57 protein-coding genes (1 of these 57 running past the window's edge) are annotated in these 54,914 nt (G+C 66.8%); 37 read left to right on the forward strand and 20 right to left on the reverse strand.

Going from position 1 to position 54,914, the window contains the following annotated elements:
- The coding region (locus AC5Y3Z_RS24020; RefSeq protein ID WP_473138848.1) for an acyl-CoA dehydrogenase family protein at window positions 1-1,293 on the reverse strand (1,293 nt) is incomplete at its 3' end.
- A gap of 86 nt (window positions 1,294-1,379) precedes the next feature.
- On the opposite strand from AC5Y3Z_RS24020, the gene AC5Y3Z_RS24025 reads away from it, so the two are divergent.
- Complete coding sequence (locus tag AC5Y3Z_RS24025) at window positions 1,380-1,985, forward strand: GNAT family N-acetyltransferase (RefSeq protein ID WP_463827894.1); 606 nt, start codon at window positions 1,380-1,382, stop codon at window positions 1,983-1,985.
- A gap of 21 nt (window positions 1,986-2,006) precedes the next feature.
- The gene (locus AC5Y3Z_RS24030; RefSeq protein WP_473138849.1) at window positions 2,007-2,336 is read left to right on the forward strand and encodes a hypothetical protein; all 330 of its coding nucleotides are present in this window, start codon (window positions 2,007-2,009) and stop codon (window positions 2,334-2,336) included.
- Between the two features lies 1 nt (window position 2,337).
- Here the strand turns inward: AC5Y3Z_RS24030 and AC5Y3Z_RS24035 are convergent, their stop codons facing one another.
- Window positions 2,338-3,024, reverse strand: a complete 687-nt coding sequence (locus tag AC5Y3Z_RS24035; protein WP_463827896.1) for a TetR family transcriptional regulator — start codon at window positions 3,022-3,024, stop codon at window positions 2,338-2,340.
- A gap of 70 nt (window positions 3,025-3,094) precedes the next feature.
- Here AC5Y3Z_RS24035 and AC5Y3Z_RS24040 point away from each other — a divergent pair, with 70 nt between their 5' ends.
- Both AC5Y3Z_RS24040 and AC5Y3Z_RS24045 read left to right on the forward strand, forming a co-directional pair.
- On the forward strand, window positions 3,095-4,195 hold the full coding sequence (locus AC5Y3Z_RS24040) for a ferredoxin reductase (RefSeq protein WP_463827897.1): 1,101 nt from the start codon (window positions 3,095-3,097) through the stop codon (window positions 4,193-4,195).
- 35 nt (window positions 4,196-4,230) lie between these two features.
- Window positions 4,231-5,343, forward strand: a complete 1,113-nt coding sequence (locus AC5Y3Z_RS24045; RefSeq protein ID WP_463827898.1) for a fatty acid desaturase family protein — start codon at window positions 4,231-4,233, stop codon at window positions 5,341-5,343.
- A gap of 98 nt (window positions 5,344-5,441) precedes the next feature.
- Here the strand turns inward: AC5Y3Z_RS24045 and AC5Y3Z_RS24050 are convergent, their stop codons facing one another.
- Window positions 5,442-6,554, reverse strand: a complete 1,113-nt coding sequence (locus tag AC5Y3Z_RS24050) for a DUF1214 domain-containing protein (RefSeq protein ID WP_500001871.1) — start codon at window positions 6,552-6,554, stop codon at window positions 5,442-5,444.
- Window positions 6,551-7,126 (reverse strand): TetR/AcrR family transcriptional regulator, encoded by a 576-nt coding sequence (locus tag AC5Y3Z_RS24055; protein ID WP_473138943.1) that lies wholly within the window; start codon window positions 7,124-7,126, stop codon window positions 6,551-6,553. The genes AC5Y3Z_RS24050 and AC5Y3Z_RS24055 overlap by 4 nt, the downstream gene beginning before the upstream one ends.
- A gap of 91 nt (window positions 7,127-7,217) precedes the next feature.
- Here AC5Y3Z_RS24055 and AC5Y3Z_RS24060 point away from each other — a divergent pair, with 91 nt between their 5' ends.
- The gene (locus AC5Y3Z_RS24060) at window positions 7,218-8,375 is read left to right on the forward strand and encodes a sulfotransferase family protein (protein WP_463828022.1); all 1,158 of its coding nucleotides are present in this window, start codon (window positions 7,218-7,220) and stop codon (window positions 8,373-8,375) included.
- Window positions 8,376-8,385: 10 nt separating this feature from the next.
- Window positions 8,386-9,270 carry an alpha/beta fold hydrolase gene (locus tag AC5Y3Z_RS24065; protein ID WP_463827900.1) on the forward strand — a complete coding sequence of 295 codons (885 nt, stop codon included), beginning with the start codon at window positions 8,386-8,388 and terminating at the stop codon, window positions 9,268-9,270.
- On the opposite strand, the gene AC5Y3Z_RS24070 is transcribed toward AC5Y3Z_RS24065, so the two are convergent.
- Window positions 9,260-10,303: a zinc-binding dehydrogenase gene (locus AC5Y3Z_RS24070; protein WP_473138851.1), complete on the reverse strand. Its 1,044-nt coding sequence runs from the start codon at window positions 10,301-10,303 to the stop codon at window positions 9,260-9,262. The genes AC5Y3Z_RS24065 and AC5Y3Z_RS24070 overlap by 11 nt on opposite strands.
- 11 nt (window positions 10,304-10,314) lie before the next feature.
- Entirely contained in the window at window positions 10,315-10,920 is a 606-nt protein-coding gene (locus AC5Y3Z_RS24075) for a TetR/AcrR family transcriptional regulator (protein ID WP_473138944.1), read from the reverse strand.
- 128 nt (window positions 10,921-11,048) lie between these two features.
- On the opposite strand from AC5Y3Z_RS24075, the gene AC5Y3Z_RS24080 reads away from it, so the two are divergent.
- A complete protein-coding gene (locus AC5Y3Z_RS24080; RefSeq protein WP_473138945.1) occupies window positions 11,049-12,356 on the forward strand; it encodes a cytochrome P450 in 1,308 nt (435 codons plus the stop codon).
- On the opposite strand, the gene msrA is transcribed toward AC5Y3Z_RS24080, so the two are convergent.
- Window positions 12,357-12,872 carry a peptide-methionine (S)-S-oxide reductase MsrA gene (msrA, locus tag AC5Y3Z_RS24085; protein WP_473138852.1) on the reverse strand — a complete coding sequence of 172 codons (516 nt, stop codon included), beginning with the start codon at window positions 12,870-12,872 and terminating at the stop codon, window positions 12,357-12,359.
- 59 nt (window positions 12,873-12,931) lie between these two features.
- Here msrA and AC5Y3Z_RS24090 point away from each other — a divergent pair, with 59 nt between their 5' ends.
- The 3 genes from AC5Y3Z_RS24090 to AC5Y3Z_RS24100 are packed head-to-tail and all read left to right on the forward strand — an operon-like array spanning window position 12,932 to window position 14,868.
- On the forward strand, window positions 12,932-13,438 hold the full coding sequence (locus AC5Y3Z_RS24090) for a nuclear transport factor 2 family protein (RefSeq protein ID WP_473138853.1): 507 nt from the start codon (window positions 12,932-12,934) through the stop codon (window positions 13,436-13,438).
- Window positions 13,435-14,457 (forward strand): NAD-dependent epimerase/dehydratase family protein, encoded by a 1,023-nt coding sequence (locus AC5Y3Z_RS24095; RefSeq protein ID WP_473138854.1) that lies wholly within the window; start codon window positions 13,435-13,437, stop codon window positions 14,455-14,457. Before AC5Y3Z_RS24090 ends, AC5Y3Z_RS24095 begins: the two co-directional genes overlap by 4 nt.
- Before the next feature lie 36 nt (window positions 14,458-14,493).
- Window positions 14,494-14,868: a DUF427 domain-containing protein gene (locus AC5Y3Z_RS24100; protein WP_463827905.1), complete on the forward strand. Its 375-nt coding sequence runs from the start codon at window positions 14,494-14,496 to the stop codon at window positions 14,866-14,868.
- A gap of 7 nt (window positions 14,869-14,875) precedes the next feature.
- On the opposite strand, the gene AC5Y3Z_RS24105 is transcribed toward AC5Y3Z_RS24100, so the two are convergent.
- Window positions 14,876-15,220: a nuclear transport factor 2 family protein gene (locus tag AC5Y3Z_RS24105; protein ID WP_463828025.1), complete on the reverse strand. Its 345-nt coding sequence runs from the start codon at window positions 15,218-15,220 to the stop codon at window positions 14,876-14,878.
- A 98-nt stretch (window positions 15,221-15,318) separates the two neighbouring features.
- On the opposite strand from AC5Y3Z_RS24105, the gene AC5Y3Z_RS24110 reads away from it, so the two are divergent.
- The 9 genes from AC5Y3Z_RS24110 (at window position 15,319) to AC5Y3Z_RS24150 (ending at window position 24,005) form a co-directional block, all read left to right on the forward strand.
- Window positions 15,319-16,230: a DNA-3-methyladenine glycosylase family protein gene (locus AC5Y3Z_RS24110; RefSeq protein WP_473138855.1), complete on the forward strand. Its 912-nt coding sequence runs from the start codon at window positions 15,319-15,321 to the stop codon at window positions 16,228-16,230.
- 85 nt (window positions 16,231-16,315) lie between these two features.
- Window positions 16,316-16,867 (forward strand): DNA starvation/stationary phase protection protein Dps, encoded by a 552-nt coding sequence (gene dps, locus AC5Y3Z_RS24115; RefSeq protein ID WP_463827907.1) that lies wholly within the window; start codon window positions 16,316-16,318, stop codon window positions 16,865-16,867.
- A 119-nt stretch (window positions 16,868-16,986) separates the two neighbouring features.
- Window positions 16,987-17,958, forward strand: coding sequence for a pirin family protein (locus AC5Y3Z_RS24120; RefSeq protein ID WP_473138856.1), 972 nt, complete (start codon window positions 16,987-16,989; stop codon window positions 17,956-17,958).
- A 2-nt stretch (window positions 17,959-17,960) separates the two neighbouring features.
- Window positions 17,961-18,605, forward strand: coding sequence for a TetR/AcrR family transcriptional regulator (locus AC5Y3Z_RS24125; protein WP_463827909.1), 645 nt, complete (start codon window positions 17,961-17,963; stop codon window positions 18,603-18,605).
- A 76-nt stretch (window positions 18,606-18,681) separates the two neighbouring features.
- The gene (locus tag AC5Y3Z_RS24130; RefSeq protein ID WP_473138857.1) at window positions 18,682-19,614 is read left to right on the forward strand and encodes a class I SAM-dependent methyltransferase; all 933 of its coding nucleotides are present in this window, start codon (window positions 18,682-18,684) and stop codon (window positions 19,612-19,614) included.
- Window positions 19,611-20,552: a class I SAM-dependent methyltransferase gene (locus AC5Y3Z_RS24135; RefSeq protein ID WP_463827911.1), complete on the forward strand. Its 942-nt coding sequence runs from the start codon at window positions 19,611-19,613 to the stop codon at window positions 20,550-20,552. Before AC5Y3Z_RS24130 ends, AC5Y3Z_RS24135 begins: the two co-directional genes overlap by 4 nt.
- Before the next feature lie 134 nt (window positions 20,553-20,686).
- Window positions 20,687-22,120 (forward strand): aldehyde dehydrogenase family protein, encoded by a 1,434-nt coding sequence (locus AC5Y3Z_RS24140; RefSeq protein WP_473138858.1) that lies wholly within the window; start codon window positions 20,687-20,689, stop codon window positions 22,118-22,120.
- Window positions 22,121-22,167: 47 nt separating this feature from the next.
- Window positions 22,168-23,028, forward strand: coding sequence for an SDR family NAD(P)-dependent oxidoreductase (locus tag AC5Y3Z_RS24145; protein WP_463827913.1), 861 nt, complete (start codon window positions 22,168-22,170; stop codon window positions 23,026-23,028).
- Window positions 23,029-23,036: 8 nt separating this feature from the next.
- A complete protein-coding gene (locus AC5Y3Z_RS24150; RefSeq protein WP_473138859.1) occupies window positions 23,037-24,005 on the forward strand; it encodes an NADPH:quinone oxidoreductase family protein in 969 nt (322 codons plus the stop codon).
- On the opposite strand, the gene AC5Y3Z_RS24155 is transcribed toward AC5Y3Z_RS24150, so the two are convergent.
- The 6 genes from AC5Y3Z_RS24155 to AC5Y3Z_RS24180 all read right to left on the reverse strand — a co-directional run bounded on the left by AC5Y3Z_RS24155 (window position 24,002) and on the right by AC5Y3Z_RS24180 (window position 33,273).
- A complete protein-coding gene (locus AC5Y3Z_RS24155) occupies window positions 24,002-25,711 on the reverse strand; it encodes a PE family protein (RefSeq protein ID WP_473138860.1) in 1,710 nt (569 codons plus the stop codon). The genes AC5Y3Z_RS24150 and AC5Y3Z_RS24155 overlap by 4 nt on opposite strands.
- Before the next feature lie 102 nt (window positions 25,712-25,813).
- Window positions 25,814-27,628, reverse strand: coding sequence for a PE-PPE domain-containing protein (locus AC5Y3Z_RS24160; protein WP_473138861.1), 1,815 nt, complete (start codon window positions 27,626-27,628; stop codon window positions 25,814-25,816).
- Window positions 27,629-27,779: 151 nt separating this feature from the next.
- A complete protein-coding gene (locus AC5Y3Z_RS24165; RefSeq protein ID WP_473138862.1) occupies window positions 27,780-29,360 on the reverse strand; it encodes a PE-PPE domain-containing protein in 1,581 nt (526 codons plus the stop codon).
- 138 nt (window positions 29,361-29,498) lie between these two features.
- Entirely contained in the window at window positions 29,499-31,142 is a 1,644-nt protein-coding gene (locus tag AC5Y3Z_RS24170; RefSeq protein WP_473138863.1) for a PE family protein, read from the reverse strand.
- A 75-nt stretch (window positions 31,143-31,217) separates the two neighbouring features.
- Entirely contained in the window at window positions 31,218-32,060 is an 843-nt protein-coding gene (locus AC5Y3Z_RS24175; RefSeq protein ID WP_473138864.1) for a tyrosine-protein phosphatase, read from the reverse strand.
- Window positions 32,053-33,273 carry an acyl-CoA dehydrogenase family protein gene (locus tag AC5Y3Z_RS24180; protein ID WP_463828026.1) on the reverse strand — a complete coding sequence of 407 codons (1,221 nt, stop codon included), beginning with the start codon at window positions 33,271-33,273 and terminating at the stop codon, window positions 32,053-32,055. Before AC5Y3Z_RS24180 ends, AC5Y3Z_RS24175 begins: the two co-directional genes overlap by 8 nt.
- A gap of 143 nt (window positions 33,274-33,416) precedes the next feature.
- On the opposite strand from AC5Y3Z_RS24180, the gene AC5Y3Z_RS24185 reads away from it, so the two are divergent.
- The 4 genes from AC5Y3Z_RS24185 (at window position 33,417) to AC5Y3Z_RS24200 (ending at window position 36,840) form a co-directional block, all read left to right on the forward strand.
- Window positions 33,417-33,878 carry a nuclear transport factor 2 family protein gene (locus tag AC5Y3Z_RS24185; RefSeq protein ID WP_473138865.1) on the forward strand — a complete coding sequence of 154 codons (462 nt, stop codon included), beginning with the start codon at window positions 33,417-33,419 and terminating at the stop codon, window positions 33,876-33,878.
- 95 nt (window positions 33,879-33,973) lie between these two features.
- Complete coding sequence (locus AC5Y3Z_RS24190) at window positions 33,974-35,080, forward strand: Re/Si-specific NAD(P)(+) transhydrogenase subunit alpha (protein WP_473138866.1); 1,107 nt, start codon at window positions 33,974-33,976, stop codon at window positions 35,078-35,080.
- On the forward strand, window positions 35,081-35,401 hold the full coding sequence (locus AC5Y3Z_RS24195; RefSeq protein WP_463827922.1) for an NAD(P) transhydrogenase subunit alpha part 2: 321 nt from the start codon (window positions 35,081-35,083) through the stop codon (window positions 35,399-35,401).
- Window positions 35,398-36,840 (forward strand): NAD(P)(+) transhydrogenase (Re/Si-specific) subunit beta, encoded by a 1,443-nt coding sequence (locus AC5Y3Z_RS24200; protein WP_463827923.1) that lies wholly within the window; start codon window positions 35,398-35,400, stop codon window positions 36,838-36,840. Before AC5Y3Z_RS24195 ends, AC5Y3Z_RS24200 begins: the two co-directional genes overlap by 4 nt.
- A 2-nt stretch (window positions 36,841-36,842) precedes the next feature.
- On the opposite strand, the gene AC5Y3Z_RS24205 is transcribed toward AC5Y3Z_RS24200, so the two are convergent.
- The gene (locus AC5Y3Z_RS24205; RefSeq protein ID WP_463827924.1) at window positions 36,843-36,968 is read right to left on the reverse strand and encodes a hypothetical protein; all 126 of its coding nucleotides are present in this window, start codon (window positions 36,966-36,968) and stop codon (window positions 36,843-36,845) included.
- Between the two features lie 162 nt (window positions 36,969-37,130).
- Here AC5Y3Z_RS24205 and AC5Y3Z_RS24210 point away from each other — a divergent pair, with 162 nt between their 5' ends.
- Window positions 37,131-37,754: a TetR/AcrR family transcriptional regulator gene (locus AC5Y3Z_RS24210; protein ID WP_463827925.1), complete on the forward strand. Its 624-nt coding sequence runs from the start codon at window positions 37,131-37,133 to the stop codon at window positions 37,752-37,754.
- 9 nt (window positions 37,755-37,763) lie between these two features.
- On the opposite strand, the gene AC5Y3Z_RS24215 is transcribed toward AC5Y3Z_RS24210, so the two are convergent.
- A complete protein-coding gene (locus AC5Y3Z_RS24215) occupies window positions 37,764-39,176 on the reverse strand; it encodes a PE family protein (protein ID WP_473138867.1) in 1,413 nt (470 codons plus the stop codon).
- A 180-nt stretch (window positions 39,177-39,356) separates the two neighbouring features.
- Between AC5Y3Z_RS24215 and AC5Y3Z_RS24220 the strand changes: the two genes are divergently transcribed.
- The 3 genes from AC5Y3Z_RS24220 to AC5Y3Z_RS24230 are packed head-to-tail and all read left to right on the forward strand — an operon-like array spanning window position 39,357 to window position 42,607.
- Window positions 39,357-40,457, forward strand: a complete 1,101-nt coding sequence (locus AC5Y3Z_RS24220; RefSeq protein ID WP_473138868.1) for an NAD(P)H-dependent amine dehydrogenase family protein — start codon at window positions 39,357-39,359, stop codon at window positions 40,455-40,457.
- 15 nt (window positions 40,458-40,472) lie between these two features.
- Window positions 40,473-41,243: a glucose 1-dehydrogenase gene (locus tag AC5Y3Z_RS24225; protein ID WP_473138869.1), complete on the forward strand. Its 771-nt coding sequence runs from the start codon at window positions 40,473-40,475 to the stop codon at window positions 41,241-41,243.
- Complete coding sequence (locus AC5Y3Z_RS24230) at window positions 41,240-42,607, forward strand: FAD-binding oxidoreductase (protein WP_463827929.1); 1,368 nt, start codon at window positions 41,240-41,242, stop codon at window positions 42,605-42,607. The genes AC5Y3Z_RS24225 and AC5Y3Z_RS24230 overlap by 4 nt, the downstream gene beginning before the upstream one ends.
- A 63-nt stretch (window positions 42,608-42,670) precedes the next feature.
- Here the strand turns inward: AC5Y3Z_RS24230 and AC5Y3Z_RS24235 are convergent, their stop codons facing one another.
- The 3 genes from AC5Y3Z_RS24235 to AC5Y3Z_RS24245 are packed head-to-tail and all read right to left on the reverse strand — an operon-like array spanning window position 42,671 to window position 44,911.
- On the reverse strand, window positions 42,671-43,216 hold the full coding sequence (locus AC5Y3Z_RS24235) for a TetR/AcrR family transcriptional regulator (protein WP_463827930.1): 546 nt from the start codon (window positions 43,214-43,216) through the stop codon (window positions 42,671-42,673).
- 2 nt (window positions 43,217-43,218) lie between these two features.
- Entirely contained in the window at window positions 43,219-44,046 is an 828-nt protein-coding gene (locus AC5Y3Z_RS24240) for a thioesterase family protein (RefSeq protein WP_473138870.1), read from the reverse strand.
- A gap of 34 nt (window positions 44,047-44,080) precedes the next feature.
- Entirely contained in the window at window positions 44,081-44,911 is an 831-nt protein-coding gene (locus AC5Y3Z_RS24245) for an SMP-30/gluconolactonase/LRE family protein (RefSeq protein WP_473138871.1), read from the reverse strand.
- 120 nt (window positions 44,912-45,031) lie between these two features.
- Here AC5Y3Z_RS24245 and AC5Y3Z_RS24250 point away from each other — a divergent pair, with 120 nt between their 5' ends.
- From AC5Y3Z_RS24250 to AC5Y3Z_RS24260, 3 genes are read left to right on the forward strand one after another with little or no spacing between them, the layout of a single operon-like run.
- The gene (locus tag AC5Y3Z_RS24250; protein WP_463827933.1) at window positions 45,032-45,925 is read left to right on the forward strand and encodes an acyl-CoA thioesterase; all 894 of its coding nucleotides are present in this window, start codon (window positions 45,032-45,034) and stop codon (window positions 45,923-45,925) included.
- Between the two features lie 5 nt (window positions 45,926-45,930).
- On the forward strand, window positions 45,931-46,851 hold the full coding sequence (locus AC5Y3Z_RS24255) for an LLM class F420-dependent oxidoreductase (RefSeq protein ID WP_473138872.1): 921 nt from the start codon (window positions 45,931-45,933) through the stop codon (window positions 46,849-46,851).
- Window positions 46,852-48,018 (forward strand): acyl-CoA dehydrogenase family protein, encoded by a 1,167-nt coding sequence (locus AC5Y3Z_RS24260; RefSeq protein WP_473138873.1) that lies wholly within the window; start codon window positions 46,852-46,854, stop codon window positions 48,016-48,018.
- Here AC5Y3Z_RS24260 and AC5Y3Z_RS24265 read toward each other — a convergent pair.
- The gene (locus AC5Y3Z_RS24265; RefSeq protein WP_473138874.1) at window positions 47,988-48,644 is read right to left on the reverse strand and encodes a DUF427 domain-containing protein; all 657 of its coding nucleotides are present in this window, start codon (window positions 48,642-48,644) and stop codon (window positions 47,988-47,990) included. The genes AC5Y3Z_RS24260 and AC5Y3Z_RS24265 overlap by 31 nt on opposite strands.
- Before the next feature lie 288 nt (window positions 48,645-48,932).
- On the opposite strand from AC5Y3Z_RS24265, the gene AC5Y3Z_RS24270 reads away from it, so the two are divergent.
- The 7 genes from AC5Y3Z_RS24270 to AC5Y3Z_RS24300 all read left to right on the forward strand — a co-directional run.
- Complete coding sequence (locus tag AC5Y3Z_RS24270; protein ID WP_473138875.1) at window positions 48,933-50,096, forward strand: CaiB/BaiF CoA transferase family protein; 1,164 nt, start codon at window positions 48,933-48,935, stop codon at window positions 50,094-50,096.
- Window positions 50,097-50,176: 80 nt separating this feature from the next.
- Window positions 50,177-50,716: a hypothetical protein gene (locus AC5Y3Z_RS24275; RefSeq protein WP_473138876.1), complete on the forward strand. Its 540-nt coding sequence runs from the start codon at window positions 50,177-50,179 to the stop codon at window positions 50,714-50,716.
- A 6-nt stretch (window positions 50,717-50,722) separates the two neighbouring features.
- Entirely contained in the window at window positions 50,723-51,427 is a 705-nt protein-coding gene (locus AC5Y3Z_RS24280; RefSeq protein ID WP_473138877.1) for an NIPSNAP family protein, read from the forward strand.
- Window positions 51,428-51,462: 35 nt separating this feature from the next.
- Window positions 51,463-52,635: a cytochrome P450 gene (locus AC5Y3Z_RS24285; protein ID WP_473138946.1), complete on the forward strand. Its 1,173-nt coding sequence runs from the start codon at window positions 51,463-51,465 to the stop codon at window positions 52,633-52,635.
- A gap of 1 nt (window position 52,636) precedes the next feature.
- Entirely contained in the window at window positions 52,637-53,605 is a 969-nt protein-coding gene (locus AC5Y3Z_RS24290; protein WP_473138878.1) for a zinc-binding dehydrogenase, read from the forward strand.
- On the forward strand, window positions 53,602-54,342 hold the full coding sequence (locus AC5Y3Z_RS24295; protein WP_473138879.1) for an HpcH/HpaI aldolase family protein: 741 nt from the start codon (window positions 53,602-53,604) through the stop codon (window positions 54,340-54,342). Before AC5Y3Z_RS24290 ends, AC5Y3Z_RS24295 begins: the two co-directional genes overlap by 4 nt.
- Window positions 54,339-54,914, forward strand: the 5' portion of a protein-coding gene (locus tag AC5Y3Z_RS24300; RefSeq protein WP_473138880.1) for an SDR family NAD(P)-dependent oxidoreductase. Its footprint extends 132 nt past the window's final position; the window shows 576 of its 708 coding nt (coding positions 1-576); the start codon lies at window positions 54,339-54,341; its stop codon lies off the right edge, out of view. Before AC5Y3Z_RS24295 ends, AC5Y3Z_RS24300 begins: the two co-directional genes overlap by 4 nt.

Here is a 54,914-nt window from a genome sequence, read left to right on the forward strand (position 1 = left end):
GAATTCGGCGACCGCGTGTTCCAGGCGGGCAGCCAGCCTGGCCTCCGCTTCGGCCTTACGGGTCGGGATGTGCTGCGACGGGAACGGCGTCGTCACCGGCTGGTATTCCTTGAGCGTGCGACGGGCCACCGTCATCTTGTGCAGCTCGGTGGCGCCGTCGGCGATGCCCAGCGATTCCGCCGCCACCAGCATCTTGACGAAGGGCATCTCGTCGGAGACGCCGAGTGCCCCGTGCAGATGCAGGGCGCGCTGCGCGACGTCGTGCAGTACCTGAGGCATCGCCACCTTGACCGCCGCGATGTCGCGCCGCACCTTCTGATAGTCGTGGTGCTTGTCGATCAGCCACGCGGTCCGCAGCACCAGCAACCGGAACTGCTCGATCTGGATCCAGCTGTCGGCGATCTTCTCCTGGGTCATCTGGAAGTCCGACAATCTGCCATGCCTGGTCCTGCGTGACACCGCCCGCTCGCACATCATGTCGAAAGCCTTGCGGGACAACGCGATTGTGCGCATCGCATGGTGGATGCGGCCACCACCCAGCCGGGTCTGCGCAATCATGAACGCCTGACCTTCACCGCCGAGCACGTGATCGGCCGGTACCCGGACGTCGTTGTATCGCACGTAACCGTGGCTGGCTCGCTTGGACGACTCGGCGCCCACGCCGACATTGCGGATGATCTCGATGCCCGGCGTCTCGGCCGGCACGATGAACAACGACATCTTCTCGTAGGTGCGGTCCTCGGGGTTGGTGACCGCCATGACGATGAAGAACGACGCGTGCCTGGCGTTGCTGGAAAACCACTTCTCGCCGTTGATGATCCAATCGTCCCCGTCCCGGGTGGCAGCGGTGACGAACAGGCCGGGGTCCGAACCGCCCTGCGGTTCGGTCATCGAATAGCAGGAGGTGATCTCGCCGTCCAGCAACGGCTGCAGGTAGCGCGCTTTCTGATCGTCGGTGCCAAACAGCGCCAGGATTTCGGCATTCCCCGAATCCGGTGCCTGACAACCGAACACCGACGGCGCCCAGCGCGAACGTCCCAGGATCTCGTTCAGCAGCGCGAGTTTGACCTGGCCGAAGCCCTGGCCGCCCAGCTCGGGGCGCAGGTGTGCAGCCCACAGCCCCTGGTCCTTGACCCGCTGCTGCAGCGGCCGCAGGATCGCCATCATCTCGTCGTTGTTCTTGTCATACGGATCGAGTGCGACCAGGTCGAGCGGCTCGAGTTCGGTCACCATGAATTCTTCGACCCAGTCCAGTTTCGCCTGGTATTCCGGGTCGGTTTCGAAGTCCCACACCGTTGGCCACCGTTCCCCGGCGCTGCGGTGCACCGGCCTTGTCGTTGGAGCCACCCCATCGTAAGGGCCTTGCTAGCGTCGACAGGGTGACTCCCCAGGTGCGCCCAGCGCGCAGAGCCGATGTTCGCGAACTGGGACGGACGTTGGGCCGCGCGTTCTTCGACGATCCCATCTCGGTGTGGCTGCTGCCCGACGACGACGCGCGCCGCCGCCACCTGCACCGGATGTTCGCCACCATGACCCGGCACCACCATTTGGCGCATGGTGGCGTGGAGGTGGCCACCGACGGGCCGGGCATCGGCGCGGCGGCCCTGTGGGACCCGCCGGACAAGTGGCGCGAATCGCGCCGGGCGGAGCTGGCGCAGATCCCGACCTTCCTGCGGGTGTTCGGCTTCAACACCGGACCGGGCCGTCGGCTCCAGGAGCTGATGAAGCGGGTGCACCCCGAGGAGCCGCACTGGTATCTGGCGGTCATCGGCAGCGACCCCAGCGTCCGGGGGCAGGGGTTCGGCCAGGCCCTGATGCGGTCGCGGCTGGAGCGCTGCGACGCCGAATACTGCCCGGCCTATCTGGAGTCGTCCAAACCCGAAAATGTGCCGTACTACGAACGTTTCGGCTTCACCGTCACCGGTGAGATCAAGGTTCCCGACGGGGGACCGAGCCTGTGGCCGATGTGGCGCGACCCGCGCTGAGCGGGTTTAGCCGCGGTGGTCATGGGCAACCAACTGCGCATGCAAGGCGGCCCCGACGACACCCTGAGCCCACAGGAGTCGACTGACTCCGACGAACTGCGCAACGACGACGGCGACACCGTTGTCGACCCGCCCGATCAGTGGAGTGAGGCCGACAAGTTCGGCATGACCCCGCGGGAGGAGCGGGAAGGGGAATCGCTGGACCAGAAACTGGCCGCCGAGGAACCGGATCTGATCCGGCCCGGGTCGGCCGGCACCGACGAAGGCGGGCTGTCCGGTGGCGTGCACCGGGGTCAGGTGGACGGCACTCCCGAAGACGGTGATTCGCTCTACACCGTCGTGGAGGAATGACTCAGGGGCTGGATTTCCACCCGGCCACCCCGATGGCGACCATGCGCAGTTGCTTGACCGCGATCCGGTGAATCTCTTCCAACGCTTCGTTGCTCTGAGCGTCCTCGATCGCTTCGGCGGTGACGATCATCGCGTTGACGAACAGGCTGGCCAGCACGTTGAGATCCTCGGTGCTCCACTCGTTCAGCCGCGGAAAACGCGCCAGGTCGGTGGCCAACTCCGAGGTGATCAACCGGATCTCGGTGCGAATCGCGTAGCGCAGCACCGACAATCCGGTGGAACGCTCCCGGGAGATGAACCGCCAGTGCTCGCGCTTCTCGGCGACGCTGGCGATCAGGATCTCGACCGATGACTCGATGACCCGGTTGGGGTCCAGCTTCCCGGCCCGCGCGCCCCGCAGCGTGTCGCGCAGGCTGCGGAATGACTCGTCGATGAGCACCAGTCCGAGCGCCTCCATCGACTCGAAATGGCGGTAGAACGCGGCCGGCACAATACCCGCTTCCCGGGTGACCTCGCGCAGGCTCAGGGCGCTGAAGCTGCGGTCGTTGAGCAGTTTGAGTGCCGCGGCGACGATGGCGCGCCGGGTCGCCTCCTTGCGTTCCTCGCGTGACGGGCTGTCCCGCACCCGGTCGCGGACCCTATCCGGGCTGGTGCGCCGGGAGTGTGAGCTAGGAGTACGACCGTTCACTATGTGAACCGTACCACAAGGCCGGTGAAAACCCTTGACCACCTGCATCAACGGATGTCACGGTGTACATATGTTCACTCAAACTTTCACTCGGACGATCGCCAAGCGGGTCCTGAGATCCGACCTGGTCGACCTGCTCACCGGTCCGCACGGCGTCGACCGGTACACCGAGCTCGTCACGCCGACCTGGACGTCGGGCGAAGCCCGCGCCAAGGTGGTCGATGTGCGGCGGTCCACGCCGCGCAGCGTCACCCTGACGCTGGCCCCGAATCCCGCCTTCACCGAGCGCCACACCGTCAAGGCCGGACAGTTCGTCAACGTCACGGTCGAGATCGACGGCCGCATGCACTCCCGGTGCTACTCGCCGGCCAACGTCGAGGGCAGCACCCAACTCGAGTTCACGGTCGGCGTCCACGATGGCGGTCTGGTCTCGACTTTCCTCTATGAGCAGGCCCGTCCCGGCCTGGTAGTCGGCTTGGACGGGGTCGGTGGTGACTTCGTATTGCCTGAGCAGCGACCGAACCGGATCCTGTTCGTCTCCGGCGGTAGCGGCATCACGCCCGTGCTGGCCATGCTGCGCACCCTGGTCGCCGAAGGCCACCCGAACCACCGGGGCACCGAACTCGCCTTCGTGCATTACGCCCGCACCGCCGAGGAAGCCTGCTACCGCGACGAGCTGGCCACGATGCCCGGTGTGCGGGTGTTGCACGGTTACACCCGATCCGGCGCCGGCGACCTGGACGGCCGGTTCGGCGCCGAGCACCTGGCGGCAGCGATGACAGCACCCGACGCGGTGTTCGTCTGCGGGCCAACCGCTTTGGTCGATGCCGTGCGGGAGCACTGTGCAGCGGCCAACTGTGAAAACGTGTTCACCGAAAGCTTCGTGCCGCCGGTGATCGCGGCACCGGCCGCCCCGACGGGTGGTCGAGTGGTCTTTGCGGAGAGCAACGTCGACGTCGCCGACGACGGCCGCTCGATTCTGGAGCAGGCCGAAGCGGCCGGTCTGACACCGCAGAACGGCTGCCGGATGGGCATCTGCCACACCTGCACCCGCCGCAAGACCTCCGGGACCGTACGAAACCTGGTCACCGGCGCTGTTTCCACCGCGCCCGACGAGAAGGTGCAAATTTGCGTCACCGCCCCCGTCGGCGACGTCGAGATCTCCCTCTGACCGCCCTGCCACCACGGAATACAGAAGGAAAAGCCATGTCACAGAACAAGATCAGCCTCACCAAGGAACAGGCCGACGCCTTCGGCCGCGAGCTCGACACCATCAAGGAACGCGTGATGGCCGACCTCGGCGAAGAAGACGCCGAATACATTCGCAAGGTCATCAAGCTGCAGCGCAGCCTCGAAGTCGGCGGGCGGGCGCTGCTGTTCCTGCCGCCGTTCTGGCTGTTCGGCACCGGCATGCTGGGCATCGCCAAAATCATGGACAACATGGAGATCGGCCACAACATCATGCACGGTCAGTACGACTGGATGCGTGACCCGACGATCTCCGGCCGCGACTTCGAGTGGGACACCGCCTGCCCGGCCGACCAGTGGCGACACTCGCACAACTACATGCACCACACCCACACCAACATCGTGGGAATGGACCGCGACATCGGCTACGGCATCATCCGGATGAGCGAAGACCAGCCGTGGGAGCCCTACTTCCTGGGCAACCCTGCTTACGCGTTCCTGCTGATGGTGCTGTTCCAGTACGGCGTGGCGCTGCACGAGTTGGAGACCGAACGGATCCGCGCCGGTGAGATCAAGCTGCGCGACAAGCGCGAGACGCTCAAGGAGATCTGGAAGAAGACCCGCCGGCAGACGCTCAAGGACTACGTCGCCTTCCCCCTGCTGGCCGGCCCGTTCGCGCCGTTCGTCCTCTCCGGCAACCTGACCGCCAACCTGATGCGCAACGTGTGGTCGTACATGATCATCTTCTGCGGGCACTTTCCGGACGGCACGCAGGAATTCACCGTCGAGGAGACCCGGGACGAGAGCCGCGGCCAGTGGTACTTCCGGCAGGTGCTGGGTTCGGCGAACCTGACCGGCGGCAAGGTCTTCCACCTGCTGTCGGGCAACCTGTCCCACCAGATCGAGCACCACCTGTTCCCGGACATGCCGGCCCGCCGCTACGCCGAGATCGCCCCGGAGGTGCAGGAGATCTGCGAGCGCTACGGAATCCCGTACAACAAGGGTCCGCTGTTGCAGCAATTCGGCACGGTGGTCCGCAAGATCGTGCGGCTGACCTTCCCTGACTCGTGGAAGTTCGGGTCCCGCACCAAGGCTCCGGCGCCCGCTGAGCCAGAGCTGGTGGCTGCCTGATTCTTCACCAGCCTGTACTGGTGGCGCCGAGACTGCGGCCAGGGTGTGTCATCCGATATCGGGTCACCCTGGTCGCAGTCTCGAACTGGCACCGACGTCTAGTCGGTCTCGGTAGGTGCGTCCGAGAGCTTTACCAGCTCGACCTCGGGCCGCGCCGGTACCCCGTCGGCCAGGAACCAGCGAAAGGCCAGATTGCCACGCGGGTAACCCAGCGTCGTCAACGAATTCGGGTGTCCGGTCACCTCATTGGACAACACGACGGTCACCGACCCGTCACTGTTGGGCACGGCGCTGTGGCCGTTGACCGAACAGCGGATGTCGGGGCCCTCCGAGGCGCCATAGGTTGCCATGAACTGGTTCCACACCACCAGGTTCCAGAACCGGCACGACGGGGGCCGGTGCGTGATCACGAGTGCCTCGTCGTCGTCGAGCACGAAACTGCCGTAGGCGTAGCACGCGTCGCGTGCCGACCAGCCGAAGTTGGCATCAGGCACCTGATAGGGATCGGCGAATTGGTTTGCCGCATAACCTACTTCGTGTCCCAGCGCATGCTCGTCCGCGGCCCGGGCGCCCACCGCCAGCGGTACGATCGCGAACATGGTGCGCAGCCAGGTGGTCGCGGCCCGTAACCGCGCCGCGGTCTCGGCGTCCCCGTGCCGGATCGGTTCCGGCGTGTCCAGCGCCTCGATCTCCCAGGTGACCGGGCGACCGGTGGACGGGTCGGCCTGGTAGTCCCTGGTCATCAGTACAGCAGCGCCGGGCGTCGGCGGGAACTCGAAACTGAAGTTGCCGTCGGCGTCCACGTCGAGGTCGGTGTCGCGCACGATCGAGACCACCCGGTCCGACCAGGCGCCCGGCGAGGGTTCGTTGTAGGCGGTCAGCGAAAAGTACACGCTGTCGCCCTTGTTGCCGCTGATCCGGTAGCGCCGCTGCGGGTCCACCGGACAGCAGAAGTAGTAGGCATCGGTGTTGTCGCCACCCCAGCGGCGATCGCGGCGAAACGGCCTGTTGACCGCGAAGAACTGCGGGCGCCCGGGTTCGGTGAACAAATAGGTGTCCAGCGCGACTCCGAGCGTGGTGGCCAGCATGCGGTAGCCGTCGGCGATGTGGCGGTCGTCGGAGACGGCCTTGTCGCCTTCGAGGAAGCCGCGGTCCAGCTCGCCGAGGGTGGCCAACAGGTCTTTCCAGGCCGCGGTCGACTCGTGTGTCATGCGCCGATTCCTTCCAGGAGCAGTGTGGTGGTGCGTTCGACCCAGGCATCGTCGAGTGCGGTGATCCGGGTGAGCAGGGCGATCAGGGTCAGACCGGCGATCGCCTCGGCAAGTTCGGTGGCGGATACGTCGGGACGGACCTCGCCGCGGGCGACGGCACTGTGCAGGCGCCCGGCCAGTCCGCCGGCGAAGATTCCGGCGAACCGGTCCAGCAGTGCCGAATGCAGCGTCGGGTCGGCGGCCATCTCCGCGACCAGTCCGGGCAGCGCTGCCCGGGCCGCCGGTGTGGTGAGTACCGCGGTGGTGCGCCGCACCATCTCGCGCAGATCGTCGGAAAACGTTCCGGTGTCCGGGATTTCGGTCGCAGCACCGATCGGGAACACCGCCTCGTGCACCAGATGGGCCTTGCTGGCCCAGCGCCGATAGATGGCCGGCTTGCTGGTGCCGGCCCGTTCGGCGATCGCCGAGACCAACAGGCCGGGATAACCGGTTTCGGCGAGCAGTTCAACGGTCGCGTTGAGCACCGCCGCGTCGATGCGCGGATCACGGGGACGACCCAGATCTAGAACCATTACGAAACTCAAAGTAACATAATTCGGCGTGACCCGCCTCGACGATCTAGAGCAGCCCCGGTTCAGCGCCGAGGCCCAGCCGATCCTGGACATGATGGCCGCGATGGCCGCGAACTGTCCGCTGGATTCCGACGCACTGCACGCCCAGGCCAGCGCCGACACCGGCCTGGTCGATTTCGGCCCCGACGACTACCGCGAACGCCTCGACGTCTACCTCGCCGCGGTGCGCGACATCGACGGCCTGCACGACGCCGGAGTCGTCAACTTCTACGGCCAACTGCTGCAAATGCTCAAGAACCGGCTGCTGCTCACCGACCTGACGAGCCGTCATCCTGAGATCGACGACATCGAACTGCACTCGCCGGTGGTGATCGCGGGCCTGCCCCGGACCGGCACCACCCACCTGCACAACCTGCTGGCAGCGCCACCCACCTTCCGCACCATGCCGTACTGGGAGAGCAACGAGCCGTTTCCGTTGCCTTCCGAAAGCGGTATCGAGGAGCGCCGGGCGCGGATGGACGTTGCGGTCAGCGTGATCGACCTGGTCATGCCGCATTTCGCGCTGATGCACGAGATGACCACCGACCACGTCCACGAGGAGATCCAGCTCCTGGCCAACGATTTCTCGACCATGCTGTTCGAGACGCTCGGTCACGTGCCGCGCTGGCGCGACTACTACCAGACCCACGACCAGACGCCGCACTACCGCTACCTCGCCCGCCAGCTCAAGGCGATGCAATTCCTGCGCGGCGGGCGGCGCTGGCTGCTCAAGTCCCCACAGCACCTCGAGCAGGTGCCGGTGCTGGACCGGGTTTTCCCGGACAGCATCGTGGTGTTCACCCACCGCGACCCGGTGCCGGTGGCGTTGTCGATGATTGCGATGATCACCTACTCGGCGCGGATGCACCGCTCCCCGGTGCCGGTGCACCAGATCGCCGAATACTGGATCGAACGCCTTGATCGCATGCTCAGCGCCCTGGTCCGCGACCGCGACATCTTCGGGCACGACCGGTCCATCGACGTCCGATTCGACGACTTCATGGCCGACGAAGTGGGCATCGCCAAACGGATCTACGCGCTGGCCGACGAACCGTTCACCGACGAGGTGCGCGCCGCCGTCGCCGGCTACCTGTCTGGTCACCAGCGGGGGCGCCTGGGCAGTGTCGAGACGTCATTCGAGATGTTCGGATTGGACGAAGCAGACCTGCGCGAACGCTTCGCGCCCTACGTGGAGCGGTTCCTGCAGTAGGTTCTGTCAGATGGTCACCATGCCCGAACTCGAAGGCGTTGAACACCGGTTCGTCGACCTGGGCGACGGAGTCACCATCCATGTGGCGGATGCCGGCCCGGCTGACGGTCCGGTGGTGATGCTGGTGCACGGATTTCCGCAGAACTGGTGGGAATGGCACGCGCTGATCGGGCCGTTGGCCGCCGACGGTTACCGCGTGCTCTGCCCCGATCTACGCGGGTCGGGCTGGAGTTCGGCGCCGCCGACCCGATACCTCAAAAGCGAGCTGGCCGACGACCTGGCCGGCCTGCTGGACGCGCTGGCTGTCGAGCAGGTCACGCTGGTCGCGCACGACTGGGGCGGGCCGGCCGCGTTCATCATGATGCTGCGTCATCCGGAGAAGGTGACCGGCTTCTTCGGCTGCAATACGGCAGCGCCCTTCGTCAAGCGCGACCTCGCTGCGCTGGGCAAGCTCTGGCGGTTCTGGTATCAGATTCCGATCTCGCTGCCGGTGATCGGCCCGCGATTGATCAGCGACCCCAAGGCCCGCTACGCCCGCATGCTGGCGTCCTGGGTGGGCGGCGGTTTCAGGCTGCCCGAGGAGGACATGCGCCTCTACCTCGAGTGCATGACCGAGCCGGGTCACGCGGAGGCCGGGTCGCGCTGGTACCGCTCGTTTCAGCGCACCGAAATGCTGCGCTGGTCGCGCGGCGAATACAAAGACGCCCGGGTGGACGTTCCGGTCCGCTGGCTCACCGGCACGGAGGATCCGGTGATCACCCCCGACGGCACCAACGGATACGAAGACCACATCAGCGATTTCGCCGTGGAGCTGGTGCCTGGCGTCGGACACTGGATCGTGGACCAGCGCCCGGATCTGGTGCTGGACCGGCTGCGCGCATTCCTCAGGGCTTGACCAGGATCCGGATCGGGTTGCCGTCCTGGCGTTCCAGCTTCGCAATGCCCAGGGCGATGTCCTCGAGCGCCACGATTTCGCTGACCGAACGTGAAAGATCAAGGCGCCCATAGGAAACCAGCTTCGCCAAGGTTTCGATATCGACGTTCTGGTAGCCGAGGTGGCCGAGTACCTGCTTGCGGGTGAGCCCGAACATCGCGGTGGGGCCCACCGTCGGTGACTCGGCGCTCATCCCGACACCGACCAGCCGGCCGCCGGCGGTCAGCGCGTCCAGGCCCTGCTCGAAGGTCGCCTTGAGCCCGACGGCGTCGAATGCGACGTCCAACATGCGGCCGCTGGTGACCTCGGCGATCTTGTCCCGCAGGGCCTCGTCGCGGGTGTCGAACGCAAAGTCTGCGCCGATTTGCAACGCGCGTTCCAATACCGCGGGGTTGATGTCGAGCGCGATCACCGGCACCGCGCCCACCAACCGGGCGAGCTGGACGATGTGGGTGCCCACGCCGCCCACGCCCCACACTCCCACCGATTCGCCGACGGCCACCTTGCCGGTGCGCACGACCGCACCGAACGGTGTCGACACCGCGTCGGCCAGAATCGCCGCCTGCTCCAGCGGCACGTTGTCCGGAACCCGGGTCAGGCCGGCCGCCTGCGCCACCGTGTATTCGGCCCAGGCGCCGTCATAAGCGAAGGCCATCAACTGAATTCGCAGGCAGTTCACCAGGTCTCCGCGCCGGCAGTTCGGGCATCGCAGGCACGGCCGGCCGGCGGCGACCACCACCCGGTCGCCCTCGGCCCAGCCGGTCACCCCCGGACCGAGTTCGGCGATGGTGCCCGACGCTTCGTGGCCCTGGGTGACCACCGGCGCTTGGGCCGGGAAGGTTCCGTTGATCAGGCTCAGGTCCGAGTGGCAGATGCCGCAGAAGGCCACCTTCACCAGCACTTCGCCGGGTCCGGGCTGGGGCACTGGAACATCTTCCAACGCAACGGTTTTGGTGTCGGCATAGAAGCGCTCGGCGCGCATGGTGGCGGGCATACTTACCGAACCTAGTGCCGGGGTCCGAGCAAAGCGACAGACGCGTCGATCGCCGGCGCCATGATGTCCCGGACCGGCCGGCCGTCCTCGACGGCCAGCGCGACCAACTCCCGCAGGCCACCGACCAGGATCACCGCCAGCGGCCAGGTCAACGGAGGCAGCTCCGCCCGCCGGAAACCGGGGCTGCTGCTGAGGCTGATCAACAAGTTCGTCAACAGCTCCAAGCCCTGCCGCTGCACGGGCCGGGCCTCGTCACCGAGGTACGGCAGTTCCCGGATCCAGCTGAGCGTCAATGCGGGACGAGCCTCGATGTGGCCGACGTAGCCTTCGACGGCCTGGCGAATCTGCTGATGCCAGTCGGCCTCCGGATCGACCGCGACGCGGATGTCCTCGGCCATCACCCCGAATTGCACCTGCAGCAATTCCAGGAAGCACTGCTCCTTGCTGGGGAACTGGTCGTAGAAGGTGCGCTTGGAGGTGCGCGCCGCACTGACGATGTGCGCGACGGTGGTGGCGCGGTAGCCACGCGCTGCGATGGAGTCGGCAAGTCCGTCCAACAGCCGGAGCCGGAACGGGTCGGGCCCGGCCAGTGCCGTGTCGCCGGCCGTAACCGTCACGTCCGACCCGCCCTTCGCGCTTGTCATGGTTGGTACCACAGAGTACCGTACCGGGATAGACGCGTGGTACGCCGCAGTACCGCGTAGGGAGGGATGACTCGATGAGCGCCGACGCGATCAGCGACGTGATGGTGACGACCCCCGCACCGCGGCTGCCACCGGCAGTCCGGGCGCCCAAATTCGTGCAGGGGCTGGGTTTTGCCGTCCGCCGCCGGCAGTTCATGGACAGCATGGTCCGCCGGCACGGCAGCGTGTTCACCGTCCGCATCCCGGTATTCGGCCACGTGGTGGTGGTGTGTGAGCCGCAACTGGCCAAACAGATCTTCACCACCAGCCCCGAGGAACTGGGCAACATCCAGCCGAACCTGAGCCGGCTGTTCGGTTCCGGCTCGGTGTTCGCCCTCGACCGTGACGACCACCGCCGCCGGCGCCGCCTGCTGGCGCCGCCGTTCCATGGCAAGGCCATGAAGAAATACGAAACGATCATCGAAGAAGAGGCCTTGCGCGAGACGGCGAACTGGCCGCAGGGTCGGCACTTCGCGACGTTGCCGTCGATGAACCACATCACCCTCAACGCCATCCTGCGCGCGATCTTCGGCGCCGACGGTGCCGAACTCGACGAGCTGCGCCGCATCATCCCGCCGTGGGTCACCCTCGGCTCGCGGATGGCGCTGATGCCACAGACCAAGCGCGACTACGGTCGCTACAGCCCGTGGGGCCGGCTGGCCAACTACCGGCGGCAGTACGACATCGTGATCGACACACTCATCGAGGGCGAGCGGACCGACCCGAACTTCGAGAACCGCACCGACGTGCTGGCGCTGATGCTGCGCAGCACCTACGACGACGGATCGGTGATGTCGCGCAAGGACATTGCCGACGAGCTGCTCACCTTGCTGGCCGCTGGCCATGAGACCACGGCGTCGACGCTGGCCTGGACGTTCGAGCGGGTGACCCGGCACCCCGAGGTGCTGGCCGCGCTGGTCGAGGAAGCCGACGCCGGTGGCAGCGAGTTGCGTCAGGCGACGATCCTGGAAGTCCAGCGGGTGGGCAACGTGATCGACTTCGCCGCGCGTCAGGTGCACGCGCCCATGTATCGACTGGGTCAGTGGGAGATACCCCGCGGCTACTCGATCCTGACCAGCATTTCGCAGATCCACACCAATCCCGAGGTGTTTCCTGACCCGGACCGCTTCGACCCGTACCGCTTCGTGGGGAACAAGCCGAACCCGGCGGCGTGGATACCGTTCGGCGGCGGCACCCGGCGCTGCGTCGGGGCGGCCTTCGCCAATATGGAGATGGACGTGGTGTTGCGAACGGTGTTGCGCGAGTTAAGCTTTGCGACCACCGATGCGCCGGGGGAACGCTCGCACAACCGCGGCGTCGCGTTCGTCCCGAAGGACGGCGGCCGCGTCGTGGTGCACCGGCGCCGATAGCTACTGATTTGCCTCAGCGCGGCGCGGCAGCTTCCAACCGGGCCGCACGAAGTGACAGGTGTAACCGTTGGGATAGCGCAGCAGGTAATCCTGGTGCTCGGGTTCGGCCTCCCAGAAATCGCCGACCGGGCTGACCTCGGTCACCACCTTGCCCGGCCACAGACCGGAGGCGTCGACGTCGGCGATGGTGTCCAGGGCGATCCGCTTCTGCTCCTCGTCGACGTAGTAGATCGCCGAGCGGTAACTCAGCCCGCGGTCGTTGCCCTGCCGGTTCTTCGTCGTCGGGTCGTGGATCTGGAAGAAGAACTCCAGCAGCGTGCGGTAGTCGGTGACCGACGGGTCGTAGACGATCTCGACCGCCTCGGCGTGCGTGCCGTGGTTGCGGTAGGTCGCGTGGGGGACGTCGCCACCGCTGTAGCCGACCCGGGTGGAGATCACGCCGGGCTGCTTGCGGATCAGATCCTGCACTCCCCAGAAGCAGCCACCGGCAAGAACGGCTCGTCGGGTGCTCGTCATCTCAGTCCTCCCTCGCAAGAATCCCCAGGCTACACTCCGCCCGTGAGGTGTAACGGCTCGTGAGCAGCCCAGAATTCCCCCGCAGCGAACTCGTCGAGGCCTTCGCGACGTTCGAGCAGACGGTCGCTCGCGCCGCCGAAACCCACGACTGGGACGCCTGGGTGCAGCACTACACCACCGACGTGCTGTACATCGAACACGCAGCGGGAACGATGCACGGCCGCGACGAAGTCCGCACCTGGATCCAGCGGACGATGACCACCTTCCCGGGCAGCCACATGGTGGAATTCCCGTCGCTGTGGTCGGTGATCGACGAGCCCACCGGTCGCGTCATCATGGAACTCGACAATCCGATGCGCGACCCCGGCGACGGCAGCGTGATCACCGCGACGAACATCTCGATCATCACCTACGCCGGCGACGGGCTGTGGCGCCGGCAGGAAGACATCTACAACCCGCTGCGCTTTGTGCAGGCCGCGCTGAAGTGGTGCCGCAAGGCGCAGGAGTGCGGCACGCTGGACGACGAGGCCGCGCGCTTCCTGAAGCAGTACGGTGCGGCCAAATGAGCTCGGGGAGTGGCAAACCCAAGTTGGTGATCGGCGCCAACGGGTTCCTCGGGTCGCACGTCACCCGCCTGCTGGTGCAGGACGGGCACCAGGTGCGCGCGATGGTGCGCGACGGCGCCAACACCCGTTCGATCGACGACCTCGAGCTCACCCGCTTTCACGGGGATGTCTTCGACACCGCCACCGTGCGCGAGGCGATGGACGGCTGCGACGACGTGTACTACTGCGTCGTCGACACCCGCGCCTGGCTGCGCGACCCCGCGCCGCTGTTCCGCACCAACGTCGAGGGCCTGCGCAACGTCCTCGACGTGGCCAAGGACGCCGACCTGCGCCGGTTCGTGTTCACCTCCACCTACGCGACGGTGGACCGCCGGCACGGCCACGTCGCCACCGAGGCCGACCGGATCGGCAACCGCCGAGTGAGTCCCTATGTCCGGTCCCGCGTGCAGGCCGAGGACCTGGTGTTGCGCTACGTCGCCGAGCACGGGCTGCCCGCCGTCGCCATGTGCGTCTCGACCACCTACGGCACCGGAGACTGGGGCCGCACCCCGCACGGCGCCTTCATCGCCGGCGCGGTCTTCGGCAAACTGCCGTTCCTGATGAACGATATTCAACTCGAGGTGGTCGGCGTCGACGATGCGGCACGCGCGATGATCCTGGCCGCCGAGCGCGGGCGCAACGGTGAGAAGTACCTGATCTCGGAGAAGATGATGCCGCTGACCGACGTGGTTCGCATTGCGGCCGACGAAGCCGGGGTGCGGCCACCGCAACGGTCGATCCCGGTGCCCGTGCTGTACGCGCTGGGCGCGCTGGGCAGCGCGCGGGCCAAGCTCACCGGAAAGGACGCCGAGCTGAGCCTGGAGTCGGTGCGGATGATGCGCGCCGAGGCCCACGTCGACCACGGCAAGGCGGTACGGGAGTTGGGCTGGCAACCCCGCCCGGTCGAGGAATCGATACGGGAGGCGGCCCGGTTCTGGGCGGCGATGCGCACCACCGGCAAGGCGGGCAAGCCCGGCTGACGGGAATGCCGGTCGCTACTCGGCGTTGCACAGGCTATGAGCCATCCAGAAATCAAAGAACCCAGCGCCGGGCACCCCATCACGATCGAGCCGACCGAGGGCCGGGTCCGGGTTCGGGTCCACGGTGAACTCGTCGCCGACAGCACCGCGGCGCTGAGCCTGCAGGAGGCCAGTTTGCCGCTGGTGCAATACATTCCGCTGGCCGACGTGGCGCGGGACCGGCTGACCCGCTCCGACACCACCAGCTACTGCCCGTTCAAGGGCGAGGCGGGCTACTACAGCGTGACCACCACCGCCGGCGAGACCGTCGAGGATGCGATCTGGTTCTACGAACAGCCCTACCCCGCGGTCGCCGCAATCGCCGGGCACGTGGCTTTCTATCCGAGCAAAGCCGAGATCAGTATTGAGTGATGGCGTGTCAGGGGAACACCTTCGCCAATGACTGGGTGTCGGTGTACTCGCGCACCGACACGATGAGCCCGTCGCGGGTGTCGAAGATACAGACGAAGGGACTCTCGTATTGAGTGCCGTCCGCGGTGGCGCCGTCGACCTGGCCTTCGACCACCACCGTCTCACCCTCGTTGACGCAGCGCAGCAGATCGATGTTGGTCTCGAACACTTTCCTGCGCCGCTCGAACGCTTTCCGCAGCTGCCGCTTGTCGTATTCCACCCGGGTGACGATGCTCCAGTAGGTGAAGTCATCGCTGAGCAGCGCGAAGCCCTCGTCGACGTCGCCGCCTTCGCACATGCTCTGCAGGAACATCCAGGCGAGCTCGGCCTGGGGGTCGTCGAAGGGCGTTGTCACCCCGTCATCCTGTCCCGGCGGGGAGTTCGCGGTCAATTGACCGCAGATTCATGGCCATGAGTGTTACGCGAACCGTCACCTTCCCCGGGGCCGCCCGCTTCGGGCATACGTTGGCACCGCTGCGGCGTGGCCGCGGCGATCCGTGCTGTCGTGTACCCGGGGACGGCGCTGTGTGGCGCACCAGTTTGCTGCCGAGCGGGCCCGTCACCGCCCGCATCAGCAGGGTGGCCCACGACAGTGCGCGTTGCGAAGCGTGGGGCGACGGAGCGGCGGAGTTCGCCGAGCGATTTGCGGCGCTGCTGGGTGCCGACGACGACGCCACCGACTTCGTGCCGCGGCATCCGACCGTGGCCGCCGCGCTGCGCAACGTCCCGGACCTGCGGCTGGGCCGCACCGGACAGGTGCTGGAAGCCTTGATCCCGGCCGTGATCGAACAGCGGGTTCCGGGCGCGGACGCCTTCCGGTCCTGGCGCGTGCTGGTGACCAAGTTCGGCACCCCGGCGCCCGGCCCGGCGCCGGACGGCATGCGGGTGCCGCCGTCGGCGGACGCGTGGCGACACATCCCATCCTGGGAGTTTCACCTGGCCAATGTCGATCCCGGGCGGGCGCAGACGGTGGTGGGTTGTGCTCGACGGGCGTCTTCGTTGGAACGTCTGGTCGAGCTGCCGTCGGACCAGGCGCGGGCCGCGCTGATGACGCTGCCCGGCGTCGGGATATGGACCGCCGCCGAGACCGCGCAGCGTGCCTTCGGTGATGCCGATGCGTTGTCGGTGGGCGACTACCACGTGTCGAAGATGATCGGCTGGACGTTGCTGGGCCACCCGATCGACGACGCCGAGATGGTCGAGCTGCTCGAGCCGATGCGCCCGCACCGGCATCGGGTGGTCCAGTTGCTGTACGCCAGTGGATTGGCGTACGAACCGCGCCGCGGCCCGCGCCTGCCGGTGCAGCAAATCCGTTTGCTGTAACGGCATTCGGGTTAGGGAATCGTCCATCGGGTACCCGGCTGCAAGGACACCAAAGGACCACAAAGCGACTTTCGAGGGGACATCGATGACGCAGTTCACCATTCCAGGCCTCACCGACAAGCAGGGTGCGCGGCTCGCCGAGTTGCTGCAGCGCCAGCTGAGCACTTACAACGACCTGCACCTGACGCTGAAGCACATTCACTGGAATGTGGTGGGTCCCAATTTCATCGGCGTGCACGAGATGATCGATCCGCAGGTTGATGCGGTGCGGGGGTTTGCAGACGACGTAGCCGAGCGCATTGCGGCCCTGGGCGCGTCCCCCAAGGGCACCCCGACCGCGATCATCGAGGATCGGGATTGGGACGACTACTCGGTGGGCCGCGACACCGTCCAGGCGCATCTGGCCGCCCTGGACCTCGTCTACAACGGCGTGATCGAGGACATCCGTAAAGCCATCGACGAAACCGATGACCTGGACCCCGTCACCCAGGATCTGCTGATCGGGCAGGCCGGTCAGCTGGAGAAGTTCCAGTGGTTCGTGCGGGCCCACCTGGAGAGTTCGGGTGGCGAATTGGCGCACGGTGGGGCGACCAGCGAAAAGGGCGCCGCCAACGCGGCGCGCAAGAAGAGCAAGTAGCGCTGCGCCTCGCAGCCGGGGTTGCACCTCCTCCGGCGTGCGGGAACAGGCGTTCGGCTGGGCGGAATAAACGGACTGCGGTCCGGTTATATCGGGTATCTGCTATCGAGGAGGTACCCATGCCAGCTATCACCGCCGACACCCTCACCTTGACCAGGGTGGCGCCGGCCGGCCCCGCGGACACCGAGCGCCCGGTCCGATCCGTCACCACCGGTCCGAAAGGCTATGAGGGCCTCGGCTTCCCGGTGGTCCGCGCCTTCGCCGGGGTCAGCGCCGCCGCCCTGGATCCGTTCGTGCACATGGACCAGCTGGGCGAGGTGGATTACCAGCCCGGTGAGCCGCGAGGCACCGACTGGCACCCGCACCGCGGCTTCGAGACCGTCACCTACATGATCGACGGCACGTTCGCCCATCAGGATTCGCACGGCGGCGGTGGCCTGATCACCGACGGGGCGACCCAGTGGATGACGGCCGGGTCGGGCGTCCTGCACATCGAGACCCCGCCGGCCGAGATGGTCGGCAGCGGAGGACTCTTCCACGGCATCCAGCTGTGGGTGAACCTGCCGAAGCGGGACAAGTTCGCCCCGCCGCGCTACCAGGCCATCGAGGGCGGCGACACCAGGCTGCTGGCGTCCGACGACGGTGGCGCGCTGATTCGGGTCATCGCCGGCGAAGTCGACGGTCATCTCGGGCCCGGGATCACCCACACGCCGATCACCATGGCCCACGCGACGATCGAAAGCGGAGCGCGGCTGAACATCCCGTGGCGCCGCGACTTCAACGCGCTGGTCTATGCGCTGTCCGGCGAAGGGTCGGTCGGTCCGGTCGGCCACCCGGTCAAGCAGGGCCAACTCGCCGTACTCGGGGTGGGGGATCGCATCACCGTCGCAGCCCGGGCCGGCCGGGAGACCCCGCTCGACGTGCTGCTGCTGGGCGGGCAGCCGATCCGGGAACCGGTCTTCCACTACGGCCCGTTCGTGATGAACTCCAAGTCGGAGGTGATCCAGGCGTTGGAGGACTACCAGGCCGGCAAGTTCGGCAGTATCCCGCCGAACGCCCTGATGCCGCACCGTAGCGGTGGCACACTCTAGGGATGCCGCACCTGGCAAGTCGCGGGCCCGGGCGCCCTCCCGCCGCGAAAGCTGACGAGACGCGCAAGCGCATCGTGCGCGCGGCCCGCCAGGTGTTCAGCGAACGCGGCTACGACGGGGCGACGTTCCAGGCCATCGCGATGCGCGCCGATCTGACCCGGCCGGCGATCAACCACTACTTCGCCAGCAAGCGCGTGCTGTACACCGAGGTATCCGACCGCACCAACGAACTCGTCGTCACCGCCGGCATCGACCGGGCGCGGGGGGAACGGACGCTGATGGGGCGGTTGGCCGCGTTCATCACCGTCGCGATGGAAGCGGACGCGGAGAACCCGGGAACCGCGGCGTTTCTGGCCACTGCGGTACTGGAGTCCCAGCGGCATCCGGAACTGCGGCGGGTCGAAAACGACGCGGTGCGCGTCACCCGGGACTTCCTGCGGCGGTCGGTCACCGAAGCCCTGGAATGTGGAGAACTCGCCTCTGGCATCGACGGCGACCGGTTGGCCGAGGCGTTGCTGCTGATGTTGTGCGGGGTCGGGTTCTATGCGGGCTTCGTGGGCTCCTTCCAGGAGGTGGAGAACATCCTGGGTACGTTGCGGCAGTTGATCGGGGGCAGCTTGTGGAGTCCCGGGTCGCAGCGGTCCTGACGGCGCTGATTCGCCCGCCGTGAACTGCCACACAGAGCGTATAGTTTGCCTAACTTACGAGGTAAGATGTCGGTTCATGACCGACCTGCACTCACCCCTGCTCCGCACCGCCGGCGACAGCTGGAATATCACCGAAAGTGTCGGTGCCACTGCCTTAGCGGTCGCCGCTTCGCGCGCCGTGGAAACGGCCGGCTCGAATCCGCTGATCCGCGACGAGTTCGCACAGCTGCTGGTCTCCGCTGCCGGCCCCGCCTGGGCGCAATTGGCCGACCCCAGCATCGCCTGGCTGGACGGCGACGAGCACGGGCAGCGGCTGCACCGGGTCGGCTGCGACTACCAGGCCGTGCGTACCCGCTACTTCGACGCCTACTGCGCAGCGGCAGCCGAGGCCGGCATCCGCCAGGTCGTCATCCTCGCCGCCGGACTGGACTCGCGCGCGTACCGGCTGCAGTGGCCGTCGGGAACGCAGGTGTACGAGATCGACCAGCCCAAGGTGCTGGAATACAAGGCCGAGATTCTGAGTGCGCACGGCGTGGCCGCCACCGCGACCCGGCACGCGGTCGCGGTCGATCTGCGTGACGACTGGCCGGCCGCGCTCACCGGGGCCGGATTCGACCCGACCCGTCCGACCGCGTGGCTGGCCGAGGGACTGCTGGCCTACCTGCCCAGCGATGCCCAGGACCGCCTGTTCCAGATGTGCACGGCGCAGAGCGCGCCGGGCAGCCGGATCGCCGTCGAGGCGTTCAACATGGTCGTCGACGGCAACCGGCGGCGCTGGGACCGGATGCGCGACCGGCTCGGTCTGGACGTCAACATCGGCGACCTCACCTACCACGAGCCGGACCGTTCGGATCCGGCGCAGTGGCTGGCCGACCACGGCTGGCAGGTGCACAGCGTGGGTAACCACCAGGAGATGGCCCGGCTGGGCCGTCCGGTACCCGAAGACCTGGTCCCCGACGCCATCACGTCGACCCTGATGTGGGGCCACCTGACAGGAGCACAACGATGAGCGGACTGCGCACCCACGACGACACCTGGGACATCAGGACCAGCGTCGGCACCACCGCTGTGATGGTGGCCGCCGCGCGGGCCGTCGAAACCGAGCAACCCGACGCGCTGATCCGTGACCCGTTCGCCAAACTGCTGGTGACCAACGCCAACGCCGGGGTGCTGTGGGAGGCCATGCTCGACCCGGCCGTCGCGGCCAAGGTCGAAGCGATGGACCCCGAGGCCGCCGCGATGGTCCGCCACATGCGCGGCTACCAGGCGGTGCGCACGCACTTCTTCGACACGTTCTTCCGCGACGCCGTGGCCGCCGGGATCCGCCAGATCGTCATCCTGGCCTCGGGCCTGGACTCGCGGGCCTACCGCCTGGACTGGCCGGCCGGCACCACCGTCTTCGAGATCGACCAGCCCCAGGTGCTGCAGTTCAAGTCCGAAACCCTCGCGGACAACGGCGTGACGCCGTCGGCCGATCGCCGCGCGGTGGCCATCGACCTGCGCCAGGACTGGCCGGCGGCCCTGCGCGAGGCCGGCTTCGACGCCTCGGCTCCCACGGCGTGGCTGGCCGAAGGGCTGCTGATGTACCTGCCCGCCGAGGCGCAGGACAAGCTGTTCACCCAGGTCGGCGAGCTGAGCCCGGCCGGAAGCCGGATCGCGGCCGAGACCGCGCCCGCGCATGCCGACGAGCGGCGCCAGCAGATGCGCGAGCGGTTCAAGAAGGTCGCCGACGAGATCGGCCTGGAAGAAACCATCGATGTCGGCGAATTGATGTACCGCGACGAGCATCGCGCGCCGGTGGCCGACTGGCTGAACGCCAACGGCTGGCAGGCGGTGGGCGTGAGCTCCGCCGACGAGATGGAGCGGCTGGGCCGCTGGGTGGCCGAGGTGCCGATGGCCGACGACAAGAGCGCCTTTTCCGACTTCGTCACCGCGCAGCGCCGGTAGCTGCCTGCGCGTTCGTCGTTTTCTTTCCTACCGCCGTCCTACTGCGGCTACCGCCGGGTGACTAGGATCGCGGTTATCACCCACGAGCGACCGCGCGCCGACGGCGTGCGGGCCCTGGGGAAGGAAGGACAACGATGACCACCCAATCCCCACCCGCCCCCTCGCAGGCGCACGTCACCCCGGACACCGACGCGGTGGCGGGTACGGTCGCCCGGCTGCGCAGCACGTTCGCCTCGGGACGCACCCGCAGTTACGAGTGGCGTAAGCAGCAGCTGCTGGCCCTGGCGAACCTGGTCGAGGAGAACGAACCCGCCATCGCCGCCGCTCTGGCCGAGGACCTGGACCGCAACCAGGTCGAGGCGTTCATCGCCGACATCGCCACCACCGCCGGCGAGGCCAAATATGCGGCCAAGAAGCTGAAGAAATGGATGCGCCGCAAGTACCTGCTGCTGGAGGCGCCGCAGCTGCCCGGCCGCGGCTGGGTGGAGTACGAGCCGTACGGCACGGTGCTGATCATCGGCGCCTGGAACTACCCGTTCTACCTGACGCTGGGTCCCGCCGTCGGCGCCCTGGCCGCCGGCAACGCCGTCATCCTCAAACCGTCGGAGATTGCTCCGGCGTCGTCGCGGCTGATGGCCGAGCTGGTACCGAAGTACCTGGACACCGAGGCGGTCGCGGTCATCGAGGGCGATGGCGCCACCACCCAGGAGCTGATCAAGCAGGGCCTGGACCGCGTCCTGTTCACCGGCGGCACCGAGATCGGCCGCAAGGTCTACGAAGGTGCGGCCAAGCACCTGACCCCGGTCACGCTGGAACTCGGCGGCAAGAGCCCGGTGATCGTGGCGGCCGACGCTGACGTCGACGTCGCCGCCAAGCGGATCGCCTGGATCAAGATCATGAACGCCGGGCAGACCTGCGTGGCACCCGACTACGTGCTGGCCGATGCCACCATCCGCGACGAACTCGTCGAGAAGATCGGGGCCTCGCTCGCCAAGTTCCGGAGCGGGGACAACCCTAGTGGTCTGCGCATCGTCAACCAGCGCCAGTTCGACCGGTTGAGCGGCTACCTCGAGGAGGCGCAGTCCGACGGGAAGTCGACCGTCGCCGTCGGCGGCAAGTGCGACCCATCGACGTTGCGTATCCAGCCGACCGTGGTCGTCGATCCCGACCCGGACGGTCCGTTGATGCAGAACGAGATCTTCGGGCCGATCCTGCCGGTGGTCACCGTCAAGTCCCTGGACGAGGCGATCCGCTACGTCAACGCCCGGCCCAAGCCGCTGTCGGCCTACCTGTTCACCAAGGCCAAGGAAACCCGCGAACGGGTGATCAAAGAGGTCACCGCGGGCGGCATGCTGATCAACCACCTCGCCTTCCAGGTATCCACCGCCAAGTTGCCGTTCGGCGGCGTCGGCGCCTCCGGGATGGGTGCCTACCACGGCAAATGGGGCTTCGACGAGTTCAGCCACCGCAAAGCGGTGCTGACCAAGCCGACCCGTCCCGACTTCTCCAAGATGATCTATCCGCCGTACACCGACCGGGCCTTCAAGCTGGCTCGCAAGCTGTTCTAGCCTGAGGCGTCCATTGAGCGCGTTGCAGAGTTGCGGAAAGGAAACTGATGCCCGGAGTGCAGGATCGCGTCGTCGTAGTTACCGGAGCCGGCGGAGGACTGGGTCGTGAGTACGCCCTCACTCTCGCCCGGGAGGGCGCCAGCGTCGTAGTCAACGACCTCGGCGGTGCCCGCGACGGCACGGGCGGCGGCTCGGCGATGGCCGACCAGGTCGTCGCCGAGATTCGGGACGGCGGCGGCCGTGCGGTCGCCAACTACGACAGCGTCGCCGAGGCCGACGGCGCGGCCAACATCATCAAGACCGCGATCGACGAGTTCGGCGCCGTGCACGGGGTGGTGAGCAACGCCGGGATTCTGCGGGACGGCACGTTCCACAAGATGACGTCGGAGAACTGGGACGCCGTGCTCAAGGTGCACCTCTACGGCGGCTACAACGTGATCCGCGCGGCCTGGCCGCATTTCCGGGAGCAGAGCTACGGCCGGGTCGTCGTGGCCACCTCCACCAGCGGGCTGTTCGGCAACTTCGGCCAGACCAACTACGGCGCCGCCAAGCTCGGCCTGGTCGGTCTGATCAACACGCTGGCGCTCGAGGGTGCCAAGTACAACATCCACTCCAACGCCGTCGCCCCGATCGCGGCCACCCGCATGACCGAGGACATCATGCCCAAGGAAGTGCTGGACAAGCTGACGCCCGAGTTCGTCGCGCCGGTGGTGGCCTACCTGTGCACCGAGGAGAACCCGGACAACGGGTCGGTGTTCGTGGTGGGTGGCGGCAAGGTGCAGCGCGTTGCGTTGTTCCAGAACGACGGAGTGAACTTCGACAAGCCGCCGACGGTGGAGGACGTCGCCGACCAGTGGGGCCAGATCACCGACTTGTCGGCCGCGCAAAAAGCTGGCTTCAAGCTGTAAGACGAACCGTGAAAGCTTCTGTGGTACAAGAGCTTTCCGGTCCGTCCGGCATCGTCTACACCGATATCGACGACGTACCCGATGGCGGTGGCAACATCGTCATCGAGGTACGCGCCGCCGGGGTGTGCTTTCCTGATCTGCTGCTGAGCAAGGGCAAATACCAGCTCAAGTTGCCGCCGCCGTTCGTGCCCGGCATGGAAACGGCCGGGGTGGTGCGATCGGCGCCGATGGACTCGGGTTTCCGGGTGGGCGAACGGGTTTCGGCGTTCGGTGTGCTGGGTTGTTACGCCGAGCAGGTGGCCGTGCCGGTGTCCCACGTGATCCGCAGCCCGGCCGAACTCGACGACGCCGAAGCGGTGTCGTTGTTGGTCAACTACAACACCATGTATTTCGCCCTGTCCCGGCGCGCGGTGCTGCGGCCGGGACAGACGGTGCTGGTACTCGGCGCGGCCGGCGGCGTGGGTACCGCCGCCGTGCAGATCGCCAAGGCGATGGGTGCCAGCCAGGTGATCGGGGTGGTGCACCGCGAAGCCGCGATGGCCTATGTGGCGGCACTGGGCGCCGACCAGGTGGTGCACCTGGCCGACGGCTGGGTCGAACGGGTGCTCGAACACACCAACGGCCAGGGCGTGGACATCGTCGTGGATCCCATCGGCGGCAAGACATTTGACGACGCAATCCGGGTGCTGGCCATTGACGGCAAGCTCCTGGTGATCGGCTTCGCCGCGGGCAGCATTCCCACGCTCACCGTCAACCGGCTGTTGCTGCGCAACGTCGGGGTATTGGGTGTCGCGTGGGGCGAGTACCTGAACAAGGTGCCTGGTTCGGCGGTGGTGTTCGCTGCGGGTCTACACCAATTGGTCTCACTGGGCCTGAAACCACCTCCGCCGCAACGCTATCCGCTGTCCGAGGCGCGGGCCGCGCTGCAGAGCCTGGATGACGGCGGGGTGCTCGGCAAGGTCGTTCTGGAGCCCTAGGCGAACAGGCCGTTGATCTCGGCGACGATGTCGCTGGCCGCGTGCTGGAAGACCCGCACCTCGAATCCGCCCATCAGCACTCCCAATCCGACTGTTGCGGCTACCGGTTTGCCGAACGCGTTGATCAGCCCGTTGACGGGGTCGCCGTTGAGCGCCTGCAGGATTCCGTTCCCGAACAGGCTGACGTTGTAGGCGGGGATGGCAGTCAGCGCGGCGTTCACGATGTCGGTGGTCGGCAGGACGGTCGAGTAGGCCGACGCAGCGATGGCCGACGTGGCGTAACCGATCTTGAGGTTCGCATTGAGCAGGGACTCGACCAGATGCTGCGGCGACGACAACGAGTACTGTGCGCCCGTCAGCACCCTGTTGAGCCCGGCGGTATCGACCGTCGGCAGCAGCGAAGTGAAGTCCGACGGTCCGATCAGCGACAGTTCGTGCGCGAAGTCGACGACACCTTGCTGGGCCCCGGCGGCCAGAGCGGCGACGATGTCACCCGGCGGTACCGGCGGGATGACACCGAATCCGGTGGCCACGTTCGGCGGATCCGGCGACCAGCCGTTGGTGGTGCTGCCGTAGCCGAGGTTCACGATCACTTCCGTGCACGGCTCGACCAGCGCGGCGAGCGGGTGCCCGATGATCGGGATGGCGCGCAACGGGGACAGGATCGGCAGATTCTCAGTGGGAATCATGTAGTACTCGGTCAGCGTCGGGTGGGTGGTGTTGGTCAGTTCGACCGCGTTGGCCAACGTCTGCGCGGAAAGGAACGGGTAGCGGCCGTGGAGCTCGATGATGCCCAGGAATGCGTTGATGTCGGAGACCACGTTGAGCGGGTATTGCGGGAAGCCGCCGAATCCGTCGTACTCGATCGTGTAGATGCGCGACGGGAACGAGTTGTCCGGCGTCGCGACGCCGAACACGTCCAACCCCAGGCTCGGCAGCGCCAGCCCCGGGAAACGTGCCAGCAGACCGCCATTCGGGTTGCTGGGATTGCCCACCAGGGTGAAGTTCAAGTCGGTGAAGACGCCCGCGCCCGGGATATTGGCGGGATTGAGCGCGATCATCTCCATCGAGGCGATGACCGCGCTCTGGGAGTAGCCGAACACGTTGACCTGGCTGGCGGTCAGTTCACCGAAGGCCGCCCGAATCGCGTTGTCCAGGATGGTCAGCCCGCGCGCCGCCGACACGTCGAAGGTGAGGTCCTTGATTCCGGTGAGCGGATACAACCCTTCGGGGGTATTGATACCGAGGTTGATCCCCCCGCCCCAGATCGGGTCGATATACGACGGCGGGATGCCCTGGATGTAGTCCTCGATGGGAATCGGGTATCCACTGGCGCCCATCACCAGGGTGAACACACCCGCGGCCGGGGCCGCGGCGGTGTTGGCGATCAGCGACCGGACCGGCGCCAGTGCGTTGTCGACGGCGTTGGCGAGTTCGGTTTGGGCGTAAGCCAATCCATTGCCCGCGACCAGACCGGCGAACTGCTCATGAAACGCTGCGGCCTGCCGCGCGGCGCCCTGGTATCCCGCGGCGAACTCGTTCATCAGCCGGGTGAACGCGACCGACACCTCGTCGGCGGCCGCGGCCAGCACACCGGTGGTTGGAGACGTTGCTGCCGTGTTCGCCGCGCCGATCGTGGAACTGAGTTCTTCGAGGCTGGTGACTGCCGAAGTGAGCAGGTCCGGGTGCACGGTCACATACGACATCGGCCCATCCTTCAGCTGTTAGGGCCCCCCATTGCCGCACTGCGGCATGTGCCAGCGTAGAGCCGTTCGCATTTCCACGCAGCACTTTTACCAATGCGTCGACTACGGAATCACATCGATAGGGATGAGAGCGCCGGTCAGATTGTCGATGATCGAAGTGAGCGCGTCCATCACCACGATCAGCTGGAAACCTCCGGCCAGCGTCAACAACGCGACGTCAGCGGCGATCGGGTTACCGAACGCGTTGATCAACCCCGCGGGGTCACCATTGAACGCCTGCTGGATGCCGTCCAGGAACAGATTCACGTTGTAGGAAGGCAGGGTGGTGAACAGCGAGTTGACGATGTCGGCGGTGGGCAGCAGCGTCGCGTAGGCGGCTGCGGCCGAAGTGGTGACTGCGGTGGTGACATTGGTGTTCGCCGCTTCCAATGCGTCGAAGATGCCGTTCACCGAAATGCCCTCGAGGGAGGGCAATTCGAACGGCAGCCCGCCACCGTCACCGCCGCCACCACCTGTCGGGAGCAGATCCGTCAGTGCCGGCAGCGACGTCGGAACCATCGCGCCGACCTCGCCCACGAACGCGCCCCAACCCTGGTTGGCCAGCGCGATCTGGTCACCGATGAAGTTCGGTGGGATCGGCGGGATCAGCCCGAACGGCGTGTGCACATCGGCGTAGCCGGTCGAATAGCCGTAGCGCGGGTCGCCGTATCCCCAGTTGACCAGGTAGGTCAAATTCGGTTCGACCAGCTCTGCCAACGCATTCCCGATCACCGGGATCGCGCGGATCGGCTGCACCAGCGGTAGGCCGTCGTAGGTGATCAGATAGTAGTTGTCGGTGCCATTGCCGGGCGACACCGGCAACTCCACCATGCTGTAACCGGGGGCCAGCGTCCCGTCGGCCTGGATGATGCTCGGGTAGTCGCCGTGCACCGTCTGGATGCCCAGGAAAGCGTTCAGGTCGGCCAGCAAGTTGATCGGGTACCTCGGAAATTGCGTGTAGCCGTCGTACTGCAACGAGAACATGTTGACCGGGTAGCCGGTGTTGGACGGTGTCGGGCCGAAGAAGTCCAGGCCCAGGGCGGGCAGCGTCAGGCCCGGGAAGCGGGCGAGCAGGCCCCCGTTGGGTGCCATCGGGTTGCCCAGCAGGGTAAAGGTCAGCGGGTTGGCCGGGTCGTAGGGGATGTTCGAAGCAACCAGGTTGCGCAACTCGATCGAGGACAATGCGGCGCTCTGCGAGTAACCCAGTACCGAAACGCTCTGGTTGTCGGTGATCAGCCCGGTGGGGGAGAAGAGCGCGTTGTGCAGCATCTCGACGCCACGGTCGACGGAGATGTTGAGGGGCAGATCCTTGATCGCGGTCAGCGGATACAGCCCCTCGGGGGTGTTGAGCGGTATCAACAGACCCTGGGTGAGCGTGGCTGCAATCCAGGGCCGCACACTCGCCATGTAGGCCAGCGTGGGTATCGGCGTACCGCTGCCGGTCATGATCAGCGCCACGTCGGTTGACGGCAACACCTGGGGCGCGGTCACCGGAGTTCCGCCCGAAATGGCGGGCGGTCCGAAGAGCGACTGGAACGGTGCGAGCAGCGGGGCGAATAACGCCTCGATCGGCGACGGTGCCGCCAGCGCTGCCGCACTGGCCAGCTCGGCTTCCGCGTAGGCAAGGCTGGCCGCGGCCAGGGCACGGTTGAACTCCGCATGGTACGCCGCGGCTTGACCGACGATCTGCTGGTACTCCAGCCCGAACACACCGAACAATTGGGCCGCGGCCTCGGACACCTCGTCGGCAGCTGCGGCCAGCAGACTGGTGGTCGGTCCGGCGACGGCAGCGTTGGCTTCTGCCAGAGCGGTTCGGATACCGGCCAGGTTCTCGGCGGCGGCGGTAATCGATGACGGTTGCACGGTCAGCTGCGACACGGCGAAGTCCCTTCACGGCCAGGGTATTTCGTTGCGGAGCTGAGCTCGATAACCCGGCGCTGAGGACACCAGTGAGCTCGGCACTTGTCAGACTAGAACGGCCAGGTCAACCGCATACTGCTTTTGCCGACTAAATATCCGACGGGATCTTTCAGGCGAAAAGGGACTGGATGTCGCGGATCGTGTTCACCGCCGCCTCGGCGATCACCAGGACTTCGACGCCGCCGGCCACCGTCGCCAATCCGATGTCGGCGGCAATCGGATAGCCGATCGCATTGATCAGGTTGCCCTGCGCGAGTTGTTCGGTGAACAGTTGCAGGTTGTAGGCGGGCAGCGAGGTCACCATGGACAGCCCGATGTCGGCGGTGGGCAGCAGCACGCTGTAGTTGGTCGAGATGATCGACGCCACCGTGTTGGCGATGGTCGACGGCGACGGCAGCGCGGTCGGGATGGGCAGGTCCAGCGTCGGCACCACGGGCGGCTGGCTGAGCAGCACCTGCACGTCGGAGCTGAAATTGGTGACCCCCTGCTGCACCCCGGCTGTCAGCGCGTTGAAGACAGTGCTTGGAGCCACCTCGGGGAACAGGCCGAACGGGGTTGGTACGTCCGGCGGGCTGGTGGAGTAGCCATAGGCCGGGTCGCCATAGCCGAGGTTGACGATCGCCCGCGTAGTCGGCTCCAGCAGATTGGCCAACGGATTGCCGATGCCGGGTATCGCGCGCAGCGGTTGGAGCAGGGGCAGGTGTTCGGTCGGGATGATGTAGTACTCGGTGTTGCCGGTATAGCCCGGCGACGGCGTCAATTGAATGGCGTTCGCGACCTGCGCCTGCGTCAGCGACAAATACGTCGGGTGGACATAGATGATGCCGGCGATCGCATTGAGGTCGGCGACGATGTTCAGCGGGTACTTGGGGAAATCGGCGAAGCCGTCGTATTCCAGTGTGTAGATCTTGGTCGGGTAGATGGTGTCCGACGGGGTGGAGCCGTAGAAGTCCAGGCCCAGACTCGTCATCGACAGGCCCGGGAAGCGGGACAGCAGACCGCCATTCGGATTCATCTCGTTGCCGGCCAACAGGAAGTTGAGTTCCCCCGCCCCCGGCGGGTTGGCTCCGAAACTCGTCAGACCCGCAGCGAGATTCCGCATGTACAACGACGAGATGACCGCGCTCTGCGAAACCCCGAAAACAGTGACGGTCCTTCCCTGCTGGATCTGCTCGAAGACGGCGTTGTCGAGAATGGTCAGTCCCAGATCGACTGACTTGTTGAAGTACAGGCTCCTGACTCCGGTCAGCGGATACAGCTCCTCAGGAGTGTTGAGTCCGCGCAGTAGGCCGGTGGCGCCGACATAGAGGTCGTTGGCCTTCTGGATGAACTGTGACGTGACGATCGGGACCCCGGTCCCGCTCATGAACAGCGACACGTCGTTGGGAACCCAAGGCAGGGCCGCGGCCGACGCCACCTCGGTGGTGGAGTACGCCGTCGCCGCTGCGGTTATTGTCCGCTGGAATTGGTTCTGATATCCGGTCAGCTGCGTGAGGAGGTCCTGGTACTCGCGCCCGAACGCGCCGAAGAAATTCGCGACGGCCGCGGACACCTCGTCGGCGGCCGCCGCCAGCAGGTTCGAGGTGGGCGCAGCCGCGGCGGCGCTGGCGGCGCCGATCGCGGAGCCGACCTCTGCCACCTGCGCGGCCGCCACCGTGACGATTTCCGGCTCAACGAATAGATACGACAAGGCCACACCCTTTCCCGACCGTCAGGCTGCGCTGACCCCTGAACCCAGGCGCAAGCGTAGGGGGAACACCCGGAAACATCGGCGTTTTACGGTGATTTGTTGCTGCGCAACCGAATTGAGATCAACGCCCGGCCGGTCTCAGAAGGAGAGACTCTGCAGGTCCTGAGCAATTTCCGCCGCCGCTTCCACCACCGCGATGAATTCGATCATGCCGCCCAGCGCCGCCAATCCGGCCGTCGCCGCCAGTGGAAGTTCGATCGCTTCCCTGATGTTGCCCTGCAGTAGTTGGCTCACGAACAGGGTCGCGTCGTAGGCCGGCAGGGTGGTGGCGAACGCGGTGGCCAGGTCGGCCGTCGGCAGCAGCACCGAGTAGCCGGTGGACACCACGGAAGCGAACGTGTTGGCGATGTTCACCGGGGTCGCCGGCACCCTCGGCGGCGGGTCCGGCAGGTAGGCCTGGATCAGCGGCGGGAACGCGGGGGTGGGGATCACCGGCGGCGTGCTGAGCGCAACCGGCAACGCGGCGGCAAAGTCGTTGATGCCCTGGTTGGTCCCGGCGACCAGGGCATCGAAGATGACGCCGGGCGGCACGTTGGGGAACAGTCCGAACGGGGTGGGTACGTTGGCCGGGCTGGTGGAATAGCCGTAGTTCGGGTCGCCGTACCCGAGGTTGACGAAGACCTTCAGGTCGGGTTGCACCAGGGCCGCCAGCGGCGGGCCGATCACCGGGATCGCCCGCACCGGGTCCAGCAGCGGCAGATCGGGATGCGGGATGATGTAGTACTCGTTGTTCGTCGGACCCTCGGTCGGCAGCAGAATGGCCGAATCTATCTGGGCCTGGGTCAGATCCGCGTACGTGGTGTGCACCGTGAGGATGCCGAACACCGCGTTGATGTCGGCCAGGATGTTCAGCGGGTAGCGCGGAAAGTCGGCGAAGCCGTCGTATTCCAGCGTGTAGGTGGTCGTCTGATAGGGGCCGTCGGGGGTGGCGCCGTAGAACGGCAGGCCGATGGTGGAGATGTTCAAGCCCGGGATGCGGGCCAGGATCCCGCCATTGGGGTTCATCTCGTTGCCGGTGAGGACGAAGTTGATCAGGTCCGGGTTCGGCATGTTCGGACCCAGCGAGATGTAGTGCTGCATCAGCAGCGACGAGATGATGGCGCTCTGGGAGTAGCCGAAGACGGTGACGTGGTTTCCGGCGGCGAGTTGCTCCGAGACGGAGGCATTGAGAATCTCCAACCCCTGCTGCACGGAGGTGGCCAGCGGCAGCGACCGCACGCCGGTGATGGGGTAGAGCTGCTCGGGTGTGGCCAGCGGTATCTTGACGGCAGGCGGGTTGAAGGGCGCCACGAACAGGTCATAGACGGCATTGACGTACGTGGGTCCCGGTATCGGCGTGCCGGTCCCGCCCATGATGATCGCCACATTCCCGATCGGGACGGCCGGGCCGGTCGGCGGGTTGGGGAGCCCACCCGTCGCGCCCTGGACCAGCTGAGCGACATTGATCGCCTCGGCGTTGGTGTAGTACGCCACGGTGGCGTTGAGCCGCTGCACGAATCCGTCGTAGAGCAGGCCGAAATTGGCGCTGACAGTTTGGAATTCGAGCCCGAAGCCACCGAAGAAGTTGGCGATGGCGGCCGACACCTCGTCCGCCGCGGCGGTCAGGATGCCGGTGGTCGGTGCAGCGGCGAGCGTGGCGGCATCCCCGACGGCCGAGCCGATCCCGGCCAACTCGGTTGCGGCTGCAGTCAATACGGGCGGTTGTGCGAATACGTGAGACAAGCTGACTCCCTCCTGCGTAGAGGGTAGGGCGAATCCCGCCGGGCTGTCCGGGCTTTGGCCGAGCTCATAGGGAGCTCAGCCCAGCAGCGCACTCCGCAGCCGGGCCACATCGTCCTCGGTGATTCCCGTGTCACGCAGATAACCGTCCAGCGACCCGTGCGACTCGTCGATCGATTGCCATGCCGCCTCGAGGTATTCGGCTCGCACCCCCAGCACCCCGTCGGAGAGCCGGGCTTTGGTGAACGTCTGCACCTCGGGAGTCAGTTCGACGTCGGTGCGCTGCGCGATCATGTCGCTGATCCGGTCGCGCAGCGTGGCGACGGCGTCGTTGCTGCGCAGGTAGTCGGTGATGATGACGTCACGGTCCAGCCCGACCGCCGCCAGGACGGTGGAGACCACGAAACCCGTGCGGTCCTTGCCGGCGAAGCAGTGCGTGAGGACCTGCTGGCCGGAGGCCAGCAGGGTGAAAACCCGGTGCACCGCGCGTTGCGCCCCGTTGCGGGTGGGGAATTGGCGGTATTCGTCGGTCATGTAGCGGACGGCTTTGGCCTCGATGGCCTCGTCCGACTCGTCGGATTCGCCCTCGATCATCAACCGCTTGAATGCCGACTCGTGTGGCGCCTCGTCGTCGGTGCCGGCGTCGGCTGCCTTATCGTCGTCGGCGAGGTCGGGAAACGGCAGCAGGTGGACCTCGACGCCGGCGGGCACGCGTCCCGGACCTCGCCGGGCCACCTCCCGGGCCGCGCGCAGGTCGGCGACGTCGGTGATGCCCAGTTGCCGCAGTATCGCGCGGCCGTCGTCGTCGAGGCTGCTCAGCTCACTGGACCGGAACAACCGGCCCGGACGCAGCGCCGGGACCGTGTCGGAGACGTCGCGAAAATTCCACGCGCCCGGCAATTCTCGCAGGCCGTCAGCCATGGCGGGTGACCGCCGCGGCGAGCGCGGACTGTTCCCCGCCGAGCTCTTTGCGCGCGATGGTGCGCATGTGCACCTCGTCGGGACCGTCGAAGATGCGCATGGCGCGGTGCCAGCCGTACAGCCGGGCCAGTGGCGTGTCGTCGCAGACGCCGGCGGCACCGTGCACCTGGATGGCGCGGTCGATGACGTCGCAGGCCACCTGCGGGGCAACCGCCTTGATCTGTGAGACCAGCAGATGAGCGGCCTTGTTGCCGTGCTGGTCGATGGTCCAGGCCGCCTTCTCGCACAGCAGGCGCGCCTGGTCGATCTCGTTGCGGGACTTGGCGATTGCGTGCTGCACCAGTCCCTGGTCGGCCAGCGGCTTGCCGAATGCAATCCGGGTGTTGGCCCGGTGCACCATCAGCGCCAGCGCCCGTTCGGCGCCGCCGAGGGCACGCATGCAGTGATGGATGCGGCCCGGACCCAGCCGGGCCTGGGCGATCGCGAAGCCCGCGCCTTCCTCACCGAGCAGGTTGGTGGCGGGCACCCGCACGTTGTCGTAGACGATCTCACAGTGCCCGTGCTGGTCCTGCCAGCCGAACACGCCCGTCGAGCGCACCACGGTCACCCCGGGGGTGTCGATCGGGACCAGGACCATCGACTGCTGTTGATGGCTGGCGGCCTCCGGATTGGTGCGGCCCATCACGATCAGGATCTTGCAGCGCGGGTCTGCCGCACCCGACGTCCACCATTTGCGGCCGTTGATCACGTAGTCGGCGCCGTCGCGCACGATCGACGTCTCGATGTTGCGGGCATCGCTGCTGGCCACCGCCGGCTCGGTCATGGAGAACGCGCTGCGGATCTCACCGTTGAGCAGCGGCTCCAGCCAGTCCTTGCGCTGCTGCTCGGTGGCGAACAGGTGCAGCGTCTCCATGTTGCCGGTGTCCGGCGCCGCGCAGTTCAGCGCCTCGGGCGCGATCTCCAGGCTCCAGCCGGTCAGCTCGGCCAGCGGCGCGTACTCCAGGTTCGTCAGTCCGGACTCGGCCGGCAGGAACAGGTTCCACAGGCCACGCTCGCGGGCCTTGATCTTGAGGTCTTCGACCACCGGCGGCACGCTGTGGTCATTGGGGCCGGCTTGGTGCCGGTACCTGTCGTATTCGGCCTCGGCCGGAAACACGTGCTCCGTCATGAAGTCGGACAATTTCTTGTGGTAGTCGCTGCCTTTGGCCGACATCGCGAAGTCCATGACCGCCACGATATGACAATCCGCTCCGCCGCGGGGTAGGGGTACCTCCCGCTGGCGAGCAGACGCAGAATCGCATGTGGCAGGCAGGATTTGTGCGATTCTGCGTCTGCTCGCGGGGGAGAATGGTGGTCATGACCGAGCCCCGCCCGCCGTTTCCGCCGTTCACCGCCGCTACGGCGCAACTCAAAGTGCAAGCCGCGGAGGATGCCTGGAACACCCGCGATCCCGACCGGGTGAGCTTGGCCTACACCGCCGACTCGCAGTGGCGAAACCGCGACGAGCACCTCGTCGGCCACGCGCAGATAGTGGAATTCCTGACCCGCAAGTGGCAGCGCGAACTCGACTATTCGCTGCGCAAGAGCTTGTGGAGTTTCCACGACAACCGCATCGCCGTGCGATTCCAATACGAATGCCGCGACCGCACCGGCCAATGGTTTCGCAGCTATGGCAACGAGTTGTGGGAGTTCACCGCCGACGGTCTGATGGCGCGGCGCGAAGCGAGCATCAACGACGTACCGATCACCGAAGCGCAGCGGCGAATCTTCGGTCCGCGCCCGGCGGTCCAGCACGACAGCGAAATACCGCTCTGGTAGTCGCGTTTCTTGGGCGGCCGAACAGTCCCGTAGGGTGTCTGAGCAATCTAATCCGGGGTCCACCCCAACCTATGAGGGAAGTAGATGTACGCGCCATGACAGAAGCGCAGACGGGACTCGTGAAGGTCGGGGTCGTCGCCGAGTCCGGAGTCGACGAGCGCCGGGTCGCGCTGGTCCCCAAGGCGGTCGCAGGACTGGTGAAAAGCGGCGCAGCCGTCGTGGTCGAATCCGGCGCGGGTGAGCGGGCGCTGCTGCCCGACGAGCTCTACACCGACGCCGGCGCCAGCATCGGCGATGCCTGGGCCGCCGACATCGTGGTCAAGGTGGCGCCACCCACCGCCGAGGAGGTCGGCAAGCTGCGGGACGGGCAGACCCTGATCGGTTTCCTCGCGCCGCGTAATGCCGAGAACGCGATCGGTGCCCTCAAGCAGGCCGGGGTGCAGGCGTTCGCACTCGAGGCGATCCCGCGCATCTCGCGTGCCCAGGCCATGGATGCGCTGTCGTCGCAGGCCAACGTCGCCGGCTACAAAGCCGTGCTGCTGGCCGCCTCGGAGTCCACCCGATTCTTCCCGATGTTGACCACCGCGGCGGGCACCGTGAAGCCGGCGACCGTGCTGGTGCTAGGCGTCGGGGTAGCCGGACTGCAGGCGTTGGCCACAGCCAAGCGGCTGGGCGCCCGGACCACCGGGTACGACGTGCGTCCCGAGGTGGCCGACCAGGCGCGCTCGGTGGGCGCCCAGTGGCTCAACATCGGCATCGACGCGGCCGGCGAGGGCGGGTACGCCCGCGAACTCACCGACGAAGAACGCGCCCAGCAGCAGAAAGAGCTGGAGAAGGCGATCAGTGGTTTCGACGTGGTGATCACCACCGCGCTGGTTCCGGGCCGCCCGGCGCCGCGCCTGGTGACCGCTGCTGCGGTTGAGGCGATGAAGCCCGGCAGCGTGGTGGTGGACCTGGCCGGCGAGACCGGCGGGAACTGCGAGCTCACCGAGCCGGGGCAGACCGTGGTCAAGCACGACGTGACGATCGCGTCGCCGCTGAACCTGCCGGCCACCATGCCCGAGCACGCCAGCGAACTGTTCAGCAAGAACATCACCGCGCTGTTGGAGCTGCTGATCAAGGACGGCAAGCTGGCGCCGGACTTCGACGACGAGGTCGTCGCAGGCTCGTGCGTGACCCGAACCACCGGGGAGGACTCCTAGATGTACGACCAGCTGTTGGCCAACCTGGCGATCCTGGTGCTCGCCGGGTTCGTCGGATTTGCGGTCATCTCCAAGGTGCCCAACACCTTGCACACGCCGCTGATGTCGGGCACCAACGCCATTCACGGCATCGTGGTGCTCGGTGCGCTGCTGGTGCTGGGTGAACTGCCCGCCGACGCCGGCTGGGGGGTGCGGGCGATCGCGTTCGTCGCGCTGATCTTCGGCACCCTGAACGTGATCGGTGGCTTCCTGGTGACCGACCGGATGCTGGGCATGTTCAAGTCGCGCAAGCCCGCGCCCGACAAGGAAGCCGTCAAATGAGCGCGCAGAACGTCAACTACGGCGTGGACGTCCTCTATATCGCGGCGTTCGCGTTGTTCATCTACGGCCTGTCCGGCCTGACCGGCCCGAAAACCGCGGTGCGCGGCAACTGGATCGCCGCGGTCGGTATGGGCATCGCTGTGGTCGCGACGCTGATCAAGGTGCGCGACACCGCGCCGTTCAACTGGATACTGATCGCCGCGGGCTTGACCATCGGCGTGGTGCTGGGTGTGCCACCCGCCAAGAAGACCAAGATGACCGCGATGCCGCAGCTGGTGGCGCTGTTCAACGGCGTCGGCGGCGGCACTGTCGCCTTGATCGCCTGGTCGGAATTCATTGAGACCAAAGGTTTCTCGGTCTTCCGGCCGGACCAGTCGCCGACCGTCGCGCTGGTCGTCGGATCACTGTTCGCCGCGATCATCGGGTCGGTGTCGTTCTGGGGTTCGCTGGTGGCGTTCTTGAAGCTGCAGGAGTCGATCCCCAAGAACGTGGAGAAGCGGCTGGTGGCGTCGGCCAAGCTCTTCCAGCTCTCCAACATCGTGCTGTTGTTCGGCGCGGTCGGCGTTGCGGTCTACCTCGGGCTGACCCCGGGCCGGCCGGTCTGGTGGATCCTGTTGGTGTTGGCCTTCGCGGGCGTGATGGGGCTGTTCGTGGTGTTCCCGATCGGCGGCGCGGACATGCCGGTGGTGATCTCGCTGCTCAACGCGATGACCGGATTGTCGGCGGCTGCTGCGGGTCTGGCGCTGAACAACACCGCGATGATCGTCGCCGGCATGATCGTGGGCGCCTCGGGTTCGATCCTGACCAACCTGATGGCGGTCGCGATGAACCGATCCATCCCGGCGATCGTGTTCGGCTCGTTCGGCGGTGACGGCGGCGCGGCGGCCGGTCCGGGCGGCGAGCAGGGCACCGTGAAGTCCACCTCCGCAGCCGACGCCGCGATCCAGATGGCCTACGCCAATCAGGTGATCGTGGTGCCGGGTTACGGGCTCGCGGTCGCGCAGGCCCAGCACGCGGTCAAGGAGATGGCGTCGCTGCTCGAGGCCAAGGGCGTCGAGGTGAAGTACGCGATCCACCCGGTGGCCGGCCGGATGCCGGGCCACATGAACGTCCTGCTGGCCGAAGCCGACGTCGAGTACGACGCGATGAAGGAGATGGACGACGTCAACGGCGAGTTCAGCCGGACGGATGTCGCGATCGTGATCGGCGCCAACGACGTCACCAACCCGGCGGCGCGCAACGACGCGTCCAGTCCGATCTACGGGATGCCGATCCTCAACGTGGACGAGGCCCGTTCGGTGATCGTGCTCAAGCGTTCGATGTCATCGGGTTACGCCGGCATCGAGAACCCACTGTTCTTCGGTGACAACACCACGATGCTGTTCGGGGACGCGAAGAAATCGGTGACCGAGGTCGCCGAGGAACTGAAAGCGCTGTAGCTCTAGACGGGCGGGTAGGCCGGCGGCGGGTAGCCGTTGCCGGACTCCACCCCGCGCAAACCCCAGGTCAGATAGCTGAAGAAGAACTCGATCTCGTCGCTGCCGTCGTAGTCAGGAGTGGGGTCCATTCCTTCGCCTCTCTCGTCGCGACTGGGTCCGAAAATCGAGTCTAGTCCCATCCGGGTCGCAGCGACAGGCGGCATCGCCCGTAAACTGTCCAACCAGTTGATTGGTAAATGTCGCGCCGGGTGCTGTTCGACCGGGGCGGCAGTGACGAATAGCGAGTACCGATGCCGTCCGAAACTGGCCTGACACGCCGCGAAGAGTTGCTGGCCGTTGCGACCAAGCTGTTCGCCGCCCGTGGCTATCACGGCACCCGGATGGACGACGTCGCCGACGTGATCGGCCTGAACAAGGCGACCGTCTATCACTATTACGCCAGCAAGTCGCTGATCCTGTTCGACATCTACCGTCAGGCGGCCGAGGGCACCCTGGCCGCGGTGCACGACGATCCGACCTGGACCGCCCGGGAAGCGCTGTACCAGTACACCGTCCGGCTGCTGATGGGCATCGCCAGCAACCCGGAGCGGGCCGCGGTGTACTTCCAGGAACAGCCCTACATCACCGAGTGGTTCACCAGCGAACAGGTGGCCGAGGTCCGCGAGAAGGAAGCCCAGGTCTACGAGCACGTGCACGGCCTGATCGACCGGGGGGTCGCCAGCGGCGAGTTCTACGAGTGCGACTCGCACGTGCTGGCGCTCGGCTATATCGGGATGACGCTGGGGAGCTACCGCTGGTTGCGGCCGAGTGGACGGCGGTCGGCCAAGGAGATCGCCGCCGAGTTCAGCACGGCGCTGCTGCGCGGTCTGATTCGCGACGAGGGGATCCGCACCACCGCTCCGCTGGGACCGTGACCGTCCTGCTCAGTTGAAGATCGGCGGGATGATGTGCAGGACGTTGCCCAGCGCGCCCCCGACCGTCGACAGCAGCGTCACCGGCGGCTGGCTGAACTGCGGACCGAGGTAGAAGTTCAGGCCGGGGTTGGTCGAGGGGACCCAGGGATAGGCGTCCGGGAAGTGCTCGGGACCCCAGAACCCGGCCTCCACGCCGATCTCCACCGCCGCGCCGTAGGGGCCCATCCACAGACTCTGGCCCAGGTGGTACGCGACGGCAAACGGGTTCGGGATGTTGATCAACCCGGCCGGAGTCGGCAGGTCGGCGTAGCCGTAGTCGGAATAGCCCAGGTCGACCATCACTCGCAGGGCCGGCTGGAAGATGTCGGCGATCGGCGGACCGGCGTAGGGGATGTCGCGGATCGGTTGTAGCAGCGGCAGATCCTGCGTCAGGAACATGTAGTACTTGGTGGCACCGTCGTAGCCGGGCGAGGTGGGCAGCTGGACCGCGTCCAGAGGATTCAACGTCGGGTACTGGTTGTGCACGTAGAAGTAGCCCATCAGCGCGTTGACGTCGGCCAGGATATTGGTCGGGTACTGCGGCGCATGCGCGACGCCGTCGTATTGCGCGGTGTAGATCAGGGTCTCGTACGGGTTGTTGGCCGGCGTTGCGCCGTTGAACGGCACGTCCAGGATGGGCAGGTAGAAGCCGGGGAAGCGGGCCAGCAGGCCCCCGTTCGGGTTGTTTCCGGCTGCCGCCATGATGAACGACAGCTCATCGTGGTACGGCGAGCCGTTCGCCATGAGGTTCAGGATCTCGTTGTTGATGATCGACGCGCTCTGCGAATAGCCGAACACGACGGGACTGTTGCCGAAACCGATCTGCGATTGGATCGCGCTGTGCAACGCGGCGACACCTTTGGCGACCGACTGGCTGTACGTCATGGTGCCGATGTCGGGGGTGACCGGCCAGAACTGTTGCGGAGTGAGTAAGCCGAAGGAAGGTACGCCCGAATAAAGTCTGCTGAGCCAATTCGTGCGGATGTCGTCGATGTACTCCTGAATGGGCAGCGGATTGTTGGTGCCGCCCATGATCAGCGCGACGTTGGTGGCTGCCGCCGGCAGCGCCGCTCCCGTCGTGGGGCCGACCAGTGCCTGGACCGCCGCAGCCTCGGCCTGTGCGTAGGCATTGCTGGCTGCGGCCAGCGTGCGGGTGAATTCGCTCTGGAAGGCGCCCAGCTGGCGCACGACTGCCTGGTATTCGGCGCCGTAGGCGTTGAACAGCGCGCTGACGGCGGCCGAAACTTCATCACCGGCCGCGGCGAGCAGTCCCGACGTGGGGCCGGCGGCTGCGGCGTTGGCCGCCTGGATGGCCGCGGCGATGCCGTCTACGTCGGTGGCCGCAGCTGCGAGCGTGTCGATCGTGGCAAGCAAGTAGGACATTTCCCCCGTCCTTCCCCTACCCGAGACCGCGGGTAGTAGGCACCCACAGAGGGTAGAACGGTGCCGCCGGGTATTTCGGCGTTTCGCGACAGCAGTGCCATCGGAACCCCTTCAAAAATTATGGACTACTGTCTGGAAAAGTTCGGATCTCTTCTGGGCCCTACGGACGGAAGGACAGTCATGGCGATTCGTGTCGCCCATGTCGGCACCGGAAATGTCGGCGGGTTGGCGCTGGCCGGACTCATCACCAATCCGACGTTCGAGTTGACCGGGGTATGCGTGTCCAATCCGGGAAAAGTCGGTAAGGATGCCGGCGAACTCTGCGGAGTCGGCCTGGACGCCCCGGCGGAGACCGGGATCAAAGCCGTCGACGACCTCGACGCACTGCTGGCCACCCGACCCGACTGCATCGTGTACTGCGCCATGGGTGACACCCGGTTGCCGGACGCGATGGCCGACGTGATGAACATCCTGGCCGCCGGGATCAACGTCGTCGGGTCGTCGCCCGGGCTGCTGCAGTACCCGTGGGGCGTGATGCCCGAGAAGTACATCGGTCGGGTGGAAGCCGCTGCGCAGCAAGGCAATTCGAGTATTTTCATCACCGGCGTGGACCCTGGCTTCGCCAACGACCTGGTCCCGTTCGCACTGGCCGGCACCTGCCAGCGCATCGAGCAGGTGCGGTGCATGGAGATCCACGACTATGCCAGCTACAACGGCGCGGAAGTGATGCACTACATGGGGTTCGCCCGGCCCATGGACGAGATTCCGATGCTGCTGCAACCGGGTGTGCTCAGCATCGCCTGGGGAACCGCGATCCGACAGTTGGCGGCCGGCCTGGGCATCGAGGTCGACGAGATCACCGAGTCCTACCAACGTGAACCGGCGCCGGAGGACTTCGACATCGCCGTCGGCCACGTGGCCGAGGGCACCGTCGCGGTCCTGCAGTTCGAGATACGCGGCCTGGTCAAGGGACACCCGGCCATCGTCATCGAGCACATCACCCGGCTGCGTCCGGATCTGCGGCCGGATCTTCCGCAGCCCGCCGCGGGCACCGGCTCGTACCGGGTCGAGATCACCGGCGAACCGTCGTACGCCGTGGACATCGTGCCGACCAGCCGCAAGGGCGACCACAACCACGCCGCGATCGCCGGCGCTGCCGGCCGCATCGTCAACTCCATCCCGGATGTGATCGCCGCCCCACCCGGCATTCGGAACACGCTGGACCTGCCGCTGGTCACAGGCACCGGCCTGTTCGCGCCGCCGGATCCAGTCGCCACATAACCGAAAGGACTCTCAATGGAACGACCGGGACGGGTCGAGGGCAAGGTCGCGCTGATCAGCGGCGGCGGCCGCGGAATGGGTGCCGAGGACGCGCGGCTGCTGGCCGCCGAAGGCGCCAAGGTGGTGATCGGCGACATCCGAGACGACGAGGGCAGCGCACTGGCCTCCGAAATCAACGAAGCAATCGGTGACTCGGCGCGCTACGTCCACCTCGACGTCACCCAACAGGACCAGTGGGAAGCGGCGGTCGCCACCGCGACCGGCGAATTCGGGAAGCTCGACGTGCTGGTCAACAATGCCGGCATCGTCGCGGCCGGGCCGTTGCGCGCGTTCCGGATGGACAAGTGGCAGCAGGTGCTCGACGTCAATCTGACCGGCACCTTCCTGGGCATGCGCGCGGCCGTCGACCCGATGACCGAGGCCGGCGGCGGGTCCATCATCAACGTGTCCTCGATCGAAGGGATCCGGGGCGCGCCGATGGTGCATCCGTACGTCGCGTCCAAGTGGGCGGTGCGGGGCATCACCAAGTCGGCGGCACTGGAACTGGCGCCGCTCAACATCCGGGTGAATTCGCTGCACCCCGGCTTCATCCGCACCCCGATGACCGCCCACCTGCCCGAGGACATGGTCACCATTCCGCTGGGACGTCCCGCCGAGGCGCGCGAAGTGGCGACCTTCGTGGTGTTCCTGGCCAGCGACGAGGCGTCCTACGCGACGGGCAGCGAGTTCATCATGGACGGCGGCTTGGTGACCGACGTGAACCATAAAGATTTCAGCGCTGGATGACCGCGGCGGGTCTGGCCGGCGCGTTGCGGGATGTGGTGGGCGCCAATCACGTCGTCACCGATCCCGACGTGCTCGCCGGTCGCAGCGTCGACCACACCGGACGGTACCGCGGTCGTGCCAGCGCGCTGGTACGCCCGGGTTCGGCCGACGAGGTCGCGCAGGTGCTGCGGGTGTGCCGCGATGCCGGCGCCTTCGTGACCGTGCAGGGTGGCCGGACCTCGCTGGTGGCCGGCGCCGTTCCCGAGCACGACGACGTGTTGTTGTCCACCGAAAGGCTCTGTGCCGTAGGTGATGTCGACTCGTCGGAACGCCGGGTGGCGGCCGGTGCCGGAGCCACCCTGGCGGCGGTGCAGCAGGCCGCTTCGGCGGCGGGCCTGGTGTTCGGCGTCGACCTGGCGGCCCGCGCTACCGCGACCGTCGGCGGGATGGCTTCGACGAATGCCGGCGGGTTACGCACGGTGCGCTACGGCAACATGGGCGAGCAGATCGTCGGTCTGGACGTGGCGCTGCCCGACGGGACAGTGCTGCGCCGGCACAGCCGGGTGCGCCGGGACAACACCGGTTACGACCTGCCCGCGCTGTTCGTCGGCGCCGAAGGCACCCTGGGCGTCATCACCGCGCTGGACCTGCGGCTGCACCCGACCCCGGCGCACCGGGTGACGGCGGTCTGCGGGTTCGACGATCTCGCGGAGCTGGTCGACGTTGGCCGGCAGTTCGCCGAGGTCGACGGGATCGCCGCGTTGGAGATGATCGACGGCCGGGCCGCCGCGCTGGTCCAGTCCGAGCTCGGGGTGCCTCCGCCGGTGCCCGGTGACTGGTTGCTGCTGGTGGAGTTGGCCGCCGACCACGATCAGAGCGAGCGGTTGGCTGAGTTGCTCGACGGAGTGCGGTTGTGCGGGGAGCCGGCGGTGGGCGTGGATGTGGCTGCGCAGCAACGGTTGTGGCGTGTCCGGGAATCACTGGCCGAGGTATTGGGCGGGCACGGGCCGCCGCTGAAGTTCGACGTGTCGCTGCCGTTGTCGGCGATCTCTGATTTCGCCTGTAGGGCAGTGGAGTTGGTGACCGGTTCGGTTTCCGAGGCGCTGCCGTTGCTGTTCGGCCACGTCGGCGAGGGCAACCTGCATTTCAACGTGTTGCGCTTTCCGGCGGACCGCGAGGACGAGCTGTATGCGCAGATGATGGACCTGGTCGCCGGGTGCGGTGGCAACGTCAGCTCCGAGCACGGGGTCGGCACCCGCAAGCGGCCGTATCTGGGTATGTCCCGCGAGGCGGCGGATATCGCGGCGATGCGGACGTTGAAGGCGGCGTTGGACCCGACGGGTTATCTCAATGCGGCGGTGCTGTTCTCGCGCGAGCAGACGTAAAAGCCCCTAAAAAGCGCCCCCTCAGGGGGCTTTTGCGTCTGCTCGCGCACCGAGGTTGCCGGGCTAGTCGCTGTTCTTGATGCCGACGGCGTGCCGCAACTGCGCCAGGAACTGGTCGGCGTCGTCGCTGCGAACCACGTAGTGCGAGATGGCAATTCGGATCACCGTCGCCGCCTTCACCGCGGCATTGGGTCCCGGGATGAGTCGTTGCAGACCGGCGCGCATCTCCGGGATCACCCCGCCCATTTGGGAGATGACGTGCTCGGGTTCGATGTCGACCATCCGCACCCCGGAGTAGGAGTACTGGAAGTCGACGATGAATCGCATTGCGGCGTCCAGCCTTTCGACGCCCCTGAGCCCGGCGGTGGCCTTGGCTATCCCTCGTTCGAAGACCTCCCGCTCGTAGCGGGAGAACGCCGACATCAGTTCTTCTTTGGACGCGAACCAGCGGTACAGCGTCGGTCTGGATACCCCCGCCTGGGCGGCGACCTCCGACAGGCTGAGTTTGGTCTTGCCGCTGCGAGCGAGCACTTCCGCGGTGGCGGCCAGGATGCGCAGGCGCGTGGAACTGTCGGACTCGAAGGTGTCCGTCTCGGAGGCTTGAGTCATGGCTACACCTTCGGCGGCTTAGGCGGTCGGGGCCGTACCAGCACCGACTGCTGGATGGCGCCGACCGCACCGGTTTCGTCGAACAATGACCCGATTGTCGTCCCGATGCCGTCGGGTCCGTAACTGGTCTCCGCTCGAATCCCGATCCAGTCCCCGGCAGGCACCCGGAACACGTGCACCGCCAGATCGGTGTTCAGGAAAGTCCACTTGCTGATGTCCAGCGTGCTGCCGATCCCGTTGGCGCAGTCGGCGACCGCGAACAGCCGCTCCAACGGCGTCATCGCTTCACCGGCGACCAGGTCGGCGATCGGTCTGATCCACGACTCGCCGCCACCGGGAGCCAGTGGCTCGGTCAACCAGAGCCACTCCAGGCTGTGCACGTAGTTGCGGTCCCACCCCTGCGCCTTCATGTTGCGTTCGCGGGCCTCGGACACCGGGCGCGGCAGCGGGGTCGAGGCGTGGGCGATGGCCCCGGTGTCGAGTTGCTGCAGCCGCCAGCCACTGGCGCGGGCGACCGGCCGGGGCTGCCCGTCGGGGCCCGGCGCCAGCATCTCGGCGGTCACCAGTTCGATCTGCCTGCCGCCGCGCTCGATGCGCGACCGCACCCACAGGTCGCCGTCGGCGGGCACCGGGCCGAGCAGGTCGACGACGACGCGACTGAGCCGGGTGTCGTCGCGCGCCGCGCAGCGCTCCAGGGCGCGCACCAGCAACGCCGACACCGGCGCGCCGTGCTGGATGGTGGCCGACCAGGTACCGCGGGAAAGATCGGTGGCACGGAATTTTTCGCCGTGCGTGTCATCGCCTATCAGCTCGTAGTACGAGTCGGACATTCACCCACCTTTCGTGTCACGGCAGACCTTACGTTCAGGGCAGGCCGGGAACCTCGACCCGCACGGCGTCCAGCCGCGACAGCCGGGTGCCCACCAGGCGCTGGGGATAAGCATCGGTGCTCGACAGCAGAAACAGCGTGCGTCGCTCCGGGCCGCCCAGCGCGCAGGCGATGGCCACCCGACCGTCCATGTCGATGCGGTCGGTCACCTCGCCGCCGTCGATTATCCGCTCGAACTGATGCGCCAGCGTCATGGCCGCCCACACCCCGCCCTGCGCGTCCAGCGCGATACCGTCCGGCGGCCCGTCCAGGTTGTCGGCGAAGATCCGGCGGTCGTGCAGTGCACCGTCGTCCCCGATGCGGTACGCGGTCAACCGCCGGCCAACCGACTCGGCGACGATCAGGGTCTTGCGGTCTTCGGTGATGACCATCCCGTTGGGGAAGTCGAGATCGTCGGCGACGACGACGGCGCGGCCGTCCGGATCGAGGCGGATGATCAGCCCGCCTTCGAATGCCTGGGATCCGATGTAGGCGCGTCCCGCGTGATCGACCACCATGTCGCCGAGGCCGGCCGGCGCGAGCTTCGTCAGGTCGGCGATCGGGACGACCGTCTCGCCGTCGTAGCTCAGCACCACCCGATCGTCGGCCGACACGATCAGCAGCGAACCGTCGGGGCGAAAGCCCAAGCCGGAGGGCGTGCGGCCCGGCAACGGCACCGTGGTCAGGGAGCCGCGCAGGTCCGCAGTGTGGACCGCTTCCCCGAGCATGTCGGAGAACCAGAGCAGGCCCTCGAACCAGCGCGGACCCTCGCCGAAGCAAAAGCCGTGGGCGAGCGGGGGCGCTGCCGTCGTGCCTTTACAAATCACTGCAGAAGTGTCATGCAACGCGGGCGTTGCTGTCAACGTACCGTACCGCGACGGACCCTTATCTAGCTTTACAAACAATACGCAAAATGTCACGCTGGGCGGGAGCTGCCGGAGCAAGGGGTGAACGCGTTGACGACAGAATCGGACCAGGCCCAATGGTCGGTCGCGGGCCTACTGGATCTTTTCGCGGTGCAGGCCATTGACGGTGTCGATCGCTATGCCGCGGAGACCGGACTGCCCGGACAGGACGGCCGCCAGGTCGTGGAAGGCACTCAGGTGGTGGCCCAGGCGATCGTGGCCGCGGCCACCCGGTTCCAGGGCAAGTCGGTGCGCTCGGCGCATGCGGTCTTCGCCCGCGCGATCATGGTCGGCCCGCCGGTCGAACTCGTCCTCGACGTACTCAACGAGGGACGGTCGACGGCCACCGCGGTGGTCTCGGTGTACCAGAACCAGAAGCGCTGCGTCGTGGTCACGGTGCTGACCGATGTGCCGACCGACGACGTGATTCGCCACCATCAGCCGCGACCCGAGGTGGCCGCGCCTGCGGACGCGAACGTGTCGCAGATGCCGATGATCGGGCGGCAACTGCGGCTCGTTGACGTGGTCGACGTCAACAGCCCCGACGAGGTCGGGCCGCCGGAGCTGTACGCCTGGCTGCACTACGATCCGATCCCGGAGCGCGACGACCTGGCCAAGGCATTGCTCGCGTATTTCACTGGCCACCTAGGGATTTCGACGACCATGCGCGCCCACGAGGGCATCGGCACCGCCCAGGCGCACCTGACGGTCTCCACCGCACCGATGTCGATCTTCGTTTCGTTCCATGAACCGGTGCGCTGGGACGGCTGGCTGCTCTACACCCATGAGAGCACCCAGGTTGGTGCCGGGATGTCCTACGTGCGCGGCACGGTGCACACCGAAGACGGCGAGCTGCTGTGTTCGTTCGCCCAGGAGGCGTTGATCCGCCCGCTGCGCACCAGCGACACCTCGATCGATGCCCGGGCGCGGTTCTGATTCCCATGCGGTTCACCGTCACGCACCCGATGCACAGCCATCCCTACAATCCGGAGCTGATCACCGGCGCCGGTATCGCGACGGTGGCCGCGGCCGCCGAGCAGGCAGGTCTGCACGGATTCGGATTCACCGACCACCCGGCGCCGTCGGAGCGCTGGCTGCAGGCCGGCGGTCACGACGCGCTGGATCCCTTTGTCGCACTGGGTTATGCGGCGGCCCGGACCACCACGCTGCGGCTGATCCCGAACATCGTGGTGCTGCCCTACCGGAATCCGTTCGTGGTGGCCAAGTCCGGGGCGACGCTCGACGTGCTGTCGGGGGGTCGTTTCACGCTGGCGGTGGGGGTCGGTTACCTCAGGAAGGAGTTCGCCGCGCTGGGTGTGGATTACGACGAGCGTGCGGCATTGTTCGAAGAAGCGCTCGATGTCATCCGCACCGTCTGGACCTCCGACGATATCTCCTACGAGGGTAGGCATTTCACCGCCCGGGGCATCACCGCGCATCCGCGCCCGGTCAGTCATCCGCACCCACCGATCTGGGTGGGCGGCAATACCACCACGGCCCGCCAGCGGGTGGCTCAGTACGGCGATGGCTGGTGTCCGTTCCCGGCACCGGCGGGTCTGGCCCGCACCGCGGGCACCGCCTCCATCGACTCCGTGGACAAGCTCGCCGCGGGCATCGACGATTTGCGGCGCAGGTGCGAATCCCTGGGCCGCGACTGGTCGACGGTGGACGTGACCTTCACCAACTTCGACGGCGGCAATCCGGCCACCGATGACTTCAATGCCGACGCCTACCTTGCCGGTCTGGAAAAGCTTGCCGCACTGGGCGTTACCTGGACCACGGTGCACCTGCCCGGCGACAGCCTGACGCACATCCTGGAAACCATCGACCGGTTCCGCTCTTCGGTGATAGATGTGATCTGAATGGACTTCTCCCGGGTAGCGCTGTCTGACGACGACCAGGCCTTCTACGACCGGACGCGTGCCCTGGTGACTTCGCTGGTCACCGACGAGGTGTTGCGCCGCAATCGTGAATTCGGCGAAAACTTCGACGAGAAGGTACATCTGGCGCTCGGCGAGGCGGGGTATCTGGCCGCTGACTGGAACGAGGAGTCCGACGGGGGATTCAGCCCGGTCCGCAGGCGGATCTTCAACCTGGAGATCGCGCGGGCGCACACCCCGTGGTACCACTGGGGCACCACCTCGGTGGTCGCTCACCTGGTGCAGCAGTTCGGAGCCCCGGAACTCGCCGAAAAGGTCTTGCCCGGTGTGCTTTCCGGCCACATCCGGTTGTGTCTGGGTTACACCGAGCCCGAAGGTGGTTCGGACGTCGCCACCTGTAAAACCCGCGCGGTGCGGGACGGCGAGGGTTGGATCATCAACGGCTCCAAGATGTTCACCTCGAACGCGCAGAACGCGAAATACGTCTTCCTGCTCACCAACACCGACCCGCAAGCGCCGAAACACCAGAGCCTGACCATGTTTCTGGTGCCGCTGGACACCCCGGGCATCGAGATCCAGGGCATCCGGACCCTGGACGGCGACCGCACCAACATCGTCTACTACAGCGATGTGCGGGTCGATGACGTCTACCGGATCGGCGAGGTGAACGGCGGCTGGACGGTGATGCGGGCCGCCCTCGACTCCGAACACGGCCTGACCGAGGCAGGGGACCACGGCCTGCAGGATGTCGCGGCGATGGTGATGCAGGGCATGCTGATGGCCGAAGCGCTGGACGGCGTTGCGGCGCACGTGGATGTGGACGACGACGCGGTGGCATACCGGCTCGGACGCAGTTGCGCCCAGATAGAGGCGGCGCTGTCCACCCCGGGGATGTACGGACGGGTGGCGATCGCGCAGACCATGCGGGACGTCTCCCGGGATCTGATGGAGCTGCTGGGCCCGGCGTCGGTACTGCCGACCGGCACTAAAGGGTCGCCCGATGACGGCGCGACCGAACAGGTTGCGCGGCTGGCGGTGCCGGTCGGGATCTACGGCGGATCCCTGGAGGTGTTCCGCAACATGATCGCCCAGCACGAACTCCGGCTGGGCCGGCCTGCCTACGGGAGTTCGGCTTCGACGTCGGCCTGAGTGGCGTCAAAGCTGAAAAATCCCTTGATGGGCGAGGTTTCGGGCATCGGGTCCTCGTAGCTCCACGCTAGTTCTTTGCCGGCCGCTGCCCAGTACGTCGCGAACCCTTTGTAATTGCAGTAGGTGGACGTGTCGGTCTTGTGCAGCAGGTCGGTGCGCACATGCTGTGGCGCCACGTAAAGCCGTGGCGGCAAAGCTGTTTCGAAGACCACAGTCGTATCGTCGGTATCGGCCAGGACGGTGTCGTCGATGGATACGGTGAGGCGCCGTTTGGTCGGACGGCAGTCGACACGGTGGTACGGGTTCGGCGGGTAATGGACCAGTTTGCGTCCTTCTTCGAACCAGGCGTCGACGGCGTCCCACGGCACGCGCCGGTAACCCGGCGCGTCAGGTTCGGGTTCGCTGGGCAGGTCGGTGACCGCGTCGGCGGGGAAGGCGTAACTGAGCGGGCGGTCGGGCCGGTGCACCAGCAGGGCCTGCTCGGTGTCGATGACGGTGCGGCTGTGCTTGATCGCCAGGATCCGACGCGGATGTGGCTCGATATAAACGACATTGGCGGGAATCGGGGGAACGAAACGTCCGGCCGGATCGCTGCTCAACGGCCCGCGGCCGGTTACCAGACTCATCGGTACAGCGTAGTAACAGGCGCAGCGGGATAACCCGTCCGCGTCGGGGTGCCCGTACTCGTCTGCACCGAGACAGCACACGAGAGATTGTCGGACTGATGCGGCATAATCGAAAGTATGTTCGACGAGCTGCTGGAGATGGGTCCCGATGCCCAGCACCAGCCCGTTCTGCACCTGGGTCAACGACCCCCGCGAACCCGAGGACCTCCCCCCGGCCTGGGCACCACCACCCCGAGCACCACTGCCCGACGAACCACCGTTCTGACGCAGCCGATTAAGGTCCCAGTCATGGCAGGACCGGTAGCAGGCATCAACGTCGTCGAACTCGGAGTGTGGGTCGCTGGGCCCGCGACCGCAGGCATCTTGGCCGACTGGGGTGCCGACGTCATCAAGATCGAACCACCGACCGGCGACCCCGGGCGGCTGTTCGGCCGGATGCTGGGCTGCGACCTCGGCGTGAACCCACCGTTCGAAATGGACAACAGGTCCAAACGGAGCATCGTCCTGGACCTGACGACTGACGCCGGCCGCGACACGGCATTCGAATTACTCGCCGCCGCAGACGTTTTCGTCACCAACGTCCGAACCGCGACGTTGCAGCGGCTGGGACTGGACTACGAGTCGGTGTCGGCGCGCAACCCGAAGTTGGTCTACGGCCTCATCACCGGCTACGGCGAAACCGGGCCGGACGCCGACCGCGCCGCCTTCGACGTGGCCGCGTTCTGGTCGCGCGGCGGTATCGCCCACCTGCTGACCCGGCCCGGCGACACGCCGCCGTTCCAGCGCGGCGGCATGGGTGACCACTCGGCCGGCATGACCCTGGCGGCGGCCGTGTGCGCAGCGTTGGTGGCCCGCGCCCGCACCGGTGAGGGCCAACTGGTCACCACGTCGCTGTACCGCCAGGGCGCCTACACGGTGAGCTTCGACCTCAACACCTATCTGCTCACCGGTCAGCCGATCGCGATCGGACAACGCGCCACCATGGGCAACCCGTGCATGAACAACTACGCCGCAGGCGACGGGCGCCGGTTCTGGATCGTCGGACTGGAAGTCGAGCGGCACTGGCCGGCGCTGTGCCGCGTGGTCGGCAAGGCGGAGTGGCTCACGCAATACCCCAATGCCCGCGCCCGCGCCGACAACGCGGTACAACTCATTGCCGAACTCGACGACATCTTCGCGACCAGGACGCTGGACGAATGGGCCGAACCCTTCGCCGGCGAACCGGACTTCTTCTGGTCGCCGATCAACTCCCTGGAAGACATCGTCGCCGACGACCAGTTCCATGCCGCGGGCGGAATCGTCGACGTGCCGGATGGAGAGGCGACCGTGCCGATGGTGGCCACGCCGGCGGACTTCCACGGTACCCCCTGGTCACCGCGCTGGACGGCCCCTGAGCTGGGGCAGCACACCGCCGAGGTGCTCGCCGAGCTGGCGGTTCGCCGCGACTCCTGAGCCCCACCGGGCGCTTTACAAAACTATGCAAAACTGTCACGCTGTCCACAGCCCATGATTAGCGCGACAGGTACGGATTGATGGTCATCTCAACAATCGATGTGACGAGTGCGGCGCGGCGCCCGCGCGACGACGGCCAGGTCCTGCGGCACCGGCTCGACGTATTGGCCGCCGACGCCAACGATGTGGTGCAGACGGCCGGCGGTTGGCTGTTCGACCGGGTGATGGCCGGTTGGGAAGTCAATGTGATGCTGCCCCAGGGCTACGATTCCCGGCCGCTGCGCATTCTGGGAGTCGAGGTACTGGACCTGGAATCGGACTTCGACATGGCGGGTATGGGTCACGGTCTGGCGGCCAGCGTGGCAGCTCTGACTGCCTACGACTGCGTCCGTGAGGTGGTTCGCCGCGCCCTGGACAAGCAACGCAACCGGGGCACCGAGGTCGCCCTGTGGGGTGAGGGCTGGCCGCTGGGGGTCACTCGTGGGCTGACCAGCACCAGCTATCGGCTCAGCGCCGCTGCCCGCGCGTTCAAGGGGCAGGCGTTACGTGCCGCCGGAATCCCTTGTCTCTCAATAGCTCCCACGGAAAAGTTGCTGACCGACTCGGCCTGGCTGGGTTAGTCGGGGATGAAGAAGTACTACCGGCACACGCTGCTGTACCTGCACGAGACGATCGACCTGGGCTCCGGACGCAGCGACCGCTTCACCGAGGTGTTCACCGACACCTACCAGCCGATGATGCAGGACCTCGGTGCCCGGTTGTTCGCGATCTGGGAATCCACCCCCTTCAACGGCCACTGGCCGCAGGTCACCGTGATCTGGGAGCTCGACGGGTTCTCCGACTACGCACGCATCGGCGCCGCGCAGGCCCGCGGCGGCAGCCACGAGGCGGCGGCCGGCACATGGTCGGCGTTCCTGTCCGACATCGGTGCCAAGGGGGAGGGACGCATCATGTACGCGGGCCCGAGCAACCGGAGTCTGGCGCAACTCACCGAAGCCAATTTCAGTGCATCGCTGGTGATTCAGGAGATCATGCAGACCAAGCCTGGCCGTCAGGACGACTACATCCGCGAACTGGAGCGGCTCTACGTCCCGTGGTCGGAAAGCACCGGCAAACACTGGCTCGGTTCCTTCACCACCACCTTCCGGTTCAACGAGGTGATCCATTACTGGGCGCTCGAAGGCGGCTGGGCGTGCTTCGCCAACCACTACCCGTCGTGGAAGGACAGCCCACCGGCGGAGATCGTCACCTGGATGAGTGTGGCGCCCGCACTGCGCGACGGCTGGGAGGATTCGATCCTGCAGGCGCTACCACCGTCGCCGTTGCGGTGAAGGACTTCCGCTACGACCCCTTCGACCCGCAGGTGATGGCCAACCCTCCCGCCTACTACCGCATCCTGCGCGACGAATACCCGGTGTACTACCTGCCGCAGTGGGATACCTTCGCGCTCTCCCGGTTCGACGACATCTGGCGGGTGCTGGAAGTCAACGACGGCACCTTTGTCGCGTCGGAGGGAACGTTGCCGCCGGCATCGGTGCTGGCCAGGCACAACGACGGGCCGGTCGCCGATCCACCGTTGCATCCCATGCCTTTTCACGCCGTGTTCGACGCCGATCTGTACGGCGAGATCCGCCGTGCGCACTCTGCGCCGTTCCGGCCGCGGTCGGTCACCGCCTTGCAGGACCGCATCCGCGCGCTGGCCAACGAACGCCTCGACCTGCTGCTGCCCCGGGGTGGGTTCGATCTCACCCAGGAGTACGGCGGCATCGTCGCGGCGTCGATGGTGTGCGACTTACTCGGCATCCCAACAGAACTCGCGGCGCAGGTACTGGCGGCGGTCAACGCCGGAAGCCTGGCCCAGCCCGGTGAAGGTGTCGACACCGCCGAATCCCGGCCGAATTACCTGCAATTCCTGGTCCCGGTGGTCGAACGTCACCGCGCCGGCACCCCACAAGCCCTGCCGATCGTCGACGGGCTGCTCGGTTACCGGCTGCCCGACGGCAGCGGGCTCAGCGATGTCGAGGTCGCCACCCAGATGTTGTGCGTCTTCATCGGCGGCACCGAGACCGTGCCCAAGATCGTGGCGACCGGCCTCTGGGAGCTCAGCCGCCGGCCCGACCAGATGGCCGCGGTGCGCGCCGACCTGGCCACCAACGTGCAGATAGCCCGCGAGGAGATACTGCGCTACTGTGCACCCGCACAATGGTTTGCCCGCACCGCGCGCAAACCCTTCACCATCCACGGCCAGACCATCGAGCCCGGGCAACGCGTCATCACCCTGCTCGCGTCGGCGAACCGGGACGAGCGGGAATTCCCTGACCCCGACGAATTCATCTGGGACCGGCCGATCAAACGTTCGCTGGTGTTCGGTCGGGGTCAGCACTTCTGCCTCGGTTTCCACCTCGCCCGGCTGGAAGTGGCTGTGCTGCTGGAGGAATGGCTGCGCCGGGTGCCGGACTTCGCGATCCAGGACGACAAAGCGACCCGGCTGCCGTCGAGCTTCCAGTGGGGCTGGAACAACGTCCCGGTGGAGGTCTGACGTGTGGTCCTATCGGATCATCGCCCCCTACCTGTTCGAAAGAACCGACATCCCCGACAAGACGGCGGCCGACCTCACGCGAGGTCACGTGCTGCTGCGATTTCTGGCCGCCGGCGTGTGCGGCAGTGATCTGCCCGCGTTCCGCGGCGTCCGTGGCCGCCTGCCCGGTGACGACGGGCGCAGTGCGGCGGAGAAGGACGGCTTTCCCATCCACGAAGTCGCGGGGGAGGTGATCGCCAGCCGCCACCCCGATCATCGTCCGGGTGACCTGGTGGTGGGCTGGGCATCCGGCTTCGACGGGCTGATGGAACGCGTCATCAGCAACGGCGACGGCCTGGCACCCTACGACCCGGCCCTGAAACCCGCGCAGGCAGTCGGCCTGCAACCGCTGGCCTGTGTGCTGTACGCCTGCGAACAGCTGCCGGACCTCACCGGCCGGCACGTCGCGGTCATCGGGCAGGGCTCGATCGGGCTGCTGTTCTCCTACGTCGCCAAAGCGGCCGGAGCGCGGCGCGTCACCGGCGTCGACCCGGTCGATCGCGAAAACGTCTCCCGCACTTTTGGAGTCGACGACGCGGTACGGGCCACCAGCGACCGGTGGGCGAGCCGGCTCACCGCCGCCGACCGTGCCGACGTGGTGATCGAGGCGGTCGGACACCAGGTGGCCACCCTGAACCACGCCATCAGTGCCACCGCGCCGGGAGGCACCGTGTTCTACTTCGGTGTGGCCGACGACGACGCTTACCCGATCAACATGCGCGCCATGCTGCGCAACAATCTGACCTTGAAATCCGGTGTGACACTGGATCGTCGGCGGGTCCTGGGCGACGCCGGTAAGTTCGCCGCTCGGCATCCGGAGCTGCTCGAGGCGTACCTGACGCACACCTTCGCGGTCGAGGATGTGCAGGCCGCGTTCGACCTCGCGTGCCGCCCGGTCCCCGAGCGGGTCAAGATCGCGATCGCCCGATGAGCATCTTCCAGACCGGCCTGCACCGGCCCATCTGGGGTGGCTGGGTCACCGGGCCCACCCTGATCGGACCCGAGGAATTCGCGAAGGCCGGATACGACTACGTCGGATTCGACACCCAGCACGGCTATCTCGACGACGCCGACGTCGCACGGATGCTGCGCCGCCTCGAGCATGTCCCGATCGGCACGGCGGTGCGGTTGCCCAACGCCGACCCGGCGCCGATCGGCCGGGTGCTGGACGCGGGGGCGGACGCGGTGATCATCGCGATGATCGAATCGGCGGACCAGGCCGCCGCGGCGGTCGCAGCGACCCGGTTTCCGCCCGCCGGGGTGCGCAGCTTCGGGCCGCTGCGGGCCAGCCTCGGCCACGACCCGGCCGCGCTGGAATCCCGGGCGAGTGTGTTCGCCATGATCGAGACCGCGTCCGCGGTGGCCGACATCGACGAAATCTGCGCCGTCGACGGCTTGGCCGGAATCTATGTGGGACCGGCCGATTTGGCGATCTCGATGGGCCTCGACGTGGTCGGCGCCGTCGGGAACCGGCAGGTGCAGGATGCGATCACGCGGATTCAGCGCGCGGCCATCGCCGCCGGCCTGGTCACCGGCATCCATGGCAGTGACGGCCCGACGGGTAATACGCTGTCCAGGATGGGATTTCAGATGATTACCCTGGCGGCCGAATCGCAGGCCCTGCGCCGCGGCGCAGCCGAGCACCTGCGTGAGGCGACCGCGCCATGACCCGCGTCGCGTTGGTCACCGGCGCCGCCGGCGGGCAGGGGTCGGCGATCGTGCAAAAGCTCAGTGCGCAAGGGTATTCCGTGGCGGCCTGCGATCTGCGAGCCGTCGGCACTGACACCGATGCCGCGGTGCTGGCGATCCCGCTCGATATCACCGACCCGGTCCAGTGGGAGACCGCCGTCGCCGCCACCGTCGACCGGTTCGGCGCACTGACCACGCTGGTCAACAACGCCGGGGTGTTGCATCGCGCCGCGCTGGGCGACGAAACAGTCGAAGACTTCGAAAACTCCTGGCGGGTCAACTGTATGGGTGCGTTCCTCGGCATCCGTGCCGCACTGGCGGCGTTGCGTGTGGCTGACGGCGCCGCGATCGTCAACATCTGCAGCACCGGAGCGATCCGGCCGTTCCCACAGCACTGTGCCTACGGCTCGGCCAAGTGGGCGCTGCGCGGGTTGACCCAGACCGCGGCGGCCGAGCTGGCACCGGACGGGATCCGGGTCAACGCGGTGTTCCCCGGCCCGATCGCCACCCCGATGCTGGACCAGGACATCCAGCAGCGGCTGGCCGCGGTC

The organism is Mycobacterium sp. NGS61 (genome assembly GCF_059812325.1).

Bases quoted from the DNA above. Each gene is read 5' to 3' on its own strand.
- AC5Y3Z_RS24030 (WP_473138849.1), top strand. From the start codon at position 2,007: ATGGGCAACCAACTGCGCATGCAAGGCGGCCCCGACGACACCCTGAGC.
- AC5Y3Z_RS24040 (WP_463827897.1), top strand. From the start codon at position 3,095: ATGTTCACTCAAACTTTCACTCGGACGATCGCCAAGCGGGTCCTGAGA.
- AC5Y3Z_RS24045 (WP_463827898.1), top strand. From the start codon at position 4,231: ATGTCACAGAACAAGATCAGCCTCACCAAGGAACAGGCCGACGCCTTC.
- AC5Y3Z_RS24050 (WP_500001871.1), bottom strand. From the start codon at position 6,554: ATGACACACGAGTCGACCGCGGCCTGGAAAGACCTGTTGGCCACCCTC.
- AC5Y3Z_RS24055 (WP_473138943.1), bottom strand. From the start codon at position 7,126: ATGGTTCTAGATCTGGGTCGTCCCCGTGATCCGCGCATCGACGCGGCG.
- AC5Y3Z_RS24060 (WP_463828022.1), top strand. From the start codon at position 7,218: ATGATGGCCGCGATGGCCGCGAACTGTCCGCTGGATTCCGACGCACTG.
- AC5Y3Z_RS24065 (WP_463827900.1), top strand. From the start codon at position 8,386: ATGGTCACCATGCCCGAACTCGAAGGCGTTGAACACCGGTTCGTCGAC.
- AC5Y3Z_RS24070 (WP_473138851.1), bottom strand. From the start codon at position 10,303: ATGCCCGCCACCATGCGCGCCGAGCGCTTCTATGCCGACACCAAAACC.
- AC5Y3Z_RS24080 (WP_473138945.1), top strand. From the start codon at position 11,049: ATGGTGACGACCCCCGCACCGCGGCTGCCACCGGCAGTCCGGGCGCCC.
- msrA (WP_473138852.1), bottom strand. From the start codon at position 12,872: ATGACGAGCACCCGACGAGCCGTTCTTGCCGGTGGCTGCTTCTGGGGA.
- AC5Y3Z_RS24095 (WP_473138854.1), top strand. From the start codon at position 13,435: ATGAGCTCGGGGAGTGGCAAACCCAAGTTGGTGATCGGCGCCAACGGG.
- AC5Y3Z_RS24100 (WP_463827905.1), top strand. From the start codon at position 14,494: ATGAGCCATCCAGAAATCAAAGAACCCAGCGCCGGGCACCCCATCACG.
- AC5Y3Z_RS24105 (WP_463828025.1), bottom strand. From the start codon at position 15,220: ATGTTCCTGCAGAGCATGTGCGAAGGCGGCGACGTCGACGAGGGCTTC.
- AC5Y3Z_RS24110 (WP_473138855.1), top strand. From the start codon at position 15,319: ATGAGTGTTACGCGAACCGTCACCTTCCCCGGGGCCGCCCGCTTCGGG.
- dps (WP_463827907.1), top strand. From the start codon at position 16,316: ATGACGCAGTTCACCATTCCAGGCCTCACCGACAAGCAGGGTGCGCGG.
- AC5Y3Z_RS24120 (WP_473138856.1), top strand. From the start codon at position 16,987: ATGCCAGCTATCACCGCCGACACCCTCACCTTGACCAGGGTGGCGCCG.
- AC5Y3Z_RS24125 (WP_463827909.1), top strand. From the start codon at position 17,961: ATGCCGCACCTGGCAAGTCGCGGGCCCGGGCGCCCTCCCGCCGCGAAA.
- AC5Y3Z_RS24130 (WP_473138857.1), top strand. From the start codon at position 18,682: ATGACCGACCTGCACTCACCCCTGCTCCGCACCGCCGGCGACAGCTGG.
- AC5Y3Z_RS24135 (WP_463827911.1), top strand. From the start codon at position 19,611: ATGAGCGGACTGCGCACCCACGACGACACCTGGGACATCAGGACCAGC.
- AC5Y3Z_RS24140 (WP_473138858.1), top strand. From the start codon at position 20,687: ATGACCACCCAATCCCCACCCGCCCCCTCGCAGGCGCACGTCACCCCG.
- AC5Y3Z_RS24145 (WP_463827913.1), top strand. From the start codon at position 22,168: ATGCCCGGAGTGCAGGATCGCGTCGTCGTAGTTACCGGAGCCGGCGGA.
- AC5Y3Z_RS24155 (WP_473138860.1), bottom strand. From the start codon at position 25,711: ATGTCGTATGTGACCGTGCACCCGGACCTGCTCACTTCGGCAGTCACC.
- AC5Y3Z_RS24175 (WP_473138864.1), bottom strand. From the start codon at position 32,060: ATGGCTGACGGCCTGCGAGAATTGCCGGGCGCGTGGAATTTTCGCGAC.
- AC5Y3Z_RS24180 (WP_463828026.1), bottom strand. From the start codon at position 33,273: ATGTCGGCCAAAGGCAGCGACTACCACAAGAAATTGTCCGACTTCATG.
- AC5Y3Z_RS24185 (WP_473138865.1), top strand. From the start codon at position 33,417: ATGACCGAGCCCCGCCCGCCGTTTCCGCCGTTCACCGCCGCTACGGCG.
- AC5Y3Z_RS24190 (WP_473138866.1), top strand. From the start codon at position 33,974: ATGACAGAAGCGCAGACGGGACTCGTGAAGGTCGGGGTCGTCGCCGAG.
- AC5Y3Z_RS24195 (WP_463827922.1), top strand. From the start codon at position 35,081: ATGTACGACCAGCTGTTGGCCAACCTGGCGATCCTGGTGCTCGCCGGG.
- AC5Y3Z_RS24200 (WP_463827923.1), top strand. From the start codon at position 35,398: ATGAGCGCGCAGAACGTCAACTACGGCGTGGACGTCCTCTATATCGCG.
- AC5Y3Z_RS24205 (WP_463827924.1), bottom strand. From the start codon at position 36,968: ATGGACCCCACTCCTGACTACGACGGCAGCGACGAGATCGAGTTCTTC.
- AC5Y3Z_RS24210 (WP_463827925.1), top strand. From the start codon at position 37,131: ATGCCGTCCGAAACTGGCCTGACACGCCGCGAAGAGTTGCTGGCCGTT.
- AC5Y3Z_RS24215 (WP_473138867.1), bottom strand. From the start codon at position 39,176: ATGTCCTACTTGCTTGCCACGATCGACACGCTCGCAGCTGCGGCCACC.
- AC5Y3Z_RS24220 (WP_473138868.1), top strand. From the start codon at position 39,357: ATGGCGATTCGTGTCGCCCATGTCGGCACCGGAAATGTCGGCGGGTTG.
- AC5Y3Z_RS24225 (WP_473138869.1), top strand. From the start codon at position 40,473: ATGGAACGACCGGGACGGGTCGAGGGCAAGGTCGCGCTGATCAGCGGC.
- AC5Y3Z_RS24230 (WP_463827929.1), top strand. From the start codon at position 41,240: ATGACCGCGGCGGGTCTGGCCGGCGCGTTGCGGGATGTGGTGGGCGCC.
- AC5Y3Z_RS24235 (WP_463827930.1), bottom strand. From the start codon at position 43,216: ATGACTCAAGCCTCCGAGACGGACACCTTCGAGTCCGACAGTTCCACG.
- AC5Y3Z_RS24240 (WP_473138870.1), bottom strand. From the start codon at position 44,046: ATGTCCGACTCGTACTACGAGCTGATAGGCGATGACACGCACGGCGAA.
- AC5Y3Z_RS24255 (WP_473138872.1), top strand. From the start codon at position 45,931: ATGCGGTTCACCGTCACGCACCCGATGCACAGCCATCCCTACAATCCG.
- AC5Y3Z_RS24260 (WP_473138873.1), top strand. From the start codon at position 46,852: ATGGACTTCTCCCGGGTAGCGCTGTCTGACGACGACCAGGCCTTCTAC.
- AC5Y3Z_RS24265 (WP_473138874.1), bottom strand. From the start codon at position 48,644: ATGAGTCTGGTAACCGGCCGCGGGCCGTTGAGCAGCGATCCGGCCGGA.
- AC5Y3Z_RS24270 (WP_473138875.1), top strand. From the start codon at position 48,933: ATGGCAGGACCGGTAGCAGGCATCAACGTCGTCGAACTCGGAGTGTGG.
- AC5Y3Z_RS24275 (WP_473138876.1), top strand. From the start codon at position 50,177: ATGGTCATCTCAACAATCGATGTGACGAGTGCGGCGCGGCGCCCGCGC.
- AC5Y3Z_RS24280 (WP_473138877.1), top strand. From the start codon at position 50,723: ATGAAGAAGTACTACCGGCACACGCTGCTGTACCTGCACGAGACGATC.
- AC5Y3Z_RS24285 (WP_473138946.1), top strand. From the start codon at position 51,463: ATGGCCAACCCTCCCGCCTACTACCGCATCCTGCGCGACGAATACCCG.
- AC5Y3Z_RS24295 (WP_473138879.1), top strand. From the start codon at position 53,602: ATGAGCATCTTCCAGACCGGCCTGCACCGGCCCATCTGGGGTGGCTGG.